Below are 56,013 nucleotides of genomic sequence, written 5' to 3'. Positions count from 1 at the left end.
GGCATCCCATAATGCTTTGCCGCCGCCGGGTCCGGCACGCGCCCCGGCCTACTCCCCAGGACGATATGACCGCAGCATCCCGCCCCCTAGACGGCATCACCGTCGTCGCGCTAGAGCACGCCATCGCCGCCCCCTTCGCCAGCCGCCAGCTGGCCGACCTGGGCGCGCGCGTCATCAAGATCGAACGGCCGCAGGCCGGCGATTTCGCGCGCGGCTACGACGACACCGTGCACGGCCAGTCCTCGTTCTTCGTGTGGGCCAACCGCGGCAAGGAAAGCCTGGCGCTGGACACCAAGGCGCCCGGCGCGCCCGACGTGCTGCGGCGGCTGCTGGCCCGGGCCGACGTCTTCATCCAGAACCTGGCGCCCGGCGCCGCGCGCCGCATGGGCCTGGATCATGAAACGCTGCTGGCGGAATTTCCCAGGCTGATCGTGTGCGACATCTCCGGCTACGGCGACGACGGCCCCTACCGCGACAAGAAGGCCTACGACCTGCTGATCCAGGCCGCCGCCGGCCTGATTTCCCTGACCGGCACGCCCGAGGCCCCGGCGCGCACCGGCATCTCCATCGCCGACATCGCCGCCGGCATGTACGCGTATTCCGGCATCCTGTCCGCGCTGATCCAGCGCTCGCGCACCGGCGCGGGGCTGCGGGTCGAGGTCACCATGCTGGAGGCGCTGACCGAATGGACCGCCTACGCCCTGAACTTCGCGCACTACGGCGGCACGCCGCCGGCCCGCAACGGCGTGGCCCATCCCGCGATCGCGCCCTACGGCCAATACCTGGCGGGCGATGGCAAGCCGGTGATCTTCGGCCTGCAGAACGACCGCGAATGGCGCAGCTTCTGCGCCGAGGTGCTGCAGGACCCGGCGCTGGCCGACGACGAACGCTACGCCACCAACGTCCAGCGCGTGCGCAACCGCGAAGCGCTGGACGCGCGCATCGCGCGGTNGCGTATTCCGGCATCCTGTCCGCGCTGATCCAGCGCTCGCGCACCGGCGCGGGGCTGCGGGTCGAGGTCACCATGCTGGAGGCGCTGACCGAATGGACCGCCTACGCCCTGAACTTCGCGCACTACGGCGGCACGCCGCCGGCCCGCAACGGCGTGGCCCATCCCGCGATCGCGCCCTACGGCCAATACCTGGCGGGCGATGGCAAGCCGGTGATCTTCGGCCTGCAGAACGACCGCGAATGGCGCAGCTTCTGCGCCGAGGTGCTGCAGGACCCGGCGCTGGCCGACGACGAACGCTACGCCACCAACGTCCAGCGCGTGCGCAACCGCGAAGCGCTGGACGCGCGCATCGCGCGGTGCTTCGCGCCGCTGTCGCACGAGGAAGTGCTGGCCAGGCTGGACCGCGGCGGCATCGCCAACTCCGCTCTGAACACCATGCACGAAGTCTGGGACCATCCCCAGTTCGCGGCGCGCGGACGGTGGCGCGAGGTGGCCACGCCGGGCGGCCCGATCCAGGCCCTGCTGCCGCCGGCCACGCTGTCCGGCGCGGCCGCCGCGATGGGCGCCGTGCCGGCCCTGGGCCAGCACACCGCCGCCATCCTGGCGGAGCTCGGGCTGGGCGACGGCGAGTCCGCCGGCTGAAGTCTGCATTATTATCCCGGCTTTCCGTATTCATGGTGCGCAAAGCATGGGCTTGCCGCGTGCGCGACCCGGGCGTGGTCCGCTGTCTACCTCCCTCATCGCCTGCCTGTTGCTCGCGCCGCTGCCGCCGGCCCAGGCCCAGACGGCCCGCAAGCCCTCGCCCTACGAGAACCCGCAGCAGCTGCGCATAGAGGGCGCGCCCGCGCCGGCCGCCCAGGCGCCCCGGGCCGGGCCGCCGTCGCTCGCCAGAATCGGCGACCAGGCCGAATTCGCCGGCCTGGCCCGCGTCTACAACCCCGGCACGCCGCTGGAAATCCCCCACGTGCTGTTCGTGATCGACCGCGACCGCGCCAACCGCCTCTACTTCATCGACACGCCGCGCTACGCGCTGCACGAGAATTTCGTGCGCCAGCGCGGCCTGATGCCGGGTATGGACAAGGCGACCCTGATCGCGCAATACAAGGACCCGAAGCGGCGTTTCCTTTTCGGCACGCTGAGCTGGCAGCGCGACCTGCCCGGCTACACCTACGAATTCTGGGAAGGCGACCGGCTCACGCCCGAGCTGCTGGCCCTGGCCGACGCCACGCTGCGCCCGGCCTTCTACGAGGCGCTGCGCTTCAAGACCAATTCCACGCTGCACGAGGACACGGCCCGGCGCGCCGGCCTGGACTACGTCACGCAGGAAACGCTGCTGCGCGAACAGACCTTCCTGCCCTTGAACACCGGCCGCGCGCAGGGCCGGCTGCGCATCGTCGCCTCGGTGGACCGGGCCACGGACCTCTCGCCCACCGACATCGTGGTGCTGGACGAGGTGCCCGTGGCGCTGCCGCCGGTGGCCGGACTGGTCACGCAACGGCCCTCCACCCTGCTCTCGCACGTCAACCTGCTGGCCAAGGGCTGGCGCATCCCCAACGCCTACGTGCGCGACGCCGTCGCGGCGCTGCGCAAGCACGACGGCCAGTGGGTCGAGCTGACAGTGGCGGGCAACGGCTACCAGGTCACGCCCATCGAGGCGCCGGCCGCGGTCGAGCGCCCGCGGGCGGCCCGCGCCCTGCCCAGGCCCGACCTGACGGTGCGCGCGCCGCAGCCGCTGGACGCGCTGGCCGCGCGCGACAGCCGTTATTGCGGCGTCAAGGCGGCCAACCTCGGCGCCCTGAAAAAAGGTTCATCGAGTATTACCGGGGAAGGCTGCGCGGATTTTCAGGAAGAAGTACTCCTGATCGCGGTAGCCGTAAGCGCGGCGCTTGATGACCTTGATGGTGTTGTTGATACCCTCAACGATGCTGGTGTTCAAGGGATGGCGGCATCTGGCCAGGATGCCGTGCAGGTACGCTTTGAGACGCTGAGCAAAGGTACTGAGCGCGTCAATGCCGCTGCACTCGGCCTGCTCACACCACTGCTCCCAGGCCTGTTGAGCCCAGGCGGGCTTGCGATAGAACCACAGCCGCTTGAGCTCATCACGCAAGACATAGACGGTGAGTAACGGCTGATTGGCGTGCAGCAATTCATCGAGCCGCACGCGCTGCTGGCGATCCAGGTTGTCTCGGTTGCGTAGCAGCAGCCAGCGGCTGGACTTGATGACTTTGCGCGCCGGGCGATCCTGCCGGAGTCGATTGGCTTGATCAACGCGCACCCGATCGATGACCTCACGCCCGTACTTGGCCACGACATGGAACAGGTCGTAGACGATCTCGGCTTGCGGGCAGTGCGCGCGGATCTCCAGTTCGTAGGCGGTGGTCATGTCGATGGCCACCGCCTTGATGCGTTGGGCGGCACCTTCGGGCAGTTGCTCGAAGAAGGCCCGTGCCGTCTCGCGCGAGCGGCCCAGACCAAGCCACAGCACCTGGCGGCTGGTGGGGTCGACCACGACGGTGGCATACCGATGGCCCTTGTGCAGGGCAAACTCATCCATTGCCAGGTATTCGATACGCGACCAGTCCGGCTCCGGGATCGATGCACGCAGTCGCGCCTTATCCACCGTCTTGACCGTGTGCCAGCCCAGATCAAAGAACCTGGCCACCGCCTGCACGTTGCTCGATTGCAGCAGTTGGCTGCAGGCTTGTGCCAGCCGATCCGTGACACGCTGATAGCGTCCCAGCCAGCCGAGCCGCTCCAGACGCGGGCCGCCGCACCGCTCACACCAAAGCCGCCGTCGCGGCACATGCAGCACCACCCGATACTCGAACAAGGGCAGGTCGCGCACGCGTCGCACCGTCGTCTCGTGCACCTGGCGACACCGCGCGCCGCACTGCTCGCAATGCATGGCCTTGGCCGTGGGCTTGAGATACAGCGACACCGTGCGCCCATCGCCTTCAGGCCACACCACGCGATCCACCCGATAGCCGTCCCAGCCACCCAGGGACTCCAACAGCTTGCGATCCAGCATCGTCCGATCCTCCTGAACACCAGAAACTGGCCTCAAGAGTACGAAATCTGGCCAAATCGCTCCACGCTATTCTGCGATGAACCTGAAAAAAGCCCTGCCGCCCCTGGCCGGCGTGCCCGACGGCTATTGCATTCCCTATGCCCAGTACGCCGCCTTCATGGCGCAGCTGGACGTCCCCGGCCGCGTCGCCGCGCTGGAACGGCGCGCCGATTTCGCCGGCGACGCCCAGGTCCGGCGCAATGAACTGGCCGCGCTGCGGCAATACATCGGGCAGGCCCGGCCCGACGCCGCGCAGGCCGAAGCCTGGCGCAAGCTCTGGCAGACCCGCCTGCAAGGCCGCGGCGTGTTCGTGCGCAGCTCGTCCAATTCCGAAGACCTGCCCGGCTTCAGCGGCGCGGGGCTGTACACCACCGTGCCCAACGTGACGCAGGCCGATGCGCTCACGCGCGCGGTGCTGGCGGTCTGGGCCTCGGTCTACAACTTCGAGGCCTACGAGGCGCGCCGCGCCGCCGGCATCGGCGACGACGCGGTGACGATGGCGGTGCTGGTGCAATTGGCCGCGCCCTCGGACAGCTCGGGCGTGATGATCACGCGCGACCCGTTCGACGCCGGCAGGCGCCACGTGACCTATATCTCCGCCAAGCGCGGGCTGGGCATCAAGGTGGTCGAAGGCAGGCGCCAGGCCGAACAGGTGATGTATTCGAGCTGGTCCAAGGCGGTGCAGGTGCTGACGCGTTCGGCCGAAGACACCAAGCTGGTGGCCGACGCCGCCGGCGGCGTGCGCGAAGTGCCGGTGGCCGGCGACCGCCAGGTGCTGGACGACGCGCTGGTCGCGCGCCTGGCGGCCGTGGGCCGGCGGGTCAAGCAGGCGCTGGGCGGCCGCGCCGACCAGGACATCGAATGGGCCGTGGTGGGCGACGACATCCTGGTCCTGCAGGCGCGGCCGTATATCGACGGCGGCCGCTAGCCGCCGCGCCTTCCCGCTAAATGTGCAGCGCGTGCCCCAGGGCCTTGAGCGCCGCCTCCTGGACCGCTTCGCCCAGGGTGGGATGGGCGTGGATGGTGCCGGCCACGTCTTCCAGCGTCGCGCCCATTTCCAGCGACTGCGAGAACGCCGCCGCCAGTTCGGATACGCCGCGCCCCACGGCCTGCCAGCCCACCACCAGGTGGTTGTCGCGCCGCGCCACCACGCGCACGAAACCGTCGGTGGATTCCAGCGTCATGGCCCGGCCGTTGGCGGCGAACGGGAACGATGCCGACAGGCAGTCCAGCCCCGCGCGCTCGGCCTCGGCCGGCGACAGCCCCGACACCACCACCTCGGGATCGGTGAAGCACACGGCCGGGATCGAGGCCGGCGTGAAGTGGCGGCGCTTGCCCGCGATCACTTCCGCGACCATCTCGCCCTGCGCCATGGCGCGGTGCGCCAGCATCGGCTCGCCGGCGATGTCGCCGATGGCCCAGACGTCGCGCATGGAAGTGCGGCACTGGTCGTCGATGCGCAGCGCATTGCCCTTGCGGTCGAGCTGCAGGCTTTCCAGCCCCCAGCCCTGCGTGCGCGGACGCCGTCCCACCGCGATCAGCACGCGGTCGGCCGGCAGCTGGGTTTCGGCGCCGGCGGCGTCCTGCACCCGCACGGCGTTGCCCGCGCCGTTCAGGCCCAGCACCTTCCGGCCCAGGTGCAGTTCGACGCCCATCTTCGCCAGCGCGGCGGCCACGGGCTTGGTGAGCTCCGCGTCGTAGGTGGGCAGGATGCGGTCCTGCGCCTCGACCACGGCCACTTCCGCGCCCAGCTTGCGGTACACGGTGCCCAGTTCCAGCCCGATATAGCCGCCGCCGACCACCACCAGCTTCTTGGGGATGTCGGCGGGCGACAGCGCCTCGGTGGACGAGACCACCATGCCGCCGAACGGCACGGAAGGCAGCGGCGTGGGCTCGGAGCCGGCCGCCAGCAGCAGGTGTTCGCACTGGATGCGCACGCTGCCCGCGGCGGTCTCGACCTGGGCGGTCTTGCCGTCCACCAGGTGCGCCCAGCCCTGCACCACTTCCACGCCGTTTTTCTTCAGGAGCGCGGCCACGCCGCCGGTCAGCCTGCCGACGATGCCGTCCTTCCACGCCACGGTGCGCACCACGTCGATGGACGGATTGGAGACCGAGATGCCCAGCGCCGAGCCGTCGGCGTAATGGCGCGCTTTTTCGTATTCCTCGGCCGCGTGGATCAGCGCCTTGGACGGAATGCAGCCGATGTTCAGGCAGGTGCCGCCCAGGCGCTCGCCCTCCACCAGGATGGTGGGCACGCCGAGCTGGCCGGCGCGGATCGCGGCCACGTAGCCGCCGGGGCCGCCGCCGATCACGAGCAGGGTTGTCGTCTTGGTTGTCTGGCTCATGCTTACTCCACGAAAAGCATAGCGGGCTGCTCGAGCAGCGCGCGCACGGCCTGGATGAAACGCGCGGCGTCCATGCCGTCGACCACGCGGTGGTCGAAGGACGACGACAGGTTCATCAGCTTGCGCGCCACCACTGCGCCGTTGCGGATGGCCGGGCGTTCGACGATGCGGTTCACGCCCACGATGCCGACCTCGGGATGGTTGATGACCGGCGTGGTCACGATGCCGCCCAGCGGCCCCAGGCTGGTGATGGTGATGGTCGAGCCCGACAGTTCGTCGCGCCCGGCGCTGCCGTCGCGCACAGCCTGCGCCAGCCGCGCGATCTCGGCCGCCATCGACCACAGGTCGCGCGCCTCGGCGTGGCGCATGACCGGCACCATCAGCCCGCCGTCGCTTTGCGTGGCGATGCCGATGTGCACGGCGCCGTAGCGGGTCACCACGCCGGCCTCGTCGTCGTAGCGCGCATTGATCTGCGGGAAGTCGCGCAGCGCCACCACCATGGCGCGCGCCAATAGCGGCAGCAGCGTGAGCTTGCCGCGCGACTCGCCCCATTTCTGGTTGAGCTGCGCGCGCAGGTCTTCGAGTTCGGTCACATCGATTTCCTCGACGTAGCTGAAATGCGGAATGCGGCGCTTGGACTCCGCCATCTTCTGCGCGATCTTGCGGCGCAGGCCGATGACCGGCACGTTCTCTTCGTCGTTGCGCTCGGCGTACGCTGCGCCCCCGCGGGCCAGGGTCGCGCCGCCCTGCCCTTGCAGGTACGCGTCCAGGTCTTCGTGCAGGATGCGGCCGGCCGGGCCGCTGCCCGGCACGTAGCGCAGTTCTATGCCGAGATCCCAGGCGCGCTTGCGCACCGCGGGCGAAGCCAGCGGCTTCTCGCCGGGNCCCAGCGCCGAGCCGTCGGCGTAATGGCGCGCTTTTTCGTATTCCTCGGCCGCGTGGATCAGCGCCTTGGACGGAATGCAGCCGATGTTCAGGCAGGTGCCGCCCAGGCGCTCGCCCTCCACCAGGATGGTGGGCACGCCGAGCTGGCCGGCGCGGATCGCGGCCACGTAGCCGCCGGGGCCGCCGCCGATCACGAGCAGGGTTGTCGTCTTGGTTGTCTGGCTCATGCTTACTCCACGAAAAGCATAGCGGGCTGCTCGAGCAGCGCGCGCACGGCCTGGATGAAACGCGCGGCGTCCATGCCGTCGACCACGCGGTGGTCGAAGGACGACGACAGGTTCATCAGCTTGCGCGCCACCACTGCGCCGTTGCGGATGGCCGGGCGTTCGACGATGCGGTTCACGCCCACGATGCCGACCTCGGGATGGTTGATGACCGGCGTGGTCACGATGCCGCCCAGCGGCCCCAGGCTGGTGATGGTGATGGTCGAGCCCGACAGTTCGTCGCGCCCGGCGCTGCCGTCGCGCACAGCCTGCGCCAGCCGCGCGATCTCGGCCGCCATCGACCACAGGTCGCGCGCCTCGGCGTGGCGCATGACCGGCACCATCAGCCCGCCGTCGCTTTGCGTGGCGATGCCGATGTGCACGGCGCCGTAGCGGGTCACCACGCCGGCCTCGTCGTCGTAGCGCGCATTGATCTGCGGGAAGTCGCGCAGCGCCACCACCATGGCGCGCGCCAATAGCGGCAGCAGCGTGAGCTTGCCGCGCGACTCGCCCCATTTCTGGTTGAGCTGCGCGCGCAGGTCTTCGAGTTCGGTCACATCGATTTCCTCGACGTAGCTGAAATGCGGAATGCGGCGCTTGGACTCCGCCATCTTCTGCGCGNGCGGTACACGGTGCCCAGTTCCAGCCCGATATAGCCGCCGCCGACCACCACCAGCTTCTTGGGGATGTCGGCGGGCGACAGCGCCTCGGTGGACGAGACCACCATGCCGCCGAACGGCACGGAAGGCAGCGGCGTGGGCTCGGAGCCGGCCGCCAGCAGCAGGTGTTCGCACTGGATGCGCACGCTGCCCGCGGCGGTCTCGACCTGGGCGGTCTTGCCGTCCACCAGGTGCGCCCAGCCCTGCACCACTTCCACGCCGTTTTTCTTCAGGAGCGCGGCCACGCCGCCGGTCAGCCTGCCGACGATGCCGTCCTTCCACGCCACGGTGCGCACCACGTCGATGGACGGATTGGAGACCGAGATGCCCAGCGCCGAGCCGTCGGCGTAATGGCGCGCTTTTTCGTATTCCTCGGCCGCGTGGATCAGCGCCTTGGACGGAATGCAGCCGATGTTCAGGCAGGTGCCGCCCAGGCGCTCGCCCTCCACCAGGATGGTGGGCACGCCGAGCTGGCCGGCGCGGATCGCGGCCACGTAGCCGCCGGGGCCGCCGCCGATCACGAGCAGGGTTGTCGTCTTGGTTGTCTGGCTCATGCTTACTCCACGAAAAGCATAGCGGGCTGCTCGAGCAGCGCGCGCACGGCCTGGATGAAACGCGCGGCGTCCATGCCGTCGACCACGCGGTGGTCGAAGGACGACGACAGGTTCATCAGCTTGCGCGCCACCACTGCGCCGTTGCGGATGGCCGGGCGTTCGACGATGCGGTTCACGCCCACGATGCCGACCTCGGGATGGTTGATGACCGGCGTGGTCACGATGCCGCCCAGCGGCCCCAGGCTGGTGATGGTGATGGTCGAGCCCGACAGTTCGTCGCGCCCGGCGCTGCCGTCGCGCACAGCCTGCGCCAGCCGCGCGATCTCGGCCGCCATCGACCACAGGTCGCGCGCCTCGGCGTGGCGCATGACCGGCACCATCAGCCCGCCGTCGCTTTGCGTGGCGATGCCGATGTGCACGGCGCCGTAGCGGGTCACCACGCCGGCCTCGTCGTCGTAGCGCGCATTGATCTGCGGGAAGTCGCGCAGCGCCACCACCATGGCGCGCGCCAATAGCGGCAGCAGCGTGAGCTTGCCGCGCGACTCGCCCCATTTCTGGTTGAGCTGCGCGCGCAGGTCTTCGAGTTCGGTCACATCGATTTCCTCGACGTAGCTGAAATGCGGAATGCGGCGCTTGGACTCCGCCATCTTCTGCGCGATCTTGCGGCGCAGGCCGATGACCGGCACGTTCTCTTCGTCGTTGCGCTCGGCGTACGCTGCGCCCCCGCGGGCCAGGGTCGCGCCGCCCTGCCCTTGCAGGTACGCGTCCAGGTCTTCGTGCAGGATGCGGCCGGCCGGGCCGCTGCCCGGCACGTAGCGCAGTTCTATGCCGAGATCCCAGGCGCGCTTGCGCACCGCGGGCGAAGCCAGCGGCTTCTCGCCGGGCTGGCGCGCGACGGCGGCGCCGGCCTGGCGCGCCGGCCGGGATGCGGCCGGCTGAGCGGCCGGCGGCTTGGGCGCGGCCGGCGCCGTTTCAACCGCCGGTTTGGCCGTTTCGCGGGGCGCCTCGGCGGCAGCCGCCTGCGGCGCCGCGGCGGGTTTGGCCGGCGGCATTTCCGCGCCCGGCTTGACGTTGCCTTCGCCTTCCACTTCCAGGCGGATCAGTTCGCCGCCCACGGCCATGACCTGGCCGACTTCGCCGCCCAGCGACACCACGCGGCCGACCACCGGCGACGGGATCTCCACCGTGGCCTTGTCGGTCATCACGTCGGCCAGCGGCTGGTCCTCTGCGACGCTGTCGCCGACCTTGACGTGCCAGCCCACCAGTTCGACTTCCGCGATGCCTTCGCCGATGTCGGGCATCTTGATGATATGAATACCCATCGCTCAACCCTCCATCGCGCGCTTGAATGCTTCCCCTACGCGGCGCGGGCCGGGGAAGTAGGCCCATTCCTGGGCGTGCGGATACGGCGTGTCCCAGCCGGTCACGCGCTCGACGGGCGCCTCCAGGTGATGGAAGCAGTGCTCCTGCACCAGCGAAATCAGTTCGGCGCCAAAGCCGCAGGTGCGCGTGGCCTCGTGCACCACCACGCAACGGCCGGTCTTTTTCACCGAATTGACGATGGCGTCCAGGTCCAGCGGCCACAGGCTGCGCAGGTCTATCACTTCGGCGTCGATGCCGGTCTCCTCGGCCGCGGCCACCGACACATGCACCGTGGTGCCGTAGGTCAGCACCGTCAGTTCGGCGCCCGGGCGCACCACCGCGGCGCTGTCCAGCGGCACGGTGTAGTAGCCGGTGGGCACCACGCTGCCGGGACGCCCGGTCCAGGGCGTGACGGGACGGTCGTGGTGGCCGTCGAACGGGCCGTTGTACAGGCGCTTGGGCTCCAGGAAGATCACCGGATCGTCGTTCTCGATGGCCGCGATCAGCAGGCCCTTGGCGTCGTAGGGATTGGAGGGCATCACGGTGCGCAGGCCGCAGACCTGCGTGAACATGGCCTCGGGGCTCTGGCTGTGCGTCTGGCCGCCGTAGATCCCGCCGCCGCAGGGCATGCGGATGGTCATGGGCGCGATGAACTCGCCCACCGAGCGGTAGCGCAGGCGCGCGGCCTCGGACACGATCTGGTCCGAAGCCGGATAGAAGTAGTCGGCGAACTGGATCTCGCAGACCGGACGCAGGCCGTAGGCGCCCATGCCCACGGCCACGCCGACGATGCCGCCTTCGGAGATCGGCGTGTCGAACACGCGCGAACTGCCGTACTTGGCCTGCAGGCCTTCGGTGCAGCGGAACACGCCGCCGAAATAGCCCACGTCCTGGCCGAACACCACCACGTTGTTGTCGCGCTCCAGCATGACGTCCATGGCCGAGCGCAAAGCCTGGATCATGGTCATCGACGCGGACGCCGGACCGATTTTGTTATCGATTGCCATGGTCAGACTCCGAGCTGCTGGCGCTGCCGGCGCAGGTGCTCCGGCATGTCCTTGTACACGTCTTCGAAAATGCTGGCGGCGCTGGGGACGTGGCCGTCGACCAGCGTGCCGTAGCTTTCGGCTTCCTTCTGGGCGGCCAGGATCTCGGCGTCGAGTTCGGCGCGCACGGCGTCGTGCTCGGCGTCGGACCAGATGCCGCGCAGGATCAGGTGCTTCTTGAAGCGCTCGATCGGATCGCCTAGCGGGAAGTGGCTCCAGTCGTCGCCGGGGCGGTACTTGGAAGGATCGTCGGAAGTGGAGTGCGGACCGGCCCGGTAGGTGACCCATTCGATCAGGGTCGGGCCCAGGTTGCGGCGGGCGCGTTCGGCGGCCCAGCGCGAGGCCGAATACACGGCCAGGAAATCGTTGCCGTCCACCCGCAGCGAAGCGATGCCGCAGCCCACGCCGCGGCCGGCGAAGGTGGCGCCTTCGCCGCCGGCGATCGCCTGGAAGGTGGAAATGGCCCACTGGTTGTTGACCACGTTCAGGATCACCGGCGCGCGGTACACATGGGCGAAGGTCAGCGCGGTGTGGAAGTCGGCCTCGGCCGTGGCGCCGTCGCCGATCCAGCCGGAGGCGATGCGCGTGTCGCCCTTGATGGCCGAGGCCATGCCCCAGCCCACCGCCTGGATGAACTGCGTGGCCAGGTTGCCCGAGATGCTGAAGAAGCCGCGTTCGCGGTCCGAGTACATCACCGGCAGCTGGCGGCCCTTGAGCGGATCGCGCTCGTTGGACATGAGCTGGCACATCATGGTGACCAGCGAGACGTCGCGCGCCAGCAGGATGCTCTGCTGGCGGTACGTCGGAAAGCACATGTCGCCCTGTTCCAGCGCCAGCGCATGCGCCGAGCCTATGGCCTCCTCGCCCAGGCTCTGCATGTAGAACGAGATCTTCTTCTTGCGCTGCGCGGTCAGCATGCGCCCGTCGAAGATGCGCGTCTTCAGCATGGTCCGCATGCCGGCGCGCAGCAGATCGTCGCTGACCTCCGGCGCCCACGGACCGACGGCGCGGCCTTCGTCGTCGATGACCCGTATCAGGCTGTAGGCCAGCCCGCCGGTGTCGACCGCGGCAACGTCAATGGGGGGTTTGGGCACGTCGCCGGCCGGCGACAGGCGTAGATAGGAAAAGTCGGTCTTGCAACCCGGCCGCCCCGTGGGCTCCGGGACGTGCAACTTCAATGGCCCGTACTGGCTCATGTAATGTCTCCACGCTTGATCGTGTCATGCGTTTATTTTTGCCACGGACGCCGCCCAAGGAGGTAGCCTCGGACCGCGTCATCGCCGGCTTGGCCGCGCAGTGATGATCGCAGCCAGCCGGTTAAAGACAATAGCACAGCCGCCCGCGCCATAGACAGACCCGCATGAAGACTGGCGTTGCAGGCCGTTTGTGCCCCGCAACCCAATGGCGGCGGCGGGCGGCGCTCCGCTAGCCGGCGAGCAGGCGCTCCAGCCTTGCGGCCACGCCCAACAGCCGGGTGTCTTCGTGCCAGCGGCCGCAAAGCTGCAGGCCTATCGGCAAGCCGCCCGGCGAACGGCCGCAAGGCATGGACAGCGCCGGATGGCCCGTAAGGTTCATGGGATAGGTGTACGGATACCAGGCCCCGCGGATGGTGCCGGCCGGCTTGCCGGCGATCTCGACGATGCCGTTGGGGTCCTGCTCCACCGGCAGCGGCGGCGCGGACACCGTGGGCGACACCAGCACGTCGTGCCGCTCGAACACGGCCTGCAGCGCGCCGAAGGCCTGGGTGCGCGCCGCCACCGCTTCCAGCAGCGCGGCCGCGCCATGCCGCCGGCCGCGCTCCACCGTCGCCACCAGGGAGGGGTCGAGGCGGTCGCGGAAGGCCTCCAGCCGGTCGCCCACGCGCGACGCCGTCACCGCCTCCAGGATGACCAGGAAGTGTTTTTCCAGCGACACGAAATCCAGCGACACCGGCTCCACGTGCGCGCCGTCTTCCTGCATCAGGCGCACGGCCGCGTCGGTGGCCGCCAGCACTTCCGGGGCCACCGGATTGCCGCAGGAAGGCAGATAGGCGACCCGCAGGCCGGCCAGCGTGGCGCGCGCCGGGGCGGCTGCCGGCAGGTCGAGCTGGCCATAGGGATCGCGCCGGTCCGCGCCCTGCAGCACGCCGTACAGCAAGGCCGTGTCGGCGACGTTGCGCGCCATCGGGCCCACGTAGGAATTCGCGCCGAACAGGTCGGCCGGCTGCAGATTGGGAATGGCGCCCAGCGTGGCCTTCATGCCGACGATGCCGCAGCACGAGGCCGGAATCCGGATCGAGCCGCCGCCGTCGGTGCCCAGCGCCAGCGGCCCCATGCCGGCCGCCACGGCCACCGCCGCGCCGCCGCTGGAAGCGCCGCAGGTGTAGCGCGGGTCGATGGGGTTGAGCGTGCGCCCGAACAGCGGCGCGTCCGTGCTCTGCTTGTGGCCGAACTCCGGCGTGGTGGTCTTGCCGATCAGGATCGCGCCCGCCGCCTTCACGCGCGCCACGGCCACGGCGTCCTCGCGCGGCACGAAGTCCTCGTACAGGGCCGAGCCCATCGTGGTGCGCACGCCGGCGGTCAGGGTCAGGTCCTTGACCGAGTACGGCACGCCGTGCAGCGGCCCCAGCGCGTCGCCGCGGCGCACCGCCGCCTCGGCCGCGCGGGCGGCGGCCAGCGCCGATTCGGCGGTCACGGTGATAAAGGCGTTCAGGTCCGCGCGCGCCGCGATGCGGTCCAGCGCCGCCGTCACGGCCTCCACCGGAGATACCTGCCCGCCGCGGATCGCCGCGGCCAGGGCCACCGCGTCCATGCCAGTCAATTCGTCCATCGCCTTTTCTCCTCTAGGGCCTGTTCACACTAAAAGGATCCACGCACAGGCCCTAGACCATCCAGCGGCCGCCGTCGATCAGCAAGGTCTGTCCCGTGATGAAGCGCGCCTCGTCAGAGGCCAGGAAAGCCACGGCCGCCGCCACGTCGTCCGGCTCGCCGACGAAGCCCGCCGGCGTCTGCGCCACGATGCGCGCCAGGATGGCCGACGACAGGCGCTCGTGCGCGCGCGTGCGCACCGCCCCGGGACACACGGCGTTGACCGTGACGCCGGCGGGCGCCAGTTCGCGCGCCAGCGAGCGCGTGAATCCGACCACGCCCATCTTGGCGGCCGCGTAGTCGGCCAGGCCGGCGTCGCCGGCGAACGCGGCGTCGCTGCTCATGTTCACGATGCGCCCGTAGCCGCGCGCCCGCATGCCGGGGGCGACCAGCCGCGAGGCGCGCATCGCCGTCAGCAGCGACACCTCCAGCACGAAGCGCCAGGTCGCTTCCTCCGATTGCGCGAACGGCCCGGAGCGCTCGCGCGCGCTTTGCCCCACGTTGTTGAACAGCACGTCCGGCGGCCCCAGCCCGGCCTCGACGCGGGCGAAGAAGTCCTCCATCACCGCGCCCGAGGTGCAGTCGCCCTCGACGGCGAGGCTGGCGCGCCCTTCCCGCCTGGCCTCTTCCACATCGAGATCGAGCACCGCGACCCGCGCGCCCAGCGCCGCGAAACGCCGGACCGCGGCCGCGCCTATGCCCTGCCCGCCGCCGGTCACGACGACCGTCCTGCCTTCGAACTGCGCGCCGGGCATCAATGGAAGCTCCGGCCGCCGTCCACCGCCAGGGTCGCCCCGGTGATGTAGCTTGCGCCGGCTCCGCTGAGAAACAGGATGGCCTCGGCCAGCTCTTCCGGCTGCGCGATGCGCCCCAGCGCGTAGCGCGCCCGGATGGCGGCCAGGCCGGCCTGCGGATCGGGCTGGTCCTCGTAGCTGGAACGGAACAGCGGCGTGTCCACCGCGCCCGGGCAGACGGTGGCGACCCGGATGCCGTAGGCGGCCAGCTCCATCGCCAGCACCTTGCCGAACATATTGACCCCGGCCTTGGCGGCGCAATAGGCGCTGCGCCCGGACAAGGGGCTGAGGCCGGCCGCCGAAGACACGTTGACGATGCTGCCGCCGCCCGCCTGCTTCAGGTAGGGCACGCTGGCGCGGCACACGTGCATGGGGCCGCTGAGGTTCACGGAAAGCACCCGGTTCCAGTCCGCGTCCTGCATGGATTCCAGGTCCGCGCGCAGGTCTATGCCGGCGCAGTTGACCACGCCGTCGATGCCGTCCAGCGCGCCGGCCGCCTCGCGCACGGCCTGCTCGACGGCCGCGCTGTCGGTCACGTCGCAGGCCAGCGCGGCGGCCAGGGGCAGTTCGCGGCCGGCCTCGGCCAGCGCCGCGGCGTCGCGGTCCAGGATCGCCACCGCCGCGCCCTGGTCCGCGGCCAGGCGCGCGAACGCCAGCCCGATGCCGCTGGCCCCGCCCGCCACCAGGTAGCGCCGCCGCGCGCTCATGCCGCGCTCCGCAGCCGCGGCCGGATGTCGTCGGTGATCACGTCGCAGCGGTCTATCCAGACCCGCTCGTGCGCCTTGGCGTAGCGGATCATCTCGTCCAGCACGTACAGGCGCGAGGGCTGGCCGATGATCTCGGGATGCATGCCCAGCATCATCATGCGGTCCTCGGCGTACAGCAGGTCGAACTCGCGCTTCCAGGCCTCCAGCACCGCCGAAGGCGACTGCATCGTGCGCCCCGGCAGCACGATCGAATACTGAAAGAACGGCGCATCGTCCAGCACCCAGCGAAACGGCAGCTCCACGATATCCGTGGACTGCCCGCCGATCTCCAGCAGGTAGGGAGAATCGTCGTCGAAGAAGTTCGACGAATAATCGAAGCCGTACTCGCGGATCAGGTCCAGCGTGATTTCGCTGAACTCGGCCGCCGGCGAGCGCCAGCCGCGCGGCCGGTAGCCGGCGGTGCGCACCAGCGCGTCCATGCCCCGCTCCATTTCCTCGCGCTCTTCCTGCGGCGTCAGGTTGACGATCCAGCGGTGCGTATGGCTGTGGTGGGCCACCTCGTGGCCCTGGTCGACGATGGCGCGGACCATGTCCGGATGCGCCAGCGCCACCACGCCCGGCACGAAGAACGTGGCGCGGACCTCGTGGCGCGCCAGCAGCGCCAGCACGCGCGGCACGCCGACCTTCCAGCCGTACGCCCCCTGCGACATCAGGACGGGGCGTTTGGCGTAGGCGGCGTCGCGCGCCGTCCACATGGTCTCGGCGTCCACGTCGAACGTCAGGAACAAAGGGAAACCCTTACTCGTCACGGACATTGCCGCTCCTTACACATGCTTGTGAAAACCCGTCCAGCGCTCGGCGAGCACCAGGGCGACGCCCGTCACCAGGATGAGCAGCGCGGAGACCGCCGCCACCGACGGGTCCACGCCCTGCTCCACCGACGTGAAAATCTTGACCGGCAGCGTGTTCTGGCTGGCCGACAGCAGGAACACCGACACCGGCACGTTGTCCAGCGAGGTGATGAAGGCGAACAGGCCGCCGGCCACCAGGCCCGGCTTGAGCAGCGGCAGCGTGACCAGCCGGAACGCCTCCAGGCGCCCCGCGCCGAGCACGCAGGCCGCGTCCTCCAGGGCCTCGTCGGCCGACGCCAGGCTGGCGAGGCTGGCGCGCACCACGTAGGGCGCGGTGATGACCACGTGGGCCAGCCACAGGCCGACGCCGCTGCCGCGCAGGCCCACGGCCGCGTAGTACTGCAGCAGCGCCACGCCCAGCACCACCGACGGAAGCACCAGCGGGGCCATGAACAGCGAATTCAGCCAGGCCGCGCCCGGCACCATGCGGCGCTGGATGGCGCAGGCGCCGGCCAGGCCCAGCGCCAGCGACGCGGCGGTCGAGCCGGCCGCCAGCCACAGGCTGGTCCAGGCCGCCTCCAGGTAGTCGGGATCGCTCAGGGCGGCATCGAACCATTTCAAGGTCAGCCCTTTCGGCGGCAGGGTCAGATAGGCCGTGTCGCTGAAGGCGGCCAGCACCACCACCAGCACCGGCACCTGCAAAAACAGCACGACCAGGAAGGCGACGCCGGTCAGCACCGGCCCGCTGGCGCGGCGTTCGTTCATGATTCGCCTCCCCAGCGCTTGAGCATCCGGCTGGACACGGCTATCACCGCCAGCGTCAGCGCCGTCAGCGTGAACGCCATCGCCGCGCCGGACGGCCAGTCCAGCGTCAGCAGGAAATCGTCGTAGATCATGGTGGCCATGACCTTGTAGGTCGGCCCGCCCAGCATGCGGGGCGTGACCAGGGCGCTGATGGTCAGCACGAACACCATGATGGAGCCGGCCAGGATGCCGTGCGCCGTCAGCGGCAGCGTCACCGACACGAAGGTGCGCAGCCGGCCGGCCTGCAGGGTGTAGGCCGCGTCGCGCAGGTCGCGCGGCACGGCCTGGATCACGGGCACCAGCATCAGCACCATGAAGGGCAGGAAGATATGGGTCATGCCCACCAGCACGCCGGTCAGGTTGAACATCAGCTTGAGCGGACGCTCGATCAGCCCCAGGTCGATCAGCGCGTTGTTCAGCAGGCCGCGGTTCGACAGCAGCGCGATCCAGCCGAACGAGCGCACCACCAGGTTCAGCAGCATGGGAAAGATGACCAGCAGGGTCAGGGCCAGCTTCAGGCGCGGCCGCGCATGCGCGATGACCCAGGCCAGCGGATAGCCCAGCAGCAGGCACAGCGCCGTCACGCCCAGGCCCAGCCCCAGGCTGCGCAGGATGACTTCGCGGTAGAACGGGTCGGTGACCAGCCGGGTGTAGTTGCCCAGCGTGTAGCCCTCGCCGATGCCCGAACCCGGGACGTATTCGCGCAGGCTGAGCGGCAGCATGAACAGCGCGGGCCCGACGAAGGCCAGCAGCAGCACCAGCAGCAGGGGCGACGCGAGCAGCGCGCCCGCCGAACGCCGGCTGATCGCCGCGCCTTCGCGCCGCGCTTGCGGGTATCCGCCCTCCAGGCGGCCGGACAGGTTCATGCCGCGGCCTCCGCGCCGGCGCGGCGCGTGGCGTACACGTGCTGCGGCCGCACGCCCAGCCATACCTCCACGCCGGCCTCCAGGCCGGACTGCGGGCCGTTGGTCGGCGTGTCGGCGATGATTTCGCCGCCGCCACGCAGCGCCACCACGTACTGGACCCGCGCCCCCACGAACGAGCGCAGCGCGATGGTGCCCGGCAGGCCGGCGCCGGCGGCGTTTTTCAAGGGCTGTATGGAAATGTCCTCCTGGCGCAGCACCACGTCCAGCGCATCGCCGGCCGCCAGGCCCTCGGCGCGTTCCACCGGCAGGCGGTGCCCGCCGGGCAGCTCGGCCTGCGGGCCGCCGCCGTCCATCGCCAGGCGGCCCTGCAACCGGTTGGGCCGGCCGATGAAGCCGGCCACGAAGCCGGTGGCGGGCCGGTGGTAAATGGCCTCGGGGGTGTCGAACTGCTGCACCACGCCGCCGGCCAGCACACAGACCCGGTCGGACATGCTCATGGCCTCGGTCTGGTCGTGCGTGACGAACAGCGTCGTGATGCCGACTTCGCGCTGCAGGCGCTTGAGCTCGATCTGCATCTCGTCGCGCAGCACGGCGTCCAGGTTGGACAGCGGCTCGTCGAACAGCAGGATGCTGGGACGCGGCGCGATCGAGCGCGCCACCGCCACGCGCTGCTGCTGGCCGCCCGAGAGCTGCCGCGGCATGCGCTCGCCCAGGCCCGACAGGCGCACGCTGGCCAGGGCCTGTTCGACGCGGGCGCGCAGGCCGGCTCCGTCGATGCCCTGGCGGCGCAGGCCGAAGGCCACGTTCTCGAACACGGTCATGTGCGGAAACAGCGCGTACGACTGAAACACCAGCCCCACCTGGCGCCGGTTGGGCGGCAGCCGCGTGATGTCGCGGTCGTCGACCAGGATGCGGCCGCTGGTCGGCGCGATCAGGCCCGCCACCATGCGCAGCACGGTGGTCTTGCCGCAGCCCGACGGGCCCAGCAGGGAGACGAACTCGCCGTCCTTGACCGACAGCGATATGCCGGCGGCGGCCGTGTGGCCCTCATAGCGCTTTTCCAGGCGCTCCAGTGTCAATGCAGGCATGATTGGATCCCCGTGTTGCGGCGCTTCAGCGCGCGACCTCGCGCTGCCAGCGGCCGACCCAGGCCGGCATGCCGCGCGCCACCGCCGCCGGATCGGGCAGCCACAGCTCGTCGAAATGCTTGCCCACCGCGACGATGCGCGAGGCCTTCTCCGACAATCGCACCTCGGTGTTGACCGGCCCCGCGTACTTTTTCTCGGCAAAGCAGGTCTGCACCTCTTTGGACAGCAGCGCGTCGATGTACTGCGTGGCCAGTTCAGTCTGCTTGCTGCCCTTGGGAATCGCCACCGACGGCAGGATGCCCACCGCGCCCTCTTCGGGATAGACCACGGCCAACGGCAGGCCGCTGTCTATGGCGGAACCGGCGCGGTCCGAATACCAGACCGCCACCGCGATTTCCTTGCGCTCGAAGAGCGACACGATCTGGTCGGCCTGGGTATAGAGCAGCGCCGAGGCCCGCGCCAGCGGCGCGATGGCCGCGAAACCGGGGTCCAGATTGTCCAGCGTGCCGCCGCGCATCCGGTTCAGCGCCAGCAGGAACTGCGAGCCGGCCGTGCCGCTGATGTCGCCTATCGCGAGCTTGCCTTCATAGGCCGGATCGGCCAGGTCGTTCCAGGACTTGGGCGGCGTCTTGACCTGGGTGGTGTCGTAGACGATGACGGTCGAGCCCGTCATGAAGCTCACGTAGTAAGGGGATTCGCCGTCGAAGGCGGACGGCGCGACCGACTTGGCGTTGGCGAGGCGGGCGCGGTCGATGGGTTCGAGCAGCTTCTCGTTCCTGAGCTGGGTGGCCAGCGAATTGTCCAGGTACACCACGTCGAAGTCCGACTTGCCGCCGGTGGCGCGGACCGCGGCGGCGAACTGCGCCGAGCTGCCCAGCTTGGTGCGTACCCGGGCGCCGGTTTTCTTCTCGAAGGCCTTGATCTGGCATTCGCGCGAGGCGTCCAGGAACGAACCGCCGAAAAGCCCCACCACCAGATCGGCCGCGTGCGTCTGCCCTGCCCAAGCGAACATGCCCACCACGGCGGCGCATGCAAGCGCCTTGGAAATCCTGACGTCCATGAAACCTCCTCGCGGGAAGATGGCCGGGGCCCTCGTCGTGACAAAATTGCCAAGCGTAGCCCTCGGTATTTGGTGCTTACGAGGAATTTATCTTTTTGAAAAGATATCATCAATGAGGGTTTTCACGCTGCTTGCAAAGGCTGGCGGGAATGCGTTAAATGCTTCTCCAGACAGGACAGACCCGGCGATCCCGGACGCATCCATGAAGCATCGCGACACCCCTACGCAGACCGCGGCCGACACCGCCGCGCCCTATTCCCATCTCGACCCCGACGACGATCTCATCGGCCGCGGCATTGCCCAATGGCGGCGCGAACGGCCGGACATCGACAGCTCGGGCAAGGAAGTCGTGGGCCGGCTGATCCGGCTGGAAGAAGTGGTGCTGCGCGCCATCAACGCGTCGCAGGAGCCTTACGGCCTGAAGTACATCGAGTACGCCGTGCTGACCACCTTGCGGGTGGACGGCGCGCCCTACTGTCTGGCGCCCTCGCAATTGCAGGCGCGGCTGCTGTGCAGTTCGGGCGGGCTGTCCAATATTCTCAAGCGGCTGGAAGGCCAGGGCCTGGTGCGCCGCGAGGTGGACAAGGCCGACCGCCGCGGCGTGCTGGTCACGCTGACCACCAAGGGCAGGCACCTGGCCGACAAGGCCATGCCTGCGCACGCGCGCGCCGAACAGGAACTGCTGGCCATGTTCACGCCGCAGGAGCGCGAGGTGCTGGCGCGCCTGCTCAGCCGGATGCTGGTGGTCAACGCCCCCGAGCTGGGCCGCGCGCCCGAGGCCGAGGCCCAGTCCTGAGGCTTGCCCGCGGGCATGAAAAAACCGGCCCAGCGGGCCGGTTCGTGGCGGGCTGGCCGATCAGGCCGGGCCGTTCCATTCCGTGACGAACTCGCGGAAATCCGGGCGGTTGGCCGGCGGCACCGCGCAAGCCGGCGTGCCGATGGCCAGGAAACCCAGGAAACGGTAATCCAGCGCGTCCAGGCCCAGCGCGTTCTGCACGTCTTCCACGTAAGTGCCGATGCCGGTGCTCCAGAACGCGGCGTAGCCCAGCATGTGCACGGCGTTCAGCATGTTCATGGTGGCCGCGCCGGTGGCCAGCAGCTGCTCCTGCTCGGGAATCTTGGTGTTGTCGTGCGCGATCTTCTGCGCCACGGCAACGAACAGCGGCACGCCGGCCATCCATTCGCGCACCGACTTTTCCTTTTCGGGCGTCATGCGGGGATCGCCGCTGCGCTTGACGGCGTCGAGCGCCAGGTCGGCCAGCTTGCCGATGGCCTCGCCGCGGATCACCACGAAGCGCCACGGACGCAGCGCGCCGTGGTCGGGCGCCGACATGGCGGCCTGCAGGATCTGTTCGAGTTCCTCGGGCTTGGGCGCCGGGGCGCGCAGAAACTTGAAGGAACGGCGGGAGGTCAGGGCGTGCAGCGGCGTGGCGGTCTGGTTAAGGGTCATGGGTTCCTGCGCAAATAGGAAAGAAACATATTCTCATAGGGAACCTCTGAACAAGTCCAACGAACCTGTCAGAATATAAGTTATTGAAAACAGTCCGATCCGAGTGAACCCGATGAGCCAGTTGAGTTTTTCCGAAGCCGAGTACGTTGGCAAACGCAAGAAAACGCGCCGTGAGAAGTTTCTGGCCAAGATGGAGCGTGCGGTGCCGTGGAAGCTCTTTGCCGATCTGGTCGATCCGCATTACCCCAAACCGGGCATCGGTCGTCCACCGTATCCGCTGGAAACGATGCTGCGCATCTACTTCATGCAACTGTGGTTTTCGCTGTCGGACCCGGCCATGGAAGAGACGCTGTACGACAGCTTTTCGATGCGCCAGTTTGCCAAACTGCCTGGAGGTCGTGTGCCGGACGAGACCACCATTTTGAACTTCCGTCATCTGCTCGAGCAGCACAACATTGCCGACCAAGCGCTTGAGGCGGTCAACCTGCTGTTGCAGGATCAAGGCATTCAGGTGCGCAAAGGCACCATTGTGGACGCCACAATTATCGATGCACCCAGCTCGACCAAGAACGCCAGCGGCACGCGGGACCCCGAGATGCATCAGACCAAAAAGGGAAACCAGTGGCACTTTGGGATGAAGGCCCACATTGGGGTTGATCTTCACAGCGGGCTGGTCCACACGGTGGTGGGCACCGCTGCCAATGAGCATGATGTTACTCAGGCGGCTGCGTTGCTGCATGGTGAAGAAACGTTGGCTTTTGGCGATGCCGGTTATCAAGGCGTAGACAAACGACCCGAGCACCAAGGGCGTGACGTAACCTGGCACATTGCCATGCGCCCCGGCAAACGGCGCGCCTTGGGTAACAGCGCAATTGATCGTTTGACGCAAAACATTGAGCGGGCCAAATCCAGTCTTCGAGCCAAGGTTGAGCATCCGTTTCGTGTCATCAAATGCCAATTCGGGTTTCGTAAAGTCAGATTCCGTGGACTGGCCAAGAACACTGCGCATTTGAAAATGTTGTTTACGCTGTCCAATATCTGGATGGCACGCCGCCCGTTGACGGCGGTGGCAGGGTAAGTGCGCCCAAAAAGCGCCAACAGGCCCGAAAACGGGCCTGATCGGGGTGCAAACAACCCGAAAGTGGCGATGATTTGAGCAGTTTTTAACCATTTTTGAATACTTTGGTCATGAGGTCGATTTTTGGATGTTTGAAATCGAGTTCTTCAGACCTTCCATAGTACGCGATGGGCGCGGCGCGCGCGCCGATCCCCCGCCGCGCGGCAAGGGTATGGCGGGAGGGTTCGGCCCGGATTTCAGCCCAGGTGCGTATGCCGTTCCTGGCGCTCTTCGACCTGCATTTCGCTGAGACCGTGCAGGATGCCGCAGTCCTCCGCGTCGGGCCGGGCCGACAGGCAGCGCTGGCGCAGTTCGGCCAGCTGGGACTTGAGCTGGGTGAGCTCGGCGATGCGCTCGTCCACGTGGGCGATGTGCTCGTCGAACAGCTCATTAATGGGGCCGCAGCCAGTCTGGTGATTGTCCGCCAGCGACAGGATGGCGCGGATCTCGTCCTGCGTCATGTCCAGCGCCCGGCAGTTGCGGATCAGTCGCAGCCGTTCCAGATGGGCCTGGCCGTAGCTGCGGTAGTTGTTCAGGCCCCGTTCCGGGGCCGGCAACAGCCCTTCGCGCTCGTAGTACCTGATGGTTTCGACCGTGGTGCCGGTGGCCGTGGCCAGTTCGCCTATGCGCATGGTTGCCTCCTGGATCATGTCCGTTTCGTAATGAGGGGTTGACCCTATAGTAACTCCAAGGTGTGCAATAGCGTCACCAAGCATATTTCAAGGCAGAAGGCGATGTCTTTACCTATGGTCAAGCAACACGAACATGCACATGGCCACGCGCACGACCATGCGGGCCATGACCATGCCGGACACGATCACTCGCACCACGATCACGCCGGACATGACCACTGCGGTCACGATCACCCGGGCCACGATCATTCGGGGCATGACCACGCCGGGCACGACCATCCGGCGCACGACCATGCCGCCGGCGCCTGCTGCGGCCACGACCACGCGGCGCAGCCCTTCACGCTGTCTGGCGGCGGCGCGGCCACGCTCGTCGCCGGCCCCGGCCAGGCGCTGGCGCGCCTGCGCATCGGGCAGATGGACTGCCCCACCGAGGAAACGCTGATCCGCAAGAAGCTGGGCGGCATGGACGGCGTGCACGCGCTGGATTTCAACCTGATGCAGCGCGTCCTGACGGTGGTGCACGCCGAAGGCGCGCTGGACCGCATCATGGCCGCCATCCGTTCGCTGGACATGACCCCCGAGCCGCTGGCCGCGGACGCGCCGCAGCAAGCCGCGCCCGCGGCCAAGCCGGTCAACTGGTGGCAGATCGGCGGCGCCGGCCTGCTGGCGGCGATGTCCGAGATTTCGCATTTCGCCAGCTGGCCGCTGGCCGTCACCGCCGGCCTGGCCGTGGCCGCCATCATCGCCTGCGGCATCGGCACCTACCGCAAGGGCTGGATCGCCGTGCGCAACGGCAACCTCAACATCAACGCGCTGATGAGCCTGGCCGTGACCGGCGCCGTGCTGATCGGCCAGTGGCCCGAGGCGGCCATGGTGATGTTCCTGTTCAACGTGGCCGAACTGATCGAAGCCCGCTCGCTGGACCGGGCGCGCAACGCCATCCGCGGACTGCTGGACCTGGCGCCGGAAACGGCGACGGTGCGCCAGGCCGACGGCAGCTGGGCCGTGATGCCCGCCGCCGGCCTGCAACCGGGCGACATCGTGCGGGTCCGGCCGGGCGAGCGCATCGCCGCCGACGGCATCATCGTCAGCGGCAGCTCGGCGGTGGACCAGTCGCCCATCACCGGCGAAAGCCTGCCCGTGGAAAAAGCGCAGGACGACCCGGTCTACGCGGCCACCGTCAACGCCTCGGGCTCGTTCGAATACCGCGTCACGGCGGCGGCCGGCAACACCACGCTGGCGCGCATCATCCACGCGGTGGAACAGGCCCAGAGCGCCCGCGCGCCCACCCAGCGCTTCATCGACCGCTTCTCGCGCATCTACACGCCCACCGTGGTGGTGGTGGCGCTGCTGGTGGCCGTGGTGCCGCCCCTGCTGTGGAGCCAGCCCTGGTTCGACGCGATCTACCGCGCGCTGGCGCTGCTCATCATCGCCTGCCCCTGCGCGCTGGTCATCTCCACGCCGGTCAGCATCGTCAGCGGCCTGACCGCGGCGTCGCGGCGCGGCATCCTGGTCAAGGGCGGCGTCTATCTCGAAGAAGGCCGCAACCTCAAATGGCTGGCGCTGGACAAGACCGGCACCCTGACCCACGGCAAGCCGGTGCAGACCGACCTGCTGGACTGGGAACCCGCCGGCGCCGGCCGCCAGCCCGCCGCGCTGGTCGCCGCCAGCCTGGCCGCGCGGTCGGACCACCCGGTCTCGCTGGCCGTGGCCAACGCGGCGCGCGAGGCCGGCAAGACCCTGCTCGACGTCGACGGCTTCACGGCGCTGGCCGGGCGCGGCGTGTCCGGCGTGGTCGACGGCGTGACCTACCAGCTGGGCAACCTGCGCCTGATGCGCGAAGCCGGCGTTTCCAGCGACGCGCTGGAAACCCGCATGGGCGAGCTGGAACGCCAGGGCAAGAGCGTGATCGCGCTGACCGACGGCAGCCGCGTGCTGGCGCTGGCCGCCGTGGCCGACACCGTCAAGCCCACCAGCGCCGCGGCCGTCGCCGACCTGCATGCCCTGGGCGTGCGCACGCTGATGCTGACCGGCGACAACACCCACACGGCCCAGGCCATCGCGCGCCAGGTCGGCATCGACGAGGCGCGCGGCGACCAGCTGCCCGAGGACAAGCTGAGCGCCATCGAAAGCAAGCTGGCCGCCGGCGGTCGCGTCGGCATGGTGGGCGACGGCATCAACGACGCCCCCGCACTGGCCCGCGCCGACATCGGCTTCGCCATGGGCGCGGCCGGCACCGGCACCGCCATCGAGACCGCCGACGTGGCGCTGATGGACGACGACCTGCGCAAGATCGGCACCTTCCTGCGCCTGTCGCGCGCCACGCACAGCGTGCTGGTGCAGAACATCGTGCTGGCGCTGGGCATCAAGGCGGTATTCCTGGCGCTGGCCATGACCGGCAACGCCACGCTGTGGATGGCGGTGTTCGCCGACGTGGGCGCCAGCCTGCTGGTGGTGTTCAACGGGCTGCGGCTGTTGCGGGCGGCGCCTGTCGGAGCGCGGTAGGGAGGCGGTGGGGCGATGCGATCGGCAAACGTAGGATGGGTGCAGCGCGAGATGCTTTGAACAAGAACCCGAATATCGAGCGCGCGAAACCCATCACTTCGCAACAACGCTAACCCGCCTGCTCTTCCTGCGGCCAGTCGCGCAACACCGGCGCGTCCGGCGCACCCGGTCCGTTCTCGCGCAGATGGTCTTTCTGCAACAACGCCATGCGATAGGCGTCCCGATAGGAGCCGTTGGAGAAGAACTCTTCCTTCAGCAGGCCTTCGATGGTGAAGCCGCAGCGCTCGTAGATATGGACGGCGGCGCGGTTGTCCTTGTCGACCACCAGATAGACCTTGTGCAGGTTCAGCACGCGGAAGGCATAGCCCACCGCGATGCGGGTCGCGGCCTTGGCGTAGCCCCGGCCCTGGTACGAGGGCGCGATGATGATCTGGAATTCCGCGCGCCGGTGGATGTAGTCGATTTCCACCAGTTCGACCAGGCCGGCCGGCTGGCCGGTGTCGTGCTCGATGATGAATCGCCGCTCGTTCTGCGCGTGCAGGTGGCGGTCGTACAGTGCGACGAGTTCGTCGTACGCCTCGTAGGGCTCTTCGAACCAGTAACGCATGATGACGTCGTTATTGTTGATTTTGTGCACAAAGTGCAGATCGCCGCGCTCCAGGGGGCGAATTCGGATATCGGATGTGACCGACATGTTTACCTCCGCAAGTCGATCCATTGTATGCCGCGCGCCCTGCCGTCACGGCAGCGCGAAGGCCGGCAGCCGCAGCGCGATGCGCCGCATGACCTCGTTGGCGGCCGACGACAGCGGGCGTCCCAGGCGCAGCAGCGCCTGGCATTCGGGCGCGCTCAGGATCGGATGCTCGATGGGAATGGCGACCAGCTCGCCGCTGGCCAGTTCATGGTGCACGCCGAGATTGGGCATCAGCGTCACGCCCGCGCCGGTCATGGCGTACTGCTTGAGCACGCGCAGCGAATTGGTGGTCAGGCTGGGCGTCAGGTGCACGCGCTCGGTGAATTCCAGCAGGTCCACCGCCTGGCGCAGCCCGTAGGGCGAAGCCATCAGCGCGAACGGATACGGCAGGATGTCGTTGATGGTGAGCGGCGCCCGCCGCGCGGCCAGCGCGTGGCCGCGCCCGGCGATCAGGCATACCGGGTGCTTGCGGCTGGCGCGGCAGCGCAGGCGCGGGTCCACCGGCGGGTTGTAGGCCAGGCCGATGTGCGCGGCGTCGCTGGCCACCGCCTCGACCACCTCGTTGACCGAGCCCACGTCCACGCTGAGCTTGATGCGCGGATGCTCGATGCAGAACGGGCCGACCACGTGCTCCATCAGGCTGTCGATGAAACCCTCGCTGATCATCAGCTGCACGCTGCCGCTCTGCATGCCGCGCCATTCCTGCAGGCGCGCGTTCAGGTGTTCCTGCTGCGCGCGGCAGCCGCGGTAGTACTCCAGCAGCATGTCGGCGGCCTCGGTGGGCGCCAGCCCGCGCGGGCGCCGCTCGAAAAGCTGTACGCCCAGCTCCTTTTCCAGCAGCTGGATCTGGCGGCTGATGACGGAAGCGGCCGTGTCCAGCTTGTCGGCCGCTCCGCGTATCGACCCGCAGGCCACGACCTCGTGGAAGTACTTCAGGCGGACCTGGTTGATTTCCTGCATATCCCCTTGTTCCCCGGCGCTGGCGATGCGCCGCAATGACCGGGCTTGTGTTGCCCAATAGGCAACGATAATTCATCTTTCCGGTTATTGTCTGCAACGCGTGATCTTCCAATAATGGCGGCGCCGGTGTTCCGGCGCCATCCCCATCCATCGCGGGCGCAGACCCGTGCGAGGAGACATGCAATGCCAAATCCGACCACGCCGGGCGCGGACCCGCGCCTGCCCCCGCTGTACCGCAAGATCACCTGGCGCCTGCTGCCCTTTCTGCTGCTGTGCTACGTGTTCGCCTACCTGGACCGCATCAACATCGGCTTCGCCAAGCTGCAGATGCAGCAGGACGTGGGCATTTCCGACGCGGTCTACGGCCTGGGCGCGGGCATCTTCTTCCTGGGCTACGTATTGTTCGAGGTGCCCAGCAACCTGCTGCTCACGCGCATCGGCGCGCGCCGCACCATCAGCCGCATCATGGTGCTGTGGGGGCTGACCTCGGCCTCGATGCTGTTCGTGCAGGGCGAATGGAGCTTCTATGTCCTGCGCTTCATGCTGGGCGTGTTCGAAGCCGGCTTCGCGCCCGGCATGATCTTCTACCTGACCTACTGGTACTCGCAGTCGCGCATGGCCGGCGTCATGGCGGTGGTCATGCTGGCCGGCCCCATCGGCGGCATCGTGGGCGGGCCGGTGTCGGCCTGGATCATGACCGCCTTCTCGGGCGCGCACGGCCTGGACGGATGGCAATGGATGTTCCTGCTCGAAGGCCTGCCCTGTGTGCTGCTCGGGGCGGTGGCTTTCTATTTCCTGGACGACCGGCCGGCCGAGGCCCGCTGGCTCAGCGCCGAGGAAAAGGCCCTGCTCGCCGCCGACCTGGACACGCGCGGCGCGCAGCAGAAGCACGCCTTCTCGCAGGTGCTGCGCGACCCCGCCATCTACGGCATGGCGCTGACCTACTTCTGCCTGATCTGCGGCATCTACGCCGTGAGTTTCTGGCTGCCCACCCTGCTGAAGCTGGCGGGCGTGCAGGACACGATGGAGATCGGCCTGTACTCGGCCATTCCGTACGTGGCCGCGGCCGTGTTCATGCTGTGGTTCGCGCGCAGCTCGGACCGCATGCAGGAACGGCGCTGGCACACCCTTGCGCCCGCCCTGATGGCCGGGCTGTCGCTGTGCGTGGCCACCGCCGCGCCGACGCAATTCGCGCTTTCCCTGACCGCGATCACGCTGGCCACCGGCTTCATGTGGGCCGCATACACGGTATTCTGGGCCATCCCGTCGCAGTACCTGAAGGGCCAGGCGGCCGCCGGCGGCATCGCCCTCATCAACAGCATCGGCCTCCTGGGCGGCTTCCTCAGCCCCTCGATCATCGGCTGGTCCAAGCAGGTCACCGGCTCGCTGGCGGGCGGCCTCTACGTCATCTCCGCCCTGCTGGTGGCCGGCGCCCTCCTGCTGCTGGTGAACCGCCCGCCCCGTCCCGCGCCCGCAGGCGCCTGAGCTCCAACCCACAGGAAACCCATCATGCACATACTGGTTGCCGGTTTTCAGCACGAGACCAACACCTTCGCGCCGTCGCTGGCCGGGTACGAGAACTTCGTCCGCGGCGAAGGCTTCCCCGCCATGGTGCGCGGCGAGGACATGCTGGCCCTGCGCGAGGTCAATATCCCCGCCGGCGGCTTCATCAACGCGGTCCTGGCCCAGGGCCATACCGTGCAGACCGTGATCTGGGCGGGCGCCAGCCCCTCGGCCCACGTGACCCGCGACGCCTACGAGCGCATCGCCGGCGAGATCCTGGACGCGGCGCGCGCCGGCGGCTACGACGCGGTCTACCTGGACCTGCACGGCGCCATGGTCGCGCAGCACCTGGACGACGGCGAAGGCGAGCTGCTGGCCCGCATGCGCGCCATCGTCGGGCCGGACGTGCCGGTGATCGCCAGCCTGGACCTGCATGCCAACGTCACCGCACAGATGCTGCAGGCCGCCGACGGCCTGGCCGCGTTCCGTACCTATCCGCACGTGGACATGGCCGACACCGGCGCGCACGCGGCGCGGCTGCTGCAGGCCCGCAACGCCGCCGGCCCCGCCTGGTGCCGCAGCGAGCGCCGCCTGCCCTTCCTGATCCCGATCAACGGCATGTGCACGCTGCTGGAGCCGTCCCGCGGCGTCTACGACCTGCTGGCGCAGCTGGAACAGACGCCGGGCGTGGCCTCGATCTCGTTCGCGCCGGGCTTTCCGGCCGCGGACTTCCCGGAATGCGGCCCGGTGGTGTGGGCCTACGGCACCGACCCCGCCGCGGTCGAGCGCGTGACCGAAATGCTCTACCGGCGCGTGCTGGAGCTGGAGCCCGAATGGTCGCCCGACTTCCTGGAGCCGGCCGAGGCCGTGCGCCGCGCGCAGGCGCTGGCGGCCGGCGCCTCGCGTCCGGTGGTCATCGCCGACACGCAGGACAATCCCGGCGCTGGCGGCGACGCCAACACCACCGGCATGCTGCGCGCGCTGGTCGAGGCCGACGCGCAGAACGCCGCGCTGGGCCTGTTCTACGACCCCGAGGCCGTGCGCCTGGCCACCGAGGCCGGGCTGGGCAACCGGGTCCGGCTGAAGCTGGGCGGACAGTCCGGCGTGGCCGGCGACGCCGCGTTCGAAGGGGAATTCACGGTCGAGACCTTGTCGGCCGGCAAGCTGCGTTTCGACGGCCCGATGATGAACGGCATGGACGTGGACCTGGAAGGCGTGGCCGGCCTGCGCATCGGCGGCGTGCGCGTGGTGGTCAGCGCCACCAAGTCGCAGATGCTGGACCGCAACCTGTTCCGCGTCGGCGGCGTGCAGCCCGAGGAAATGGGCATTCTGGTGGTCAAGAGTTCGGTGCACTTCCGCGCCGACTTCCAGCCCATCGCGCACGAGGTGCTGGTGGCCAAGGCCCCCGGCCCCATGCAGGCCGACCCCGCCGACCTGCCCTGGACCCGGTTGCAGCCGGGCATGCGCATCCGGCCGCTGGGCCCCGCCTTCTCGTACTGAAGGCCGGCGCCCGCCGGATTGGCGTACGCGCCCGGCGATGGCAGACTGGCGGCATGAAGAAGATCCTCACGCTCGCCTATCCCCGCCTGTCCGGGCCGGACGCCGAATTCATCGAAGCGTTCCGCCAACAGCACGACGGCCAGCACCGGCTGGCCAAGGCGCACTTCACGATGGCGTTCGGCAGCGCCGGCATCGACGAACATGCCTACCTGAAGCACGTGGAAGAAACCGCCCGCGCGGCGCGACCCATCGCCTTCGCGTGCCGCTACGCCATGCTGGCCGGCGACGCGGCGCAGGCCTATGCCTACCTGGTTCCCGACGAAGGCTACAGCCAGCTGTCGCGCCTGCATGACGCCCTGTACCGCCAACTGCTGGCGCCTACGCTGCGGCTGGACCTTCCCTATGTGCCGCACATCGCGGTCGCTTCATCGAGCAACCGCGCCCTGATGAAATCCCTGTGCGACGAGCTGAACCGGGGCGACCTGGAAATCCGCGGCTCGGTCGAACGGCTGACCGTGGCGGCGCTGGAGAACAGCGTGCTGACCGACCTGGTCTCGTATCCGCTGGGCGGCTGAAGCGGCCCGGGTTATTTCAGCCGGGCCTGCGAGCTGACGAAATCCTCCAGCGTCAGGCCTTTTTCCTTCAGGATGGCTTCCAGCAGCGGCTGCAGCCTGCCCAGGCTTTCCTGCACGGTTTCGCGCACCGTGTCGACCACCACCTGGGTGCTGCGCTCGATCTCGATATTGACGAAGTCGCCGGCCTGCTTGTCCTCGAACACCGTCATGCGGCGGGTTTCGGGAATCAGCCAGACCTCGAACCAGCCTTCGGCGCGATTGACCTCCGATACCGTCAGGCTGGCGCCGTTGATGGCGATATAGCCCTTGGCGAAAACATACTTGCGGAAATCGGCGGGGATGCTGAAGCGCATCAGGCGGTTGGTGTCCGAGGACTGCACCGTCAGCACCTCGGAGGTGAAGTCCACGTGGCCCGACAGCGGATGGCCGCCGATCTCGGCGCCGTCCTTGGCCGCGCGCTCGACGTTGGCGCGGTCGCCCGTGCGCAGGCCGCCCAGCGTGGTGATGGCCAGGCTTTGCTGCATGACGTCGAAGCGGGCCCGGTTCTCGCCCAGCAGCTCGGTGACCGTCAGGCAGACGCCGTCGGTCGAGACGCTGGCGCCCACCGCCAGGTCCACGCAGAACCCGGGCGGAAAATCGAGCGTAAACGTGCGCAGGCCCTCGCGGTCGGAGATCTCGGCGATCTTCGCGGTGCCTTGGACTATTCCTGTGAACATGTGAATCCTGAAGCGGGCGCGGCGGCCCCTGGCAAAACATCAACGTTAACCGATATTTTGCCAGGGACCGCCGCGGCGGCCCTGCGGATTACAGGCTCAGTGCTTGATGGCGATGGTCTTCAGCGTGGTGAAGCCATACAGGGCCTCGAAGCCCTTTTCGCGGCCGTAGCCGGACTGGCGCGAACCGCCGAACGGCAGCTCCACGCCGCCGCCGGCGCCGTAGTTGTTGATGAACACCTGGCCGGCGCGCAGCTTGCGGGCCAGGCGCAGCTGGCGGCCGCCGTCGCGGGTCCAGACGCCGGCCACCAGGCCGTAGAGCGTACCGTTGGCGATGGCCAGCGCCTCTTCCTCGGTGTCGAACGGCATGGCCGCCAGCACCGGGCCGAACACTTCCTCCTGCGCCAGGCGGCTGTCGGACGGCACGTCGCGGAACAGCACCGGCGGCTGGTAGAAGCCCGCCTCGGGCGTGCCTTCCTTGAGCTTGCCGCGCGCAGCGACCTTCATGCCGGCGGCTTCGGCCTCGCTCACGAAGCCGCGCACGCGATCCTGCTGGCGGGCGTTGATCAGCGGGCCCACGTCGAGGTCGGCCGCGGCCGGGCCGGTGACCGTGGCCGCAAAGGCCTCGGACAGGCGCTTGAGCACGGTTTCGTACACGCCGCGCTGGATCAGCACGCGGCTGCCGGCCGAGCAGGTCTGGCCCGCGTTCTGGATGATGGCGCCCAGCAGCACCGGCAGCGCGGCGTCCAGGTCGGCGTCGTCGAACACGATCTGGGGCGACTTGCCGCCCAGTTCCAGCGTGACCGGCACGTGGTTCTCGGCGGCGGCGTGCGCCACCATCTTGCCGGTCTGCGGCGAGCCGGTGAAGGAAATATGGTCGATGCCCGGATGCGCCGACAGCGCCGCGCCGGCCTCGTGGCCGTAACCCGTGACGATGTTCAGCGCGCCGGCGGGCAGGCCCGCCTCGGCGGCGATCTCCGCCAGCTTCAGCAGCGACAGGCAGGCGTCTTCGGCCGGCTTGACCACGCAGGCGTTGCCGGCGGCCAGCGCCGCGCCCACGCTGCGGCCGAAGATCTGCAGCGGGTAGTTCCAGGGCACGATGTGGCCGGTGACGCCGTGCGGTTCGCGCACCGTCAGCACGGTGAAGCCCGGGTTGTAGGGAATGGTCTCGCCGTGCAGCTTGTCGACCGCGCCGGCATAGAACTCGAAGTACCGGGCCACCGCGGCGGCGTCGGCGCGCGCCTGCTTGATGGGCTTGCCGGTGTCGGCCGATTCCAGCTGCGCCAGTTCTTCCTGGCGATCCAGCAGCGCGAACGCGATGCGCATGAGCAGGCGGCTGCGCGCGGCGGGCGCCATCTGGCCCCACTCGCCTTCGTAAGCCTCGCGCGCCACCTTCACGGCGCGGTCCACGTCGGCTTGGCCCGAGCGCGCAATCGCCTCGAACGGCTTGCCATCGGACGGGTTCAGGACATCTATGGTTTCGCCGGTAGCGGCCGCCACCCATTGGTTGGCGATAAAGTTCTTCTGAGTCACGATGTGCGGAGTAAAGTAGCGGCCGGACGGCCGGTTGCAAAATGGTGAGCGATCGGATCGAGCGATCAGATCCCATTATGAGAGCCGCCAAAAACTTGTCAATTGAATTGACAGCCTTTGTCCCAAGAGTCAGGATATTTTTCCGTCATCTCGGGTTATCCCTAACATTCCAACGGCTTAGCACCGCCTCAAACTTGTTATGGCCACTGACAAACCCGATCCGGCGCGCACCCGCGGCGTGCCGATAAGCAACGTGCGCGACCCGCAGCTGGCCTCGCTGCTGGAAGCCGCCAACCGCCCCCGTCCCGAACTGGACGTGCTGGCCGAAGTGGCGTCCGGCCTGGGCTACGTGCGTGCCGAACGCTTCGCCGAGCGCGTCTACGAAAGCCTGTTCTACGCAATCGCCACCGGCAAGATCGCGCCCGGCAGCAAACTGCCCACCGAACTGGAACTGGCCGCCCTCTTCGAGGTCTCGCGCCCCGTGGTGCGCCAGGCCCTGGACCGGCTGCGCGAAGACCAGCTGGTGGACTCCATCCGGGGCTCGGGCTCCTACGTGCGCGCCAAGCCCGACCTGATGGGCGGCATGCCCGCGGTCGACCCGGCCCGCCGGGTCGGCCACATCCTCGAAGGCCTGGAGCTGCGCATGGTGATCGAGCCCGAATGCGCCTACCTGGCCGCGCTGCGCCGCACTTCCGACGACCTGGGCGAAATGGACCGCATGCTGACCGGCTACGAAGAAGCCGACGCCTCCGGCGCCATCGCCCACCACCACGACTACGGTTTCCACCGCGCCATCGCCGCGGCCACCGGCAACCAGCGCTTCGTGCAGGTGCTGAAATCGCTGGAATACGACGTCAGCCACGCGGTCAACGTCATGCGCCACCTGGTCCACAGCGAACCCTGGAAACGCACCCGCGCCGCCATCGACGAACACCGCCACATCTACCGGCTGATCCAGGAACAGGACGCCGAAGGCGCGCGCAACGTCATGCGCGCCCATATCGAAAAAGCCCGCAGCCGCATGCTCAACAGCGGCCCGGAACACTGAGCAGGAAGCCTCACCCATGTCATCGCAACGCACGCCCCTGAACCTCGACCAGCAACTCGTCATCGTCACCGGCGCCAGCCGCGGCCTGGGAGCCGCCATCGCCCAGGCCTTCCTGCGCGAAGGCGCCAGGGTCGTCATCAACTACCTGAACAGCGCCGACCGGGCCCAGGCCCTGGCCGCCGCCGCCCCCGAGCGCGCGCTGGCGCTGCAGGCCGACGTGCGCGACCCGGCCGCCGTCGCCGCCCTGGTCGCCCAGGCCAGCGAACATTTCGGCATACCCGTCAGCACCGTGGTCAACAACGCCCTGCCCGCCTTCCAGTTCGACGGCGACCTGCGCCCGCATGCCGACACGCTGGACTGGAGCCGCATGAACGCGCAGCTCGAAGGCAGCGTGCGCGCCGCGCTCAACACCACCCAGGCCGTCCTGCCCGCCATGCGCGCCGCCGGCGGCGGACGCATCATCAACGTCGGCACCAACCTGGTCCAGAATCCGGTCGTGCCCTATCACGACTACACCGCCGCCAAGGCGGCGCTGCTGGCCTTCACCCGCACCCTGTCGCACGAACTGGGCGCCGACGGCATCACGGTCAACATGGTTTCGGGCGGCCTGCTGCGCACCACCGACGCCTCGGCCGCCACACCGGACGCGGTGTTCGACATGATCGCCGCCGGCACGCCGCTGCGCGAAGTCACCACGCCGGCGCAGTTCGCCGACGCGGTGCTGTTCTTCGCCAGCCCGTGGTCGCGCGCCGTCACCGGCCAGAACCTGATCGTCGACGGCGGCCTGGTGAAGGGATAAAACGGAACCGGCCGCGTGAAACCGGCTTGTGGACGCTATGCCTGCAGCCGGCGGGCGCTGATCTCGCCGGCGGCGTAGCGGATGCCCTTGAGCGCGGCGTCCTCGCTAATGAAGGCCGAATCGCCCACGCCGATGCGCGTCCATTGATGATGCGGCGCGGTCCGCACCCAGGCCTCGAACCCCTGGCGCGCCGCCAGCGGCCGCAGTTCGTATTCGAGGCGATAGCCGTTGAGCCTGATCACACCTGTAGTCATAGCCGACTCCTCCGCCTCTCAGCTCCGGCCCGCGATGCCGCAGGCGCGCATGATGGAAGTCCCCGAAGCAGCCATGGCCCCCTGTGGATCATTCTCCGCCCGCACCACCTCCGTGACGCGTTGACCGTCGACCATCCATCGCCGCGCGATGCTGATCACGTCGGTGAACTCGGGCCGCGGCCCATCCAGCAGCCAGCCGACTATCGGAACACCGGGAGAAACCGTTTCCAAATCAAGGCATTTCATGCCGCTCTCCGTTCAGGGAACCCTAGCAGCGTAGCCATTGATTGAATCTTTAAGTATTAGGGAAGGTCTGAAGAACTCGATTTCAAACATCCAAAAATCGACCTCATGACCAAAGTATTCAAAAATGGTTAAAAACTGCTCAAATCATCGCCACTTTCGGGTTGTTTGCACCCCGATCAGGCCCGTTTTCGGGCCTGTTGGCGCTTTTTGGGCGCACTTACCCTGCCACCGCCGTCAACGGGCGGCGTGCCATCCAGATATTGGACAGCGTAAACAACATTTTCAAATGCGCAGTGTTCTTGGCCAGTCCACGGAATCTGACTTTACGAAACCCGAATTGGCATTTGATGACACGAAACGGATGCTCAACCTTGGCTCGAAGACTGGATTTGGCCCGCTCAATGTTTTGCGTCAAACGATCAATTGCGCTGTTACCCAAGGCGCGCCGTTTGCCGGGGCGCATGGCAATGTGCCAGGTTACGTCACGCCCTTGGTGCTCGGGTCGTTTGTCTACGCCTTGATAACCGGCATCGCCAAAAGCCAACGTTTCTTCACCATGCAGCAACGCAGCCGCCTGAGTAACATCATGCTCATTGGCAGCGGTGCCCACCACCGTGTGGACCAGCCCGCTGTGAAGATCAACCCCAATGTGGGCCTTCATCCCAAAGTGCCACTGGTTTCCCTTTTTGGTCTGATGCATCTCGGGGTCCCGCGTGCCGCTGGCGTTCTTGGTCGAGCTGGGTGCATCGATAATTGTGGCGTCCACAATGGTGCCTTTGCGCACCTGAATGCCTTGATCCTGCAACAGCAGGTTGACCGCCTCAAGCGCTTGGTCGGCAATGTTGTGCTGCTCGAGCAGATGACGGAAGTTCAAAATGGTGGTCTCGTCCGGCACACGACCTCCAGGCAGTTTGGCAAACTGGCGCATCGAAAAGCTGTCGTACAGCGTCTCTTCCATGGCCGGGTCCGACAGCGAAAACCACAGTTGCATGAAGTAGATGCGCAGCATCGTTTCCAGCGGATACGGTGGACGACCGATGCCCGGTTTGGGGTAATGCGGATCGACCAGATCGGCAAAGAGCTTCCACGGCACCGCACGCTCCATCTTGGCCAGAAACTTCTCACGGCGCGTTTTCTTGCGTTTGCCAACGTACTCGGCTTCGGAAAAACTCAACTGGCTCATCGGGTTCACTCGGATCGGACTGTTTTCAATAACTTATATTCTGACAGGTTCGTTGGACTTGTTCAGAGGTTCCTTAGGAATGCGCAAAAATTTGAACATTTTGTATGTTCATTGCATTTTTGCCGTCAATGACAGCGGGCGGAGGGGGCGACATACATGCTCACATATCGGGACGCGCCCTACCCCGCGAGAGCGGGCACGGTATCATCCGACGTTGTCCGGGAGCCGCAATTCCCGCCGATGGCCAACGCGCCGCAACAACAAACGGTCTACGCGAAAAATGAAATTAGCCACCTGGAACGTGAACTCCCTGAACGTGCGCCTGCAGCAGGTGCTGGACTGGCTCGCCGCCAATCCGGTCGACGTGCTGTGCATCCAGGAACTCAAGCTCACGGACGACAAGTTTCCCGAAGCCGCCTTCACCGAAGCCGGCTATCACGCCGTCTGGGCCGGGCAGAAGACCTACAACGGCGTGGCCATTATTTCGCGCGTGCCCGGCACCTCCATGGAGCGCAACATCCCCGGCTACGAAGACCCGCAGCAGCGCGTGCTGGCGCTGACCTTTCCCGGCCCCGAAGGCGACGTGCGGGTGGTCTGCGCCTACTGCCCCAACGGCCAGTCCGTGGGCTCGGACAAATACGCCTACAAGCTGGAATGGTTCGAGGCCATGCGCAAATGGCTGGCCGAGGAAATCAAGCAATACCCCAGGCTGGCGGTGCTGGGCGACTACAACGTGGCGCCCGCCGACGAGGACGTGCACAACCCCGAGAAATGGGAAGGCCAGGTGCTGGTCTCGGAACCCGAGCGCGCCGCCTTCCGCGCCCTGCTCGACCTGGGCCTGAGCGATTCCTTCCGCCTGTTCGAGCAACCCGAGAAATCCTTCAGCTGGTGGGACTACCGCCAATTCGCCTTCCGCCGCAACGCCGGCCTGCGGATCGACCACGTCCTGCTGTCGGCCCCGCTGGTCAAGCGCTGCGTCGCCTGCGCCATCGACAAGGAACCGCGCCGCAACGAACAACCCTCCGACCACGCCCCGGTCGTGGCCACTTTGGAATTTGTCTGAACTTGATATCGCCATCCCGCTTGCACGCGGGCTTGGCTTTATGTATAGTTGCGGTCTTGCTTTTGGGGCGGTAGCTCAGCTGGGAGAGCGTCGCGTTCGCAATGCGAAGGTCGGGAGTTCGATCCTCCTCCGCTCCACCAATAGAATCAAGGGCTTAGCCGATGGCTAGGCCCTTTTTCTTTGGTAGATTCGATTTACTGCGCCAATTTTGCGCCACTCGGGCTGTCGAAGCCCTGGACGCAACACACGAGGAGCAGTGAATGGCATCTATCACCCGTCGAGGCGATCTTCAGTGGCAGGCCCGCGTTCGGCGCAAGGGCTACCCCGTACAGATCAAGACGTTCAATACGCGCTCGGAAGCGGAAGCTTGGGCGCGTCAGGTCGAATCCGAAATTGATCGCGGCGTGTTCGTGAGCCGAACAGAGGCAGAGTCAACGACTCTTTGCGAGGCGCTTGATCGATACGAGCGCGAAATCGTCTCCTTGAAGAAGGGGAAGGCCCAAGAAGTTTCCCTGCTGAAGACGTGGAGGGCAACGCCGATCGCGCAACGATCGATGGCGTCGGTACGCAGTTCGGACATAGCCAAATTGCGCGACGACTGGCTGAGGCAGACCAACCCGGCATTGAAGCCGGCGTCAGTGCTTCGACGCTTGGCCATCCTCTCCCACGTTTTCAGTATCGCCCGCAAGGAATGGGGGATGGAAAGTCTTTCCAATCCCCTCGAGCTCGTGCGCAAACCGCCCGCGAACAATGCTCGCACCCGGCGAGTCAGAGAAACCGAAGGTGACTCTCGGGACGACCGACGCGCGCCCGATGGCGAACTGAAGCGGGTCGTCTCGGCAAGCAGCTCCGACGTGTTGCCGACAATCATTTCCCTCGCGGTGGAGACTGCAATGCGCCGTGGCGAAATTGTTGATCTTCGGTGGGAGCATGTAGATCTCAAACGCCACGTAGCCCACCTGCCCCACACCAAGAACGGGAGCTCGCGGGATGTACCACTTTCGCCCCGCGCCGTTGAAGCCCTCAAAGAGTGGCGAAAGGTCGTCGGCAAGAATCCGGCTGACGGGCGCGTTTTCTCAATTCGCGGAGATGCGGTGACGAGAGCGTTCGAGCGCGCGGTAGATCGAGCACGAAAAACCTACGAGCAAGAATGTAGGGAGGCGGGTCGGACGCCGGATGCAAAATACTTAATCGACCTTCGCTTTCACGACCTGAGGCACGAAGCCACGTCCCGGCTGGCATCGATCTTTCCGATGCACGAGCTGGCCAAGATTACCGGCCATCGCGATCCGCGGATGCTAATGAGGTACTACCATCCCAGCGCAGAAGACTTGGCAAAGCGGCTTCGATAGTGATCCGGTGCATACGTACGGAATTACGTACATACGTATGTACGCAGCAAGCTGCGCAGCAATGATGCTTGACGCGTCTGGAGGATCACTCTAAATTCTTCAATGCAATTCGCGACACTGACTTGCTGCCAGTGTCGCGATGACGCTGGTGCCGCTGAGTCAAGTCAGTGAAGGGATAGCTCAGAAAGCGGCTACGCGACCCAAACGCGTAGGAAACCGATAAAGCGTTGCGATAAGCGCGACCTTGCATCGCCTCGTCGGTTCGGAAGTTCGCCAGCCACCCGCAAGGGGCCCTCACACGTGGGGAACGACACCCCACACGCGCTTTTGCTCGTGTGTGAGAGGTAGACGTGCGTCCCCTACCCGCCTCAGATCGCGGATCTCCGCGTGTCATATTCATCGAACAGCTTGCCGAGCTGATCGGCAAGACCCCAGCCACTATCCGCACCTTCGTTTCGAAGGATCGGTATCGGCACCTCATTCCCGAACCGTTCAAGATGCCACACAGCCGCAGGCTGTGCTGGTACGAACACGAGGTTGTTGCTTGGATTGAACAAAACCGTCGGGGGCTGCAATGACACAGGCTCCCAAACCAAAATTGGTGGCTGATCAGCTTTCCACGAAGAGAACGGTTCTCTTCTGGCTGCTCTTCTCAGTCGTGGGGTTCGTATATGGATGGCCGTTCGCGGCGCCTTCCGTGCTGTCAATCCTGCAATACAGAACGACTTGGGCTTTGTTCACGGCGACGATGCTCGTGTGCGCGATGGCCGTCGACGGGCACCTTTGGATGTTGCGAAACCCTGGGAAAACGCAAGCGGACTACTATCGCCGCAAACACTGGTGGCTCCATGCCCTTGACTGGGAATTTCGGCCTGGCAAGGCAAAGAGGGAGGGCCAGCAATGAAGTACTCGAAAGTCCTAAGCGGACTACGCGTTGTCATGACGTGGGCCATATCGCTTCCTGCATTCGGGGAAGGCACGACGCTGGGGGAGATCAGTCAAGCAGCCCAGCGCTCCGGCGACAAGTCGCGCCAGGCGCTCGTCGCGATGTACGGAAACGTCGTCAACAATCCCCTTGCGACCGGTAGCGCAGGTGGGGGCGACACGATCTTGGCCAGCCTGTTCCAGGTTACGAACGGCGCACTGCTGGTCATAGGAGCGATCTTCACCTGCTACATGATGTTCCTGAAGGTATCGCAGACAGCGCACGACGGGGCCGTATTCGATCGCGCAAAAAACACGATGTGGGGGCCGATTCGGATCGTTTGGGGCCTTGCGTCCCTCGTGCCGACCGCGAATGGCTGGTCACTCTCGCAGTTACTGATGCTGTGGGCTGCGTCTGTGATGGGCGTCGGTGTGGCAAACATGGGCGTCGATGTCGCTGTCTCGGCGTTTAACGACGGCAAGGCAATGGTGTTGCAGCCGGTCATGCCGGGCACCAATGAACTGGCCCACAAGATATTCGAGATGGAGCTTTGCCGTCATGGAATCAACGCGGGCTTGGCCACAGCCTCTAGCGAAGGCGGGTTGGTTGACGAAAGCGGATACGTGCAGACGCAATCGACAGATACCGGCTTCATGCTCGCCAACAAAAGCTTTGTATGCGGCGGTGCCAACGTCGACCCGAATCTCGAATCGCAACCGAGCTCGACGAGCTGGTTCTCGAATACGATTGATGTTGCCGAAGTCCGCAAGGCTCACCTCCAAGCGCTCTCAGGCATGGAAAAATCGCTGAGTACGGCGGCGCTCGAGTTCGTCAATGCTGTCACGGTGCGGAGCACCGACGGCAGCACAACGATCCCTGACGCAGAAGTAGCGATCCAGGCAGCAGCGCAGCAGTACGAAAACACAGTCAATTCGATCGCCGCTACGAAGCAGGGGAACATTGAGGAGCTGTCCGGTCAACTCAGCTCATCCATCAAGGAAGGCGGATGGTGGACGCTCGGCGAGTGGTATCAGACCTTCGCCGTAGCCAACACGAGGCTTTCTGATGCGGTAGCTGGCAAGGCAACAACATTCGGGCCGTCGATCGCCGGTGACGCAGCCATGAGGAGCGTCTACCAGACGGCGTTGACTGCATATCAGGCACAACAGGGGCGAGCAACGACGACGCACGCTACCCCTCTCGGTACGAAGCAACAGAATGACGGCGGTAACATCATCGCGAAGCTGTTCAGCTCGCCAGGACAAGCACTAACGGAGGCGATCACCAACATCAACGACGGCGGCGAATCGCGCGGCCAAATCAACCCGCTGATCAAGATGAAAAACCTGGGCGACCATCTCACTGGTGTAGCCGAAATCGGTCTTGCAGGATACCTCACAGCCAAGGGGCTCGAGGCGACCAGCGAAAGTTTCAGCATCGCCGGCTTGGCATCACGGGTGGCTGACGCCAGTGGCGCGCTCAGCTTCGTCCGAGGTGCATTGGACGGGGCGGGACCGATCATCATGATGATCATCATCGCCGCCTTGCTACTCGGCCTCGGGCTGTCAACCTATCTACCGATGGTGCCATTCGTTGTGTGGTTCGGTGCGGCCGTGAACTGGCTCGTCGTTGTTGGAGAGGGCGTGATCGCAGCCCCGTTATGGGCGATCACGCATCTCGGCGGAGAGGGCGACGGCCTCGGCCACAAAACCGCCCACGGCTACATCTTCCTCCTGGAGATGATGGTGCGTCCTGTGCTCATGGTGCTCGGTTTCTTCTTGGGAGGCGTGGGAGCCATCGCAGGCGGAACGTTGCTGAACGAGGGGTTCGGCATTGCCCTTGCAAACGCTCAGTTCGACTCGCTGACCGGCATCGGTTCGATTCTGGCCTATTGCACGATTTACTTCTCTATGTGTCTCAACCTTGTGCATAGCTGCTTCAACCTGATCTTCCTGGTGCCGGACAAGGTGATCAACTGGGTCGGAGGTCACTCGCCAGCTATGGTCGGCACTGACCACAGCGATCGGACCAAAGCTGCGGTCAATACCCTGCTGGCAAAATTCGATATTCGCCCGTCAGGTGGCAATGGCAGGCGCCCGCTGGGCGGGACGAATCCTTCGTCCAAGTCCGATGGCATCAAGGAATAGGAGAATGCAATGCGATTGCTGAGACTTGCATCCGAGCTGTTCTACATTGCGACGTCCTTGCTGGCCGCGCTCCCCGCATTCGTGTATTCGTCGTGGGGCGGGAAATTCCTGCACTCAGGCGCGGCCCTTGCGGCAATGGTTGCATCTGTCGCGTGGGTGGCGGGCGGCGCTCTATTGCTATCGAAATGGCGCCGATCGCGCGACCGCGACATGCGTAAGCTAATCGCGTCGGTCGCACCCAGCTTCCGGCCGCAGGTCGAAGTTGCCGACTATCTCAGCACGCGGTATGTCGGCATTGATGCCGTGATGGGCAAAGCCGTGGTCATTGACAGGGAGAAGAACGTCGCAAAGTACGAGCCGATCACTTACATTCAGAACGCCGAGGTAAGCGACGCCGGAGACACGGTTCACTCGGCATTCACGTTCAGCTTCCGCGACTTCACCAATCCTTCGATGCAGATCCGAGTCAACCGACTCGGAGCAGACGATATCAGCGCTCGCATTCGCTATGCTTTGGAGCGCGCGGCATAGCGAAACGAACCGGGTCGAAAGACCCGGTTTTGATTGTTCGTCCCGGCGTCGAACTGAGGGAGTATGACCTCATATGGGACTGTGAGACTCCGCCCCATCCTCGTCCGGTTCGACTTCTCCGAAGTCGATGACGAGTTCTTCCTTTTTAAATAGGACCTCAATTGATACTGTGCCTCGCTCGACGGTGATTATCGCTGCGGCATCGACATCTTGGCCGGCCCCGTATACGCCTCTGCCCATTGGCTGAGTCATCTCGGGGTTGTAAAAATTGAAGTTTGCCCAAAACGTACAGTGTGCACGTACGTCGACCAATACGGCAAAAGCAGAGTCATCGTCCCGGATTCGGCCGGGGTTGGCGTAAGAAACGTCCCCTACCTCAACGCGAACGATGTCTGCTAGATAGGCCAACGACCGCGAGGTCCCCCGAGCTCGGGCTTGCTCCAACAATAGACGTGGCAGTTGATTTTGCACCTCACGCGATAGTTGTCCGTCGCGCAGCTTTTCCACCAGACGCTCTTGCCTCTCTCTTGCCCGCACGTCCCGCTCGGCTGCCGTTGAATTCACGATATCCAACGCTGTCGCGAGATTATCGACGACATGGAAGCGACCAGCGGCTGAAGCCGCGCAGAAACGCATCCAATCCGCATCACTCGAAACGACAATAATGCCGCTGTTTGCCGCCGTGCACCATGCGTCAATACCTAGCAGGGCGATCGCATCAGGAAATTCGTGACGCTTACCGCCAGTGCCAAATGGAGGCTTGCCGTCAAAGTAAAGATCAAGCACACGATCCAGCTCAACGTGGTCTGCCGTAATCACCTCCGCGCCGGTCGCAATCAAAAACTGCTCGACCTCGCGGTATGCGATCTGCTCGGGAGATACGTCCGCCAAAGCTGCGGCGAGTGCTGCCGCTTCGTCCGCGGCTTCGGGGATCCTCTCCAGTCGGCGAGCAATTCTTGGCCACGCGGCCAGGTCCGTTCGAATTGATTCAGCGATTTGGCGGCGAACTTCACGAACGACGATCTCGGAAAGAACGAAGGAAAATCGACTCTGCTTGAACTGTGCCAATTGGCCAAGTAAGCCATGCCCGAGCGCTAAGTTATTTTGTTTGACGACGCTTGTATCGATCGTCATCATTCGAACCTGACCTTGACGGACAAGTTCTCTCAGTTTTTCAATGTCTTCAGGCGCCATAGGGAACAGGCTATACGAGCAGAACAGGTTCCATCGGCACCGCGCCCCTTACCGATCGTAGGTATGTGATCATCTGTGTGTTGTTGCGGATCGACGTTGAAGGAAAGCCGCCATTCGCCTGCAGCTCGTCAACGTGTTCCAGCGAAAAGCCCATGTCGTTCAGGGCCGCTCTGTCGCCCTTCGCCAGCGCTTTGTTAGCCGCACGCATGAGGGCGTTCGCCCATTGAAGGCGAGCGATCTCGAGCCCGACTGCATCCGGGCTGATACGATGTTCGGTTGCCATGTCATCACCTCTAGTCCAGGTGGTGTAGTGGAAGTCCTGCCCGCGTGTTCCAGCACACGGGCGGGGCGCCTAGAGTAGATCAGTAGACCGTGAGGCCTTCTGATCCGACTGCTGCTCGCCGAGCTCGGCGAGAATATCTGGCCGCAATTCGAGCTCGCCGGTGTAGACCAGCGGTGTGCCGCAGCGGACGTAGTTGTCATTCATTGCCTTTTCCGATCCGGGCGAGCAGTTTGGTTCGCTGTCTGGCATAGCTTTCCTGCGCTTCATCGTCAGATATCCACTTCGTACTCGGATCGTGGGCTTCCTCCAGCCCCTCTCGAACCTGCCCCCGAAACCATCGATCATGCGCCGCCGTATCGGCTAGCAATCGCAAAGTCGGCTCGTCCCGAACCGTTACCTGCTCGAGCACCAGACAGTAAGCCTGCAGGGGCGACAGCCCCTGCTCGGCCAAGACGGCCGCTGCGTCGTCGTAGAGCGCTTCGATCCTAGCCTTGGCCTCGTCATCTGTCATGATCAGTACCCCGCTTCCTTCTGGTGTCGCACGGCCAAAATCGTGACAGTATCGCCATCCAGGCGGTACCGAGCCACATAGCCACTATCCCCAAAATCGATAAGCCACTCCCGATACTGTTCAGGCAGATCTTCTATGAGTCGCCCCATTCGAGGGTGGGCACCGAGAGCCTGGACGCCGCGCCTAATCGCTTCGCCGGCCCGCCTCGCAGCATCGGGATTCTTCGGCCTCAGGAATTCGCGCAGCCGTTGCATGTCCCCGATCGCCGCCGGCGCAAAGATTACTTGTGGCATTCTGGCGGAGGCAGTTCGTCGTCAGTTCCCCAGCTCGCGAGCCACTTGTCCACTTCCTCAGCGGTCACGTGCAGGCCCGTCGCCTGAAATTCATCCCATGCCTTGAGCGTGTCCCGGTTCAGCGCCTCGCGCTTTTCCTCGCGCTCGACGTACTGCTCAATGGCTTCGCGCATGATCCAATGCGGGGTACGCCGGCGCGCCTCGGCCAAGTGCTGAACCCGCCCTTTCAATTCATCATCAAGCTTGATGGATGTTGCCGTAACCATGACACGGCCTCCGTAGCAAAAGGTAATACCTGAGACTACTATAGACCGAAACGCTGACTCCGTCCATGGCGCCCCAATATTCAAGGCGACGCACTGCCCTTTCGGGGCTTGCCGGGACGACGGGGCGTTTGCTTCGCTGCGGCCGCTGCTTTGGCACGCCGCAACGCTTCTTGCTCGCCGTCTCGAAGCCGGGCGTCAATTCCATGTTCCACCATAAGGGCGATCGCGCGTCGCTTGAATTGTTTGCTGCCGGTAAGCTCGAACGCGCCCCGTAGCTGGCCGATAGCCGCACTATCGCCGGTGGCCGTCTGTTGCTCCACCCATTCGCGATATGACAGCCTACGATTCGTCGGATCAGCGTACAGCGCCTGACGCTCTTTGCGGATCTCGCGCCGCAGTCGATCGCGCTCCCGCAGCGTCTCGAATGCGACGACGCTGTACAACACGTTCCGGGCGGCGGCGTCCATGACGGTCTCTTGGATTTCACGGCGCTTCCGCCGAGCGGCTTCGCGGAAAACCGCCGAGCCTGCGAAGCTCATTGAGAACGTGTGTTTCGACCTTGGTGCGCGTGCGGCGGCCAAGCGCGGCTGCGAGCACAAATTGCCCGACGCTCATACCGCAATCACGTGCCCTTTCGCGGACCAAAGCCTCCTCGTCCTCATAGCACCGTATCGGCGGAAGCATGCGGGTGTCCTTCGTCGCTGTTCGCTCGTACTCACTGTTACGCCAATCTCTCTCGAATTCGGGGTCTCGGGGCGAAGCCCTGAGCAGGGGCGGTAGGCTGCGCGTAGGGAGTGAAACGACTGGTGCGCTGCCGGTTGCTAGGACGCCATTTATGGCGGTATAGCAAACCCTACCCTGTCCTAGAATTTGCGCAGCAGTTTGCTGACGTTTGACGGTAGCTCGTGTGGACCGTTTTTTTCAAGCAAAAATGACGGCGTTGAAGAGGGGCTCTGCACAGGTCAAAGTAGTTCCATGTGGCACATGCGTCGTCGACTAAAACGGCGTTGCTCGTGGCAGACAACTAGGAGATTAGAGAGAGGCTTTTTTCCCCTTAACGAAACGCTCTTACTGCTGATAGGTCGCATCCCAAGGGAGTAGCTTGAGAGAGGCTAGCAATGCCGACCGATGGACAAGGGAGAGGCAGACATGGCTGCGATGGACGTGCGTTTGGCGAGATCGCCGAATTGCGAGACAAAGGCAGTCGCAATTGACTTTATAGATCGACGAGGACGAGGCGCTCAGTGAAGACTTGGACGGATGACCAACTGGCCGATTACGAGACGGCACTCGAGACGATTGGCAACGTGATTGCGATCGCTTCACGCGACATCGCAGAAGAGCGGGAAAAGTCGCAGCCGGACGCGCGTCTGATTGATGAATTATTCGAGCTGCAGAAGCAGCTCAATTGTGAGCGCCGGAACTTGCGCATCGAGGACAAAACAGCTGTTCGAAAAGCCATCGAAATCTACGGCCGAATCGTTCGCTCTGGCGAGCTCAATTGGTAGCCTGCTAGCTGGGGTCTGTCAGTAATTTCGTGTTTAGGGCATAACATACCGCCAAGGAGTATGTATGCCACGCAAACCCAAGACCCCGCTGGCCGAGTTGCCGAGCATTCCCGCAGATTTACTGAAGTCGTTCGGTGACGGCCCGATGACGGCTGAAGCGATCAATGCCGCGTCGTTGGCATTTAAGAAGGCGCTGATCGAACGTGCGCTGGGGGGAGAGCTCAATCACCACCTGGGCTATCCCTCTGGGGCGGCTAAGCCCGCAGCGGCTACTAACCAGCGCAATGGCAAAGGTGCCAAGACCGTCATGACCGAGGACGGCTCGATCCGTATCGAGGTCCCTCGCGATCGAGACGGCAGTTTTGCTCCGTTACTCATCCCGAAGCACGAACGGCGTTTTACGGGCTTTGATGACAAGATCATTGCCATGTATGCCAGAGGCATGACGGTGCGCGAGATTCAAGGTTTTTTGCAAGAACAGTACGGCACCGAGGTCTCGCCCGAGTTCATCAGCTCGGTGACCGATGAGGTGATGGCAGAGGTGACCGCCTGGCAAGCCCGTCCGCTCGAGCCCATGTATCCCGTCGTGTTTTTTGATGCGCTGCGTGTAAAGATCCGCGATAACGGCGTCGTGCGCAACAAGGCCATTTATCTGGCCTTGGGTGTGCTTCCCGATGGCACACGCGATATCCTGGGACTGTGGATCGAGGGTACCGAAGGCGCCAAGTTCTGGATGCGGGTCTTCAACGACTTAAAGACCCGCGGGGTCCATGACATCCTGATCGCCGTCACCGACGGCCTCAAAGGGATGCCCGAGGCGCTGGGTGCGGTCTTCCCGGCCACCACGTTGCAGACCTGCATTGTCCACCTGATCCGCAATAGCCTGGACTATGCAAGTTGGAAGGATCGCAAGGCACTGGCCGCCGCCATCCGCCCGATCTACACGGCCCCAAGCGCCGAAGCCGCTCTGGCCGAACTCGAGACATTTGAGCAAGGGCCATGGGGACAGAAATTCCCCGTCGTGACCCGCGCATGGCGCCATGCGTGGGATCGCGTCATACCGTTCTTTGCGTTTCCACCCGAGGTGCGTAAGGTCATTTACACGACCAATGCCATTGAGAATATTAATGCGCAGCTACGCAAAATCATCAAAACCAGAGGGCACTTCCCCAGCGACGAGGCCGCTACCAAACTCCTCTGGCTGGCTCTGCGCAATATCACCGCCGATTGGGGCCGTCCGGCCCGTGATTGGAAACAGGCCATGATCCAGTTTGCTATCCTCTATGAAGATCGCTTCGTCCGTCCTTCCGTTTGATTTTTAACCCGCCTTAAACACGGAATTTCTGACAACCCCGCTAGCTGCGCGCCGGATGGGTCGTTCCGTTCAATCGGGGCGCTTGAGCGCCCCGATGTCATGCCTCCAGCGCGGCATGGTTCCAGCAGCCAGGGCTTTGGCAATCGAAAAACTGTACCTGCGTCGCCGGACCGAGTTCGTCCCATAGGATTTGAGCGGTCCGGGTGCAGTAAGCCTGATCGTTGTTGAGCACTGAAACGGCGACACGGCGGATACCCGACCGTCTCATCCGACGTAGAAGATGAAGGTCATGTTCACCAAAACCCCAGCCGTAGATCACCAGCGACTCACGTGCAGAAGGCAAGACCTCTCGGTATACAGTCGACAGGTAATAGCTGCTTTGGATTGAGGCCACCTTTTGTTCCGCCGTGCCCTCGCTGACGAAGAGCGGGACGACTTGTTCACTTTCCCATCTGTCTAGGATGGCCCGAAGCAGCCCGGCATCCCGGTTGTGAATCTTCGCCTCCTGTTCGATGCGGTCACGGCACAAAATAAGACTTCCGTGCGGATAAAAGACCAGGGTTGTTGACCGCTCCCGCCCGATAGGTTGCCTGAACCTCTGCCAGTCGTCGTCGAACCGGCCGCCGATGAAGCAGTCTTTGAATGCATGACCGTCATCGATGTCGAGCCCATACGTCACCGACCAGTACAACAGCAGATCGTAGTTCAGCGACACGATCGTATCGAAGGACTTGAGGAACTCGTAGATCCGAGGCAAATGCTCGCTGACCACATCATGCTCTGGGTGTATCTCACGGACGGTCTGGATCAAGCAGTCTCGCACGTGGCGGTAAGCCACGCGTGTACGATCGTCAGCGATTTGCAACGACTGGTTGACGTTCGATGCTTGCCATACGATCCGGAGGATCAGCTCAAAGTCCGACGTGCCGAAGAAGGCAAAGAGACGATTCACGTCGGGTGTTAGCAGGCCATGCTCTCTGGCATGGCCAAGCAGGGAGCGGTAGGCGAAGCGGGGTTCAACGGAAATGCTGGCCCCGTTCCCGAGCAGAATGGTCCCCCGGTGCTCGTCGGCCAGTGTGGCCCACGGCAGTATTTCAAACGGCATGGTCGGTTCCTTGCAGCGTCTTGTTGTATCGGCGGGTCACGCCGTCGTCGACACAATGTACTGCAAATCCGGTAACCATCCATTCTTCGCCGCTGTGCTTACGTCCGTTGCTTTTCGTCGGTGAATGGCAGCGAACGTCGCCGTCACTGATGTAGCTGCTTTGATTTCGAATCGTACATATCCATAGCTGGGAAAGCGGAATGTGGGCAAAGGCCCGGCGGGCCGGTGCGCGCAGCGCATTGTCCACATGCAGCGGATTAAGCCGGTGGACCCTGTGGGCAAAGGCGTGGGCCTGTGGGCAACCGCTTGCGGTTGTCCATGGGCCGTCGCCGGTGCGCGAAGCGCATTGTCCACAAGTCCACGGGCACCAACTACCAGAAGAAGTTACAGGAATCTTTACAAGCAAACCTTACAGGTTTAGGGGAGGTCCGATTTAACGCGGCGGAGGGGGCCGATTTAACGCGGTAGGCCCCCTGTGACGGGGGCCGATTTAACGTTTTCGCGGGGGCCGATCTAACGTGGATAACTCGCTGACTCCACAAGCTTGCTAACAGCATGTACGGCAGGCCGTATTGGTGGCGGCGATGACATCAATAGCAGCCCGCCCGTCACTCGTTTGACCCTGGCCTTTGGGTAGACCGCCATCACGGCTTGCAACGCCGTCAGGAATTTCTTCTTGAAGTCTTTGTCTGGGTCTTTGCCCTTGTATTCTTGGCCGAATTGCTCACGTAGACTTCGCCAATGAACGATCGGTGGGCGTCCCTGTATCTGGTGAAGGCGATAGGCCAGCCAAGCATAGACGTCGAGTGCAAGCGCTGAGCCCTTCAAGGCCATCAGGGCACGGTTATCCAATGGAACCCCTTTCTCCATCAGCTCTTGGAAGTAGCTCTCCGACAGGAGCATGACGCCAGGCCACAAAGATCGCTGCCTCGCATCCCGGTTGCCTAGCCAGGCGTCGAACTGCTCGACCGGCTGACCGTTGAACGTGCGTCCCTTGTATCCGAGTTGCAGCCGACATGCCGCGAGTGCATGCATTTGTTTGCGCAGCGTGGCATACCGATTTCCCTGCGAGTCCATTCCGACCAGGCGAAGGAACTCCGCGGCGCTGTCACCGATTGGAATTTCGCGTGTCTTGTGACGCTTCGCGTAGGTGGATACCCACGCGAGCGCGAGTCGCGGCATCGCCCCATACGGAATGGGCTGGACCACCGGTCCGTTACCTTCGTCAAGGAGGCCAGCCTGCACGCTAAGCCAAACAGAGCCTGATTGCCGCACAAATTCCCGTTCTAAGACCTTGGCACGAGGAAGTCCGACCTGGCAGAAGACGGCATGTGTGAAGGTCATATCGTCGCCACTGGGTGATTCGGACTCGATTGATAGGCTGAACTTGATCAGCCGCTCTTCCCGCGAGGTCGACGCTGTGCGAGCCGCAGTGGAAGATGTTCGGCCGCAAGGGATGGGCTCATCGCAATGGCGTTCTCCCGGCGCATCGAGGGCTACTTGGTGGCTCGTCATACCGAACCTCCAAGGCTATGTCCGAACCTCTGTCTCTTGGCGTTGCCCTCGATCCACCCAGAAAAGTACGAAAACGGGTCGAGATTTTGAGGGCACGGAGTCATTGGGCGACCCGCTTCGCCGGCTTCAAATCCGGCTTGCCATGCCGATGGGTCGATTCGAACCGCCGAGGTCATTGCGCACCCCCTGCTACCCCGGTCGGGGATGCGGCTTGGGGAGCGTTCGCAAGAGCTTGCCGCTTCGCTATCTGCTCGGCCTTCGTCGGCCGGCCTCGTCGTGGTCGCAGATTAGCTGGGTTGGACGGATCTTCAGCACATTGCTGATCGATAAACGCGGCAACATCGATGAGCCGGAAAACGCGCTTTCGACCGACCTTGAACGACGGTATGGGATATTTGACCTTACTACCCTTGCTAAGGCGATTGCGGATAGTTTGTGGGGCTTCGCTGGTGATCTCAGCCACCTGTGCAACGGACAGGGCCGGGGGATACAGCGATGACAGATACGCAAGGGAGGTGCCGGCATGGCCAGCAGAGAACAGCGGTGCGGAGCGTTGCATGGACGTACGCCTTCAGCAATCGCCCCATCGCCTGCCGTACGGGTCAGGTGGCAAAAGGAAACGTACGTGTTCATCAACGGTGCCCCCGCGCCCAGGGGTATGTAGAGATGTCGCGATGTGCGGCGCTGTTTGTTCGTTCCGGTCTTGCAGCTATCCACTCAGGGAAGCGTCCGCACGCGCATCTATACATTGAAATCGGTACTCGCCATCGATCCGTCGATTCCTCGATGGCTTTCCTTGCAGGTTCTTCTTCGCTCTGCCGCAGCCTGCCCCGTCGGTAGAACGGCCTCAAAGAGGCATCAGTGCTCTGTCGCTGGCTCTGCCCGGAAGCGTCAACCGGGGTTATTTCCGGTCTGACGGTCTGCTTGCGCAGCCCGAGAAAAAGCTGGCCGTTTAGCGACAACCAATGCGCTGACTAACCCGATTGTACTGGGCTATACCGATATAATCCAAATTCCGCGACACGGGGGAGCGAAAATGCTGCGCGTCGTTGATCTAAGAATCAAGAACTTCCGCGGGATCCGAGAAGCGCACGTCCGCCTTGGGCAGCATACCGTCTTGGTTGGCGCGAACAACTGCGGCAAAACCACAATCATCGAAGCGTTGGCCCTCTTGTTCGGTCGAGATCGCATGGTGCGAAGCCTGACCGAACATGATTTCTTCGGTAGCAACCCGCAACCTGCGGACCGGATCCAAATCATTGCCACGATCGTGGGATTCGATGGAGATGATCCTGCGGAACACGTCGACTGGTTTCGGGACGATCGCGGCGTTCCGAAGTGGTGGAATCCCGTCCGCGGTGCCGCTTCCGCGACGAGAGATGATCCCAATTGGCCCTTGGCCTGCCAAATCGGATTTTGCGCACGGTTCGACCAACCCGAGCTCGAGGTTGAAACAGCCCGCTATTTTCATGACGATGACGCCGTCGGCGATGTGTTCGCGGACGAAGCTCCTGTTGCGGTGCCCGGCCGACTCATTCGAGATATCGGGTTCTTTCTGGTGCCGGCGAGTAGGTCGTGGGATCGTATCGTGTCGTTCGGATCGGAGCTGTTTCGGCGCGTCGTCGCCTCTGCGGGTGGTCAACCGGCCACGTCGGTCTTGAAAGAGCGTGATCGACTACGCGCTCCAGACCAGCCGTTGGAAGCCGACGAAAATCTCGAGCCAATTACCACGCAACTGAACACGGAACTCGCTGGTTTTTTTCGCAGCAAACCAACCCTACAGCTCAGGGTGACGGCCACCGATAGCGACGGATTGTTGGAGACCGTCGTACCACACTACCTACATGCGGGAGCTCCTCTCGCTTTACCTGCGAGGCGGCATGGCAGTGGATTGATCTCGCTTCAGCACTTGCTTCTCTTGCTTCAATTTGGGCGGCAACGAGCGCAGGCTCAGGAAGGGTTCTGGATGGCTCTCGAGGAACCTGAATTGCACGTGCCACCGCCGCTGCAACGACGGCTGGTTCATCGGATACAGGCACTATCCAGCCAGACCTTTGTCTCGACTCACTCGCCCATGATCGCAGCGATGTCGGACCCGTTGTCTGTCCTCGTATTGCGTAACGACGACGGCGTCTTGTCGTCGGTACCCTTACTTCCAGAGACGTTGCCTCCGGCGGCTTCCAACGGCGTGCGCAAGCTCTTCCAGCTCAACAGAGCGGACACAATTGCTGCGCTGATGCACGATGCTGTCCTGGTTCCGGAAGGGCGAATCGACTATGAATGGTTCAAGCTTCTGGTGCGGTCAGTCGATCTCGGACAGGGATGGGACGAGGGACAGGAGAGTAAATTCGGCGCTTACATCGGCTTGGTTCCCACTCACGATGCTGCCGTAGAAGCGACTGTCGGCGCGCTTGTTCGACTGCATCCTCGCATTACCGCATTGGTTGATGGCGATGCAGCCGGACGTGCTTATGCGCAGGCCATGGCGGCCGCCGCGCAGGGGCCAACGATAATCATGCGGTGGCCGGACGACTGGACGATAGAGGATGTGGTGGGGTGGGTCCTTGCTGGTGATGCTGACACCGCGATCACGGCGTTAGCCCGCGTAATGGATCCGGCTCCCCAATCAGTTCCAGCTCTGGTCGCGAGGCTCAAGTCGGAAGTTCGCGCCGCAGGGGGGCTAAAGCAGGACCAGATTGCATACGAGGTTGTTGCTGACGTAATCGGCACCACAGAGCGGTGCTGCAACCGTGCCCGCGAGTTACTAAACGCGATCAACGACGTCTCTCTGGGAGGCGATTCTCCGCGCTTTGTCGCGGCACCCGGTGCGCCGGCCATAAGAACCTTCCAACCATGACCTTGATTGCCGTGGAAGGGGCCGCCGGATGCGGTAAGACCGTGAGGCTGATGGAGTTGGTGTCCCAGACTATCGAGGAATCGCCCCTCCTCGATGGCCAGCGGGTCTTGGCGTTGACCTTCATGCATGGAGCTCGGCGCCGCCTCAACGAGAAGCTTCGAGGGATTGAAGCGGTGAGGGGGCGTGTCGAGTGTGTAACCGTCGACAGTTTTGCGCAGCGTCTCCTGCGACGCTGGCGAGGCCTGGCCCAGGCACTTGGAATGCCTCCGTTGCAACCCGATCAGTACGATGAACAGTGCGACTGGGCCGGCGCTCTTTTGGAGCGCCCTGAGGTGAGGGCGTGGGTTGCGATAAGCTTTCCGGTTGTCTTGGTGGATGAGTCCCAAGACCTAAAACCGGAGCGTCTTCGGATGGTATCAGCCCTTGCGGAGTCGGTTTCCCTCCTAGTCGCTGCCGACGAATTTCAATGTTTGAGCCAAGCATTGCGGCCCAACCCGTGCGTCACGTGGCTGCGTGCAGCGTGCAAGCCAGTTGTTCTAACCGAGATTCGACGCACCGATGTGCAGGCACTGCTGACCGCGGCAGCGACGATTCGGGGTGGTGGTGTGGCTCAGAATGGCCAAGGGTTCAAGGTGTTTGCTGCTAAAGGCATGCCAATGGCTGGCGTCTATCTCGCGAACGCGCTCGCATGGCGCAAGGGTGGAAATGCCGCTGTTATCACCCCGTCGCTGAAAGGCGGCTTCGCACAGAAGGTGGTGGCCCGGGTGGGGCAAGGCCCTTGCGGCAAACAACAGAACGGCCCTTACACGATCAGATGGGAGCAAAGTGATTCGGACGAGGTCGCTGAGCTGATTGAGATGCTTCAGTTGGGTAACGACGTCACGGCAGTGGAAGCGGTGACCGCCTTGCAACGCCTTCCCCGCAGCGGCGCAGTTCGAGAAGTGATTTCCTGGGTGAGGCGCCAAGCGCGAACCGGCGCTGCCACGTCTTTTGGGCGCCAGGAGGTCGAGAAGGCCATCGCCCGGCAGGTCCAGCTTCGTCGCCAGCGATACGCGGCAGACCACGCATCGTTCTCCGCTATGACCGTACAACAAGCGAAGAATCGAGAGTTTGACGGCGTGGTGGTGCTCTGGCCTTACCAAGTTGGAGGCGATGACGAGCACAAGCGGCGCTTGCTGTACAACGCCATCACTCGGGCGCGGCGGTGGTGTACGGTGATTTTGCAGAGCGAGGACCTCCTTAAGGGAGCCCCTTTCGCATGATGGCGGCCTAGTTGTGCGACGGGCGGTAATCGCTTGCTCCAAATCTGCGCCATTCGGGCACAAAATTTTTCGGTAACATACGAAATCCCGGCGCGTACTGGAATCTACCGAAAAGCGAAGTGAGCGATGCAGAAGGTGCAACCCTTTGATCTTAAAGGGTTTTTACTGTAATCGGAAAAGCCCTTTCGAATCAAAACCTTCGGCCAATGGCGGTGCAAGAAGTCGAACCTCATTCGCAATGCGAAGGTCGGGAGTTCGATCCTCCTCCGCTCCACCACTTTCAAAGCCCAACCCTTCTCGGTTGGGCTTTTTCACATCTGTGCTTTCCCCACACTGTGCGGGGATTCGGCCGATTTTGCGTGTGCCACAGGCCATATCGCGCCGGCCAGGAAGCGCCCACCGACCCGCCAAGTTTGACTCTTTTCTGGTCTCTGTTCTCAAAAAATCGGCCAGAACTTCGCCAGCCGAGCACACGCAGAAACCCTCTTGTGACAAGCAGTTGCGATTGATGCGCCGCATCGGGTTCGACGCATGGACCACTTACTGCAATAGTCGAACCCGATGATTTCAGGGCCAGCGATCTTCAGCCCTTGGGCGGGTGCGGATCGTTGCCGTAGCTGTTGCGCTCGCGGATGCGACCGTTCTCGCCATGAATCAAGACCTCGCTACGCTGGTTGATGGCGATGTCACGGGCGGCCCGCTCGGCCTCGGACTGGGTGCGGTGATGCGAGGTGTCTCGCTGATTGCCTGCGCCACGCACGGCCCAGCCGTCGTCGCGCTTCACTACATGTTGGTTTTTACCGGCCATTTCAAAATCCTTTCAAGGTTGGGTGGATGCTGGAAGTCGGGGTATTGGCTGTCGAGTCACCCCCTTTCCAGAATCACGAAGTCAGGCTTGAGCCAGTAGTGCCCTTTGTCGTCCTTGTCGACGAATGTGGCGTAGACCTGCTTGTGGCGTTTGAAAATGTCTGCCGTCCGGAAGCTGGTGCCAGGCTGAAGGCCCAGCCCTTCGGCCATGTGCCGCT

52 protein-coding genes, 1 tRNA gene and 4 pseudogenes are annotated in these 56,013 nt (G+C 65.0%); 20 read left to right on the top strand and 37 right to left on the bottom strand.

What is annotated here, in order from left to right; translation table 11 throughout:
• Positions 1-65: 65 nt before the first annotated feature.
• Both C1I89_RS00285 and C1I89_RS00280 read left to right on the top strand, forming a co-directional pair.
• Positions 66-947 (top strand): annotated as a pseudogene (locus C1I89_RS00285) (CaiB/BaiF CoA transferase family protein); the annotation flags it as partial.
• Between the two features lie 77 nt (positions 948-1,024).
• Positions 1,025-1,594, top strand: coding sequence for a CoA transferase (locus C1I89_RS00280; protein WP_369008000.1), 570 nt, complete (start codon positions 1,025-1,027; stop codon positions 1,592-1,594).
• A gap of 1,165 nt (positions 1,595-2,759) precedes the next feature.
• On the opposite strand, the gene C1I89_RS00270 is transcribed toward C1I89_RS00280, so the two are convergent.
• Positions 2,760-3,980 (bottom strand): ISL3 family transposase, encoded by a 1,221-nt coding sequence (locus C1I89_RS00270; RefSeq protein WP_102770835.1) that lies wholly within the window; start codon positions 3,978-3,980, stop codon positions 2,760-2,762.
• 82 nt (positions 3,981-4,062) lie between these two features.
• Between C1I89_RS00270 and C1I89_RS00265 the strand changes: the two are divergent.
• Positions 4,063-4,947: pseudogene (locus tag C1I89_RS00265) on the top strand (PEP/pyruvate-binding domain-containing protein); the annotation flags it as partial.
• Positions 4,948-4,963: 16 nt separating this feature from the next.
• Here the strand turns inward: C1I89_RS00265 and lpdA are convergent.
• The 15 genes and pseudogenes from lpdA to C1I89_RS00190 all read right to left on the bottom strand — a co-directional run bounded on the left by lpdA (position 4,964) and on the right by C1I89_RS00190 (position 20,149).
• Entirely contained in the window at positions 4,964-6,364 is a 1,401-nt protein-coding gene (gene lpdA / locus C1I89_RS00260; protein ID WP_102770834.1) for a dihydrolipoyl dehydrogenase, read from the bottom strand.
• Positions 6,365-6,366: 2 nt separating this feature from the next.
• Complete coding sequence (locus C1I89_RS00255) at positions 6,367-7,476, bottom strand: dihydrolipoamide acetyltransferase family protein (protein ID WP_102770833.1); 1,110 nt, start codon at positions 7,474-7,476, stop codon at positions 6,367-6,369.
• A 2-nt stretch (positions 7,477-7,478) separates the two neighbouring features.
• Positions 7,479-8,252, bottom strand: a pseudogene (locus C1I89_RS35545) (dihydrolipoamide acetyltransferase family protein); the annotation flags it as partial.
• A pseudogene (locus tag C1I89_RS35540) lies at positions 8,135-8,725 on the bottom strand (FAD-dependent oxidoreductase); the annotation flags it as partial. The pseudogenes C1I89_RS35545 and C1I89_RS35540, both read right to left, overlap by 118 nt.
• A gap of 2 nt (positions 8,726-8,727) precedes the next feature.
• Positions 8,728-10,047, bottom strand: a complete 1,320-nt coding sequence (locus tag C1I89_RS00240; protein ID WP_102770832.1) for a dihydrolipoamide acetyltransferase family protein — start codon at positions 10,045-10,047, stop codon at positions 8,728-8,730.
• A gap of 3 nt (positions 10,048-10,050) precedes the next feature.
• Positions 10,051-11,094 (bottom strand): alpha-ketoacid dehydrogenase subunit beta, encoded by a 1,044-nt coding sequence (locus tag C1I89_RS00235; protein WP_102770831.1) that lies wholly within the window; start codon positions 11,092-11,094, stop codon positions 10,051-10,053.
• Positions 11,095-11,096: 2 nt separating this feature from the next.
• Positions 11,097-12,329, bottom strand: coding sequence for a 3-methyl-2-oxobutanoate dehydrogenase (2-methylpropanoyl-transferring) subunit alpha (locus C1I89_RS00230; RefSeq protein ID WP_102770830.1), 1,233 nt, complete (start codon positions 12,327-12,329; stop codon positions 11,097-11,099).
• Between the two features lie 229 nt (positions 12,330-12,558).
• Positions 12,559-13,941 carry an amidase gene (locus C1I89_RS00225; RefSeq protein ID WP_102770829.1) on the bottom strand — a complete coding sequence of 461 codons (1,383 nt, stop codon included), beginning with the start codon at positions 13,939-13,941 and terminating at the stop codon, positions 12,559-12,561.
• A 52-nt stretch (positions 13,942-13,993) separates the two neighbouring features.
• Positions 13,994-14,734 (bottom strand): SDR family NAD(P)-dependent oxidoreductase, encoded by a 741-nt coding sequence (locus C1I89_RS00220; RefSeq protein ID WP_102770828.1) that lies wholly within the window; start codon positions 14,732-14,734, stop codon positions 13,994-13,996.
• Complete coding sequence (locus C1I89_RS00215; protein WP_102770827.1) at positions 14,734-15,480, bottom strand: SDR family NAD(P)-dependent oxidoreductase; 747 nt, start codon at positions 15,478-15,480, stop codon at positions 14,734-14,736. Before C1I89_RS00215 ends, C1I89_RS00220 begins: the two co-directional genes overlap by 1 nt.
• Complete coding sequence (locus C1I89_RS00210) at positions 15,477-16,295, bottom strand: polysaccharide deacetylase family protein (protein WP_102770826.1); 819 nt, start codon at positions 16,293-16,295, stop codon at positions 15,477-15,479. Before C1I89_RS00210 ends, C1I89_RS00215 begins: the two co-directional genes overlap by 4 nt.
• A gap of 9 nt (positions 16,296-16,304) precedes the next feature.
• Positions 16,305-17,096 carry an ABC transporter permease gene (locus C1I89_RS00205; protein ID WP_102770825.1) on the bottom strand — a complete coding sequence of 264 codons (792 nt, stop codon included), beginning with the start codon at positions 17,094-17,096 and terminating at the stop codon, positions 16,305-16,307.
• The gene (locus C1I89_RS00200) at positions 17,093-18,001 is read right to left on the bottom strand and encodes an ABC transporter permease (protein WP_102770824.1); all 909 of its coding nucleotides are present in this window, start codon (positions 17,999-18,001) and stop codon (positions 17,093-17,095) included. The genes C1I89_RS00205 and C1I89_RS00200 overlap by 4 nt, the downstream gene beginning before the upstream one ends.
• On the bottom strand, positions 17,998-19,089 hold the full coding sequence (locus tag C1I89_RS00195; protein ID WP_102770823.1) for an ABC transporter ATP-binding protein: 1,092 nt from the start codon (positions 19,087-19,089) through the stop codon (positions 17,998-18,000). Before C1I89_RS00195 ends, C1I89_RS00200 begins: the two co-directional genes overlap by 4 nt.
• Before the next feature lie 25 nt (positions 19,090-19,114).
• Complete coding sequence (locus tag C1I89_RS00190; RefSeq protein ID WP_102770822.1) at positions 19,115-20,149, bottom strand: ABC transporter substrate-binding protein; 1,035 nt, start codon at positions 20,147-20,149, stop codon at positions 19,115-19,117.
• 202 nt (positions 20,150-20,351) lie between these two features.
• Here C1I89_RS00190 and C1I89_RS00185 point away from each other — a divergent pair, with 202 nt between their 5' ends.
• Positions 20,352-20,945, top strand: a complete 594-nt coding sequence (locus tag C1I89_RS00185; protein ID WP_102770821.1) for a MarR family winged helix-turn-helix transcriptional regulator — start codon at positions 20,352-20,354, stop codon at positions 20,943-20,945.
• Positions 20,946-21,005: 60 nt separating this feature from the next.
• On the opposite strand, the gene C1I89_RS00180 is transcribed toward C1I89_RS00185, so the two are convergent.
• Positions 21,006-21,599: a nitroreductase family protein gene (locus C1I89_RS00180; RefSeq protein WP_102770820.1), complete on the bottom strand. Its 594-nt coding sequence runs from the start codon at positions 21,597-21,599 to the stop codon at positions 21,006-21,008.
• 112 nt (positions 21,600-21,711) lie between these two features.
• On the opposite strand from C1I89_RS00180, the gene C1I89_RS00175 reads away from it, so the two are divergent.
• Positions 21,712-22,677 carry an IS5 family transposase gene (locus C1I89_RS00175; RefSeq protein ID WP_102770808.1) on the top strand — a complete coding sequence of 322 codons (966 nt, stop codon included), beginning with the start codon at positions 21,712-21,714 and terminating at the stop codon, positions 22,675-22,677.
• Positions 22,678-22,913: 236 nt separating this feature from the next.
• Here C1I89_RS00175 and cadR read toward each other — a convergent pair whose 3' ends face one another.
• On the bottom strand, positions 22,914-23,348 hold the full coding sequence (cadR, locus tag C1I89_RS00170; protein ID WP_102771795.1) for a Cd(II)/Pb(II)-responsive transcriptional regulator: 435 nt from the start codon (positions 23,346-23,348) through the stop codon (positions 22,914-22,916).
• 114 nt (positions 23,349-23,462) lie between these two features.
• Here cadR and C1I89_RS00165 point away from each other — a divergent pair, with 114 nt between their 5' ends.
• A complete protein-coding gene (locus C1I89_RS00165) occupies positions 23,463-25,853 on the top strand; it encodes a heavy metal translocating P-type ATPase (protein ID WP_102770819.1) in 2,391 nt (796 codons plus the stop codon).
• Between the two features lie 109 nt (positions 25,854-25,962).
• Here the strand turns inward: C1I89_RS00165 and speG are convergent, their stop codons facing one another.
• Both speG and C1I89_RS00155 read right to left on the bottom strand, forming a co-directional pair.
• The gene (gene speG / locus C1I89_RS00160) at positions 25,963-26,547 is read right to left on the bottom strand and encodes a spermidine N1-acetyltransferase (RefSeq protein WP_102770818.1); all 585 of its coding nucleotides are present in this window, start codon (positions 26,545-26,547) and stop codon (positions 25,963-25,965) included.
• Between the two features lie 45 nt (positions 26,548-26,592).
• A complete protein-coding gene (locus C1I89_RS00155) occupies positions 26,593-27,507 on the bottom strand; it encodes a LysR family transcriptional regulator (protein WP_102770817.1) in 915 nt (304 codons plus the stop codon).
• Between the two features lie 183 nt (positions 27,508-27,690).
• Here C1I89_RS00155 and C1I89_RS00150 point away from each other — a divergent pair, with 183 nt between their 5' ends.
• Genes C1I89_RS00150 through C1I89_RS00140 form a run of 3 tightly spaced genes read left to right on the top strand, consistent with a single transcriptional unit; the run spans position 27,691 to position 31,085 of the window.
• On the top strand, positions 27,691-28,992 hold the full coding sequence (locus C1I89_RS00150; protein ID WP_102770816.1) for an MFS transporter: 1,302 nt from the start codon (positions 27,691-27,693) through the stop codon (positions 28,990-28,992).
• A gap of 24 nt (positions 28,993-29,016) precedes the next feature.
• Positions 29,017-30,510 carry a M81 family metallopeptidase gene (locus tag C1I89_RS00145; protein ID WP_102770815.1) on the top strand — a complete coding sequence of 498 codons (1,494 nt, stop codon included), beginning with the start codon at positions 29,017-29,019 and terminating at the stop codon, positions 30,508-30,510.
• 53 nt (positions 30,511-30,563) lie between these two features.
• Entirely contained in the window at positions 30,564-31,085 is a 522-nt protein-coding gene (locus C1I89_RS00140) for a 2'-5' RNA ligase family protein (protein ID WP_102770814.1), read from the top strand.
• A gap of 11 nt (positions 31,086-31,096) precedes the next feature.
• Here the strand turns inward: C1I89_RS00140 and C1I89_RS00135 are convergent, their stop codons facing one another.
• Positions 31,097-31,801, bottom strand: coding sequence for a riboflavin synthase subunit alpha (locus C1I89_RS00135; RefSeq protein WP_102770813.1), 705 nt, complete (start codon positions 31,799-31,801; stop codon positions 31,097-31,099).
• 96 nt (positions 31,802-31,897) lie between these two features.
• The gene (locus C1I89_RS00130; RefSeq protein ID WP_102770812.1) at positions 31,898-33,331 is read right to left on the bottom strand and encodes an aldehyde dehydrogenase family protein; all 1,434 of its coding nucleotides are present in this window, start codon (positions 33,329-33,331) and stop codon (positions 31,898-31,900) included.
• A 244-nt stretch (positions 33,332-33,575) separates the two neighbouring features.
• Here C1I89_RS00130 and C1I89_RS00125 point away from each other — a divergent pair, with 244 nt between their 5' ends.
• Positions 33,576-34,379 (top strand): FadR/GntR family transcriptional regulator, encoded by an 804-nt coding sequence (locus tag C1I89_RS00125; RefSeq protein WP_102771794.1) that lies wholly within the window; start codon positions 33,576-33,578, stop codon positions 34,377-34,379.
• A 16-nt stretch (positions 34,380-34,395) separates the two neighbouring features.
• Entirely contained in the window at positions 34,396-35,178 is a 783-nt protein-coding gene (locus tag C1I89_RS00120; RefSeq protein WP_102770811.1) for a 3-oxoacyl-ACP reductase, read from the top strand.
• Positions 35,179-35,213: 35 nt separating this feature from the next.
• Here the strand turns inward: C1I89_RS00120 and C1I89_RS00115 are convergent, their stop codons facing one another.
• The 3 genes from C1I89_RS00115 to C1I89_RS00105 all read right to left on the bottom strand — a co-directional run bounded on the left by C1I89_RS00115 (position 35,214) and on the right by C1I89_RS00105 (position 36,861).
• Positions 35,214-35,432, bottom strand: a complete 219-nt coding sequence (locus C1I89_RS00115; RefSeq protein ID WP_146196854.1) for a hypothetical protein — start codon at positions 35,430-35,432, stop codon at positions 35,214-35,216.
• 18 nt (positions 35,433-35,450) lie between these two features.
• On the bottom strand, positions 35,451-35,678 hold the full coding sequence (locus C1I89_RS00110) for a hypothetical protein (RefSeq protein ID WP_102770809.1): 228 nt from the start codon (positions 35,676-35,678) through the stop codon (positions 35,451-35,453).
• 217 nt (positions 35,679-35,895) lie between these two features.
• The gene (locus tag C1I89_RS00105; protein WP_102770808.1) at positions 35,896-36,861 is read right to left on the bottom strand and encodes an IS5 family transposase; all 966 of its coding nucleotides are present in this window, start codon (positions 36,859-36,861) and stop codon (positions 35,896-35,898) included.
• A gap of 280 nt (positions 36,862-37,141) precedes the next feature.
• Between C1I89_RS00105 and xth the strand changes: the two genes are divergently transcribed.
• The 5 genes from xth to C1I89_RS00075 all read left to right on the top strand — a co-directional run bounded on the left by xth (position 37,142) and on the right by C1I89_RS00075 (position 42,879).
• On the top strand, positions 37,142-37,924 hold the full coding sequence (gene xth / locus C1I89_RS00100; protein ID WP_102770807.1) for an exodeoxyribonuclease III: 783 nt from the start codon (positions 37,142-37,144) through the stop codon (positions 37,922-37,924).
• Positions 37,925-37,988: 64 nt separating this feature from the next.
• Positions 37,989-38,064, top strand: a tRNA-Ala gene (locus C1I89_RS00095).
• Between the two features lie 120 nt (positions 38,065-38,184).
• Positions 38,185-39,276: a site-specific integrase gene (locus C1I89_RS00090; RefSeq protein ID WP_102770806.1), complete on the top strand. Its 1,092-nt coding sequence runs from the start codon at positions 38,185-38,187 to the stop codon at positions 39,274-39,276.
• Between the two features lie 900 nt (positions 39,277-40,176).
• The gene (locus tag C1I89_RS00080; RefSeq protein ID WP_102770804.1) at positions 40,177-42,348 is read left to right on the top strand and encodes a DotA/TraY family protein; all 2,172 of its coding nucleotides are present in this window, start codon (positions 40,177-40,179) and stop codon (positions 42,346-42,348) included.
• Between the two features lie 9 nt (positions 42,349-42,357).
• Positions 42,358-42,879 carry a hypothetical protein gene (locus C1I89_RS00075; protein ID WP_102770803.1) on the top strand — a complete coding sequence of 174 codons (522 nt, stop codon included), beginning with the start codon at positions 42,358-42,360 and terminating at the stop codon, positions 42,877-42,879.
• Positions 42,880-42,948: 69 nt separating this feature from the next.
• On the opposite strand, the gene C1I89_RS00070 is transcribed toward C1I89_RS00075, so the two are convergent.
• From C1I89_RS00070 to C1I89_RS35815, 8 genes are all read right to left on the bottom strand, one after another.
• Entirely contained in the window at positions 42,949-44,073 is a 1,125-nt protein-coding gene (locus tag C1I89_RS00070; protein ID WP_146196853.1) for a PIN domain-containing protein, read from the bottom strand.
• A gap of 10 nt (positions 44,074-44,083) precedes the next feature.
• Entirely contained in the window at positions 44,084-44,356 is a 273-nt protein-coding gene (locus C1I89_RS00065) for a hypothetical protein (protein WP_196481627.1), read from the bottom strand.
• Between the two features lie 69 nt (positions 44,357-44,425).
• Positions 44,426-44,560, bottom strand: a complete 135-nt coding sequence (locus C1I89_RS35045; protein WP_011051575.1) for a hypothetical protein — start codon at positions 44,558-44,560, stop codon at positions 44,426-44,428.
• A complete protein-coding gene (locus C1I89_RS00060) occupies positions 44,553-44,867 on the bottom strand; it encodes a hypothetical protein (RefSeq protein ID WP_102770801.1) in 315 nt (104 codons plus the stop codon). Before C1I89_RS00060 ends, C1I89_RS35045 begins: the two co-directional genes overlap by 8 nt.
• 2 nt (positions 44,868-44,869) lie before the next feature.
• The gene (locus C1I89_RS00055; protein WP_229202334.1) at positions 44,870-45,121 is read right to left on the bottom strand and encodes a type II toxin-antitoxin system RelE/ParE family toxin; all 252 of its coding nucleotides are present in this window, start codon (positions 45,119-45,121) and stop codon (positions 44,870-44,872) included.
• Positions 45,122-45,147: 26 nt separating this feature from the next.
• Complete coding sequence (locus C1I89_RS00050) at positions 45,148-45,426, bottom strand: CopG family ribbon-helix-helix protein (protein ID WP_004541313.1); 279 nt, start codon at positions 45,424-45,426, stop codon at positions 45,148-45,150.
• Positions 45,427-45,506: 80 nt separating this feature from the next.
• Positions 45,507-45,893, bottom strand: coding sequence for a hypothetical protein (locus C1I89_RS00045; RefSeq protein ID WP_219929558.1), 387 nt, complete (start codon positions 45,891-45,893; stop codon positions 45,507-45,509).
• A gap of 16 nt (positions 45,894-45,909) precedes the next feature.
• A complete protein-coding gene (locus tag C1I89_RS35815) occupies positions 45,910-46,041 on the bottom strand; it encodes a hypothetical protein (protein WP_422861509.1) in 132 nt (43 codons plus the stop codon).
• A 629-nt stretch (positions 46,042-46,670) separates the two neighbouring features.
• Here C1I89_RS35815 and C1I89_RS00035 point away from each other — a divergent pair.
• Both C1I89_RS00035 and C1I89_RS00030 read left to right on the top strand, forming a co-directional pair.
• Entirely contained in the window at positions 46,671-46,934 is a 264-nt protein-coding gene (locus tag C1I89_RS00035) for a hypothetical protein (RefSeq protein WP_102770800.1), read from the top strand.
• A gap of 64 nt (positions 46,935-46,998) precedes the next feature.
• Positions 46,999-48,249 carry an IS256 family transposase gene (locus tag C1I89_RS00030; protein ID WP_088590566.1) on the top strand — a complete coding sequence of 417 codons (1,251 nt, stop codon included), beginning with the start codon at positions 46,999-47,001 and terminating at the stop codon, positions 48,247-48,249.
• Positions 48,250-48,346: 97 nt separating this feature from the next.
• Here the strand turns inward: C1I89_RS00030 and C1I89_RS00025 are convergent, their stop codons facing one another.
• From C1I89_RS00025 to C1I89_RS33935, 3 genes are all read right to left on the bottom strand, one after another.
• Positions 48,347-49,354, bottom strand: coding sequence for a DUF4917 family protein (locus C1I89_RS00025; RefSeq protein ID WP_102770799.1), 1,008 nt, complete (start codon positions 49,352-49,354; stop codon positions 48,347-48,349).
• A 513-nt stretch (positions 49,355-49,867) separates the two neighbouring features.
• The gene (locus C1I89_RS00020; protein WP_102770798.1) at positions 49,868-50,869 is read right to left on the bottom strand and encodes a replication protein RepA; all 1,002 of its coding nucleotides are present in this window, start codon (positions 50,867-50,869) and stop codon (positions 49,868-49,870) included.
• A gap of 172 nt (positions 50,870-51,041) precedes the next feature.
• Entirely contained in the window at positions 51,042-51,428 is a 387-nt protein-coding gene (locus C1I89_RS33935) for a helix-turn-helix domain-containing protein (protein ID WP_146196852.1), read from the bottom strand.
• A gap of 477 nt (positions 51,429-51,905) precedes the next feature.
• Here C1I89_RS33935 and C1I89_RS00015 point away from each other — a divergent pair, with 477 nt between their 5' ends.
• Both C1I89_RS00015 and C1I89_RS00010 read left to right on the top strand, forming a co-directional pair.
• Positions 51,906-53,726 carry an ATP-dependent nuclease gene (locus C1I89_RS00015; RefSeq protein WP_219929557.1) on the top strand — a complete coding sequence of 607 codons (1,821 nt, stop codon included), beginning with the start codon at positions 51,906-51,908 and terminating at the stop codon, positions 53,724-53,726.
• Positions 53,723-54,988: an ATP-binding domain-containing protein gene (locus tag C1I89_RS00010; RefSeq protein WP_102770797.1), complete on the top strand. Its 1,266-nt coding sequence runs from the start codon at positions 53,723-53,725 to the stop codon at positions 54,986-54,988. The genes C1I89_RS00015 and C1I89_RS00010 overlap by 4 nt, the downstream gene beginning before the upstream one ends.
• Positions 54,989-55,571: 583 nt before the next feature.
• Here C1I89_RS00010 and C1I89_RS00005 read toward each other — a convergent pair.
• Positions 55,572-55,796: a DUF2188 domain-containing protein gene (locus tag C1I89_RS00005; protein WP_043291593.1), complete on the bottom strand. Its 225-nt coding sequence runs from the start codon at positions 55,794-55,796 to the stop codon at positions 55,572-55,574.
• Between the last annotated feature and the right edge of the window lie 217 nt (positions 55,797-56,013).

The sequence above is a fragment of the Achromobacter pulmonis genome, from assembly GCF_002885955.2.
Taxonomy (GTDB): Bacteria; Pseudomonadota; Gammaproteobacteria; order Burkholderiales; family Burkholderiaceae_B; genus Achromobacter; species Achromobacter pulmonis_A.
The sequence above is the reverse complement of the archived record's forward strand: the minus strand, read 5'-3'. Positions and strand labels throughout refer to the sequence as shown.

Coding starts and splice junctions, on each gene's coding strand:
- C1I89_RS00280 (WP_369008000.1), top strand. CDS start 1,025: ATGCTGGAGGCGCTGACCGAATGGACCGCCTACGCCCTGAACTTCGCG.
- C1I89_RS00270 (WP_102770835.1), bottom strand. CDS start 3,980: ATGCTGGATCGCAAGCTGTTGGAGTCCCTGGGTGGCTGGGACGGCTAT.
- lpdA (WP_102770834.1), bottom strand. CDS start 6,364: ATGAGCCAGACAACCAAGACGACAACCCTGCTCGTGATCGGCGGCGGC.
- C1I89_RS00240 (WP_102770832.1), bottom strand. CDS start 10,047: ATGGGTATTCATATCATCAAGATGCCCGACATCGGCGAAGGCATCGCG.
- C1I89_RS00235 (WP_102770831.1), bottom strand. CDS start 11,094: ATGGCAATCGATAACAAAATCGGTCCGGCGTCCGCGTCGATGACCATG.
- C1I89_RS00230 (WP_102770830.1), bottom strand. CDS start 12,329: ATGAGCCAGTACGGGCCATTGAAGTTGCACGTCCCGGAGCCCACGGGG.
- C1I89_RS00225 (WP_102770829.1), bottom strand. CDS start 13,941: ATGGACGAATTGACTGGCATGGACGCGGTGGCCCTGGCCGCGGCGATC.
- C1I89_RS00220 (WP_102770828.1), bottom strand. CDS start 14,734: ATGCCCGGCGCGCAGTTCGAAGGCAGGACGGTCGTCGTGACCGGCGGC.
- C1I89_RS00215 (WP_102770827.1), bottom strand. CDS start 15,480: ATGAGCGCGCGGCGGCGCTACCTGGTGGCGGGCGGGGCCAGCGGCATC.
- C1I89_RS00210 (WP_102770826.1), bottom strand. CDS start 16,295: ATGTCCGTGACGAGTAAGGGTTTCCCTTTGTTCCTGACGTTCGACGTG.
- C1I89_RS00205 (WP_102770825.1), bottom strand. CDS start 17,096: ATGAACGAACGCCGCGCCAGCGGGCCGGTGCTGACCGGCGTCGCCTTC.
- C1I89_RS00200 (WP_102770824.1), bottom strand. CDS start 18,001: ATGAACCTGTCCGGCCGCCTGGAGGGCGGATACCCGCAAGCGCGGCGC.
- C1I89_RS00195 (WP_102770823.1), bottom strand. CDS start 19,089: ATGCCTGCATTGACACTGGAGCGCCTGGAAAAGCGCTATGAGGGCCAC.
- C1I89_RS00190 (WP_102770822.1), bottom strand. CDS start 20,149: ATGGACGTCAGGATTTCCAAGGCGCTTGCATGCGCCGCCGTGGTGGGC.
- C1I89_RS00185 (WP_102770821.1), top strand. CDS start 20,352: ATGAAGCATCGCGACACCCCTACGCAGACCGCGGCCGACACCGCCGCG.
- C1I89_RS00180 (WP_102770820.1), bottom strand. CDS start 21,599: ATGACCCTTAACCAGACCGCCACGCCGCTGCACGCCCTGACCTCCCGC.
- C1I89_RS00175 (WP_102770808.1), top strand. CDS start 21,712: ATGAGCCAGTTGAGTTTTTCCGAAGCCGAGTACGTTGGCAAACGCAAG.
- cadR (WP_102771795.1), bottom strand. CDS start 23,348: ATGCGCATAGGCGAACTGGCCACGGCCACCGGCACCACGGTCGAAACC.
- C1I89_RS00165 (WP_102770819.1), top strand. CDS start 23,463: ATGGTCAAGCAACACGAACATGCACATGGCCACGCGCACGACCATGCG.
- speG (WP_102770818.1), bottom strand. CDS start 26,547: ATGTCGGTCACATCCGATATCCGAATTCGCCCCCTGGAGCGCGGCGAT.
- C1I89_RS00155 (WP_102770817.1), bottom strand. CDS start 27,507: ATGCAGGAAATCAACCAGGTCCGCCTGAAGTACTTCCACGAGGTCGTG.
- C1I89_RS00150 (WP_102770816.1), top strand. CDS start 27,691: ATGCCAAATCCGACCACGCCGGGCGCGGACCCGCGCCTGCCCCCGCTG.
- C1I89_RS00145 (WP_102770815.1), top strand. CDS start 29,017: ATGCACATACTGGTTGCCGGTTTTCAGCACGAGACCAACACCTTCGCG.
- C1I89_RS00140 (WP_102770814.1), top strand. CDS start 30,564: ATGAAGAAGATCCTCACGCTCGCCTATCCCCGCCTGTCCGGGCCGGAC.
- C1I89_RS00135 (WP_102770813.1), bottom strand. CDS start 31,801: ATGTTCACAGGAATAGTCCAAGGCACCGCGAAGATCGCCGAGATCTCC.
- C1I89_RS00120 (WP_102770811.1), top strand. CDS start 34,396: ATGTCATCGCAACGCACGCCCCTGAACCTCGACCAGCAACTCGTCATC.
- C1I89_RS00115 (WP_146196854.1), bottom strand. CDS start 35,432: ATGACTACAGGTGTGATCAGGCTCAACGGCTATCGCCTCGAATACGAA.
- C1I89_RS00110 (WP_102770809.1), bottom strand. CDS start 35,678: ATGAAATGCCTTGATTTGGAAACGGTTTCTCCCGGTGTTCCGATAGTC.
- C1I89_RS00105 (WP_102770808.1), bottom strand. CDS start 36,861: ATGAGCCAGTTGAGTTTTTCCGAAGCCGAGTACGTTGGCAAACGCAAG.
- xth (WP_102770807.1), top strand. CDS start 37,142: ATGAAATTAGCCACCTGGAACGTGAACTCCCTGAACGTGCGCCTGCAG.
- C1I89_RS00090 (WP_102770806.1), top strand. CDS start 38,185: ATGGCATCTATCACCCGTCGAGGCGATCTTCAGTGGCAGGCCCGCGTT.
- C1I89_RS00080 (WP_102770804.1), top strand. CDS start 40,177: ATGAAGTACTCGAAAGTCCTAAGCGGACTACGCGTTGTCATGACGTGG.
- C1I89_RS00075 (WP_102770803.1), top strand. CDS start 42,358: ATGCGATTGCTGAGACTTGCATCCGAGCTGTTCTACATTGCGACGTCC.
- C1I89_RS00070 (WP_146196853.1), bottom strand. CDS start 44,073: ATGGCGCCTGAAGACATTGAAAAACTGAGAGAACTTGTCCGTCAAGGT.
- C1I89_RS00065 (WP_196481627.1), bottom strand. CDS start 44,356: ATGGCAACCGAACATCGTATCAGCCCGGATGCAGTCGGGCTCGAGATC.
- C1I89_RS35045 (WP_011051575.1), bottom strand. CDS start 44,560: ATGAATGACAACTACGTCCGCTGCGGCACACCGCTGGTCTACACCGGC.
- C1I89_RS00060 (WP_102770801.1), bottom strand. CDS start 44,867: ATGACAGATGACGAGGCCAAGGCTAGGATCGAAGCGCTCTACGACGAC.
- C1I89_RS00055 (WP_229202334.1), bottom strand. CDS start 45,121: ATGCAACGGCTGCGCGAATTCCTGAGGCCGAAGAATCCCGATGCTGCG.
- C1I89_RS00050 (WP_004541313.1), bottom strand. CDS start 45,426: ATGGTTACGGCAACATCCATCAAGCTTGATGATGAATTGAAAGGGCGG.
- C1I89_RS00045 (WP_219929558.1), bottom strand. CDS start 45,893: ATGGACGCCGCCGCCCGGAACGTGTTGTACAGCGTCGTCGCATTCGAG.
- C1I89_RS35815 (WP_422861509.1), bottom strand. CDS start 46,041: ATGAGCGTCGGGCAATTTGTGCTCGCAGCCGCGCTTGGCCGCCGCACG.
- C1I89_RS00030 (WP_088590566.1), top strand. CDS start 46,999: ATGCCACGCAAACCCAAGACCCCGCTGGCCGAGTTGCCGAGCATTCCC.
- C1I89_RS00025 (WP_102770799.1), bottom strand. CDS start 49,354: ATGCCGTTTGAAATACTGCCGTGGGCCACACTGGCCGACGAGCACCGG.
- C1I89_RS00020 (WP_102770798.1), bottom strand. CDS start 50,869: ATGACGAGCCACCAAGTAGCCCTCGATGCGCCGGGAGAACGCCATTGC.
- C1I89_RS33935 (WP_146196852.1), bottom strand. CDS start 51,428: ATGCAACGCTCCGCACCGCTGTTCTCTGCTGGCCATGCCGGCACCTCC.
- C1I89_RS00015 (WP_219929557.1), top strand. CDS start 51,906: ATGCTGCGCGTCGTTGATCTAAGAATCAAGAACTTCCGCGGGATCCGA.
- C1I89_RS00010 (WP_102770797.1), top strand. CDS start 53,723: ATGACCTTGATTGCCGTGGAAGGGGCCGCCGGATGCGGTAAGACCGTG.
- C1I89_RS00005 (WP_043291593.1), bottom strand. CDS start 55,796: ATGGCCGGTAAAAACCAACATGTAGTGAAGCGCGACGACGGCTGGGCC.